Source organism: Leptospira semungkisensis, assembly GCF_004770055.1.
Lineage (GTDB): Bacteria > Spirochaetota > Leptospiria > Leptospirales > Leptospiraceae > Leptospira_B > Leptospira_B semungkisensis.
In genome coordinates this window covers 1-57,671 of the sequence record NZ_RQEP01000016.1, presented here as the reverse complement: position 1 = coordinate 57,671, position 57,671 = coordinate 1, and the positions used below count along the sequence as shown (strand labels likewise).

General features: G+C 43.4%; 51 protein-coding genes (1 of these 51 running past the window's edge). 29 read left to right on the top strand and 22 right to left on the bottom strand.

Annotation, left to right across the window (positions count from 1 at the left end; all coding sequences use genetic code 11):
- Positions 1-689, top strand: the 3' portion of a protein-coding gene (locus EHO59_RS11260) for a DUF1577 domain-containing protein (protein WP_135588031.1). The gene continues 457 nt to the left of window position 1, outside the view; only the last 689 of its 1,146 coding nucleotides appear in the window; the start codon falls outside the window, past its left edge; the stop codon is at positions 687-689.
- Between the two features lie 3 nt (positions 690-692).
- Here EHO59_RS11260 and EHO59_RS11255 read toward each other — a convergent pair whose 3' ends face one another.
- Genes EHO59_RS11255 through EHO59_RS11245 form a run of 3 tightly spaced genes read right to left on the bottom strand, consistent with a single transcriptional unit; the run spans position 693 to position 3,881 of the window.
- Positions 693-2,993 carry a DNA polymerase domain-containing protein gene (locus EHO59_RS11255; protein WP_135588029.1) on the bottom strand — a complete coding sequence of 767 codons (2,301 nt, stop codon included), beginning with the start codon at positions 2,991-2,993 and terminating at the stop codon, positions 693-695.
- Position 2,994: 1 nt separating this feature from the next.
- Complete coding sequence (locus tag EHO59_RS11250) at positions 2,995-3,249, bottom strand: DUF8156 family protein (protein WP_135588027.1); 255 nt, start codon at positions 3,247-3,249, stop codon at positions 2,995-2,997.
- Positions 3,234-3,881 (bottom strand): hypothetical protein, encoded by a 648-nt coding sequence (locus EHO59_RS11245; RefSeq protein WP_135588025.1) that lies wholly within the window; start codon positions 3,879-3,881, stop codon positions 3,234-3,236. Before EHO59_RS11245 ends, EHO59_RS11250 begins: the two co-directional genes overlap by 16 nt.
- Before the next feature lie 65 nt (positions 3,882-3,946).
- On the opposite strand from EHO59_RS11245, the gene EHO59_RS11240 reads away from it, so the two are divergent.
- Positions 3,947-4,519: a Pycsar system effector family protein gene (locus EHO59_RS11240; RefSeq protein WP_246052856.1), complete on the top strand. Its 573-nt coding sequence runs from the start codon at positions 3,947-3,949 to the stop codon at positions 4,517-4,519.
- A gap of 61 nt (positions 4,520-4,580) precedes the next feature.
- On the opposite strand, the gene EHO59_RS11235 is transcribed toward EHO59_RS11240, so the two are convergent.
- From EHO59_RS11235 to EHO59_RS11225, 3 genes are all read right to left on the bottom strand, one after another.
- Positions 4,581-6,554 carry a hypothetical protein gene (locus EHO59_RS11235; protein WP_135588023.1) on the bottom strand — a complete coding sequence of 658 codons (1,974 nt, stop codon included), beginning with the start codon at positions 6,552-6,554 and terminating at the stop codon, positions 4,581-4,583.
- 93 nt (positions 6,555-6,647) lie between these two features.
- Positions 6,648-7,895: a serine hydroxymethyltransferase gene (gene glyA / locus EHO59_RS11230; RefSeq protein ID WP_135588097.1), complete on the bottom strand. Its 1,248-nt coding sequence runs from the start codon at positions 7,893-7,895 to the stop codon at positions 6,648-6,650.
- 26 nt (positions 7,896-7,921) lie between these two features.
- Positions 7,922-8,755 carry a lipoate--protein ligase family protein gene (locus EHO59_RS11225; RefSeq protein ID WP_135588021.1) on the bottom strand — a complete coding sequence of 278 codons (834 nt, stop codon included), beginning with the start codon at positions 8,753-8,755 and terminating at the stop codon, positions 7,922-7,924.
- Positions 8,756-9,127: 372 nt separating this feature from the next.
- Between EHO59_RS11225 and EHO59_RS11220 the strand changes: the two genes are divergently transcribed.
- Together EHO59_RS11220 and EHO59_RS11215 are read left to right on the top strand one after the other, a co-directional pair.
- On the top strand, positions 9,128-9,814 hold the full coding sequence (locus EHO59_RS11220) for an SGNH/GDSL hydrolase family protein (RefSeq protein WP_135588019.1): 687 nt from the start codon (positions 9,128-9,130) through the stop codon (positions 9,812-9,814).
- Position 9,815: 1 nt separating this feature from the next.
- Entirely contained in the window at positions 9,816-10,643 is an 828-nt protein-coding gene (locus EHO59_RS11215) for a hypothetical protein (RefSeq protein WP_135588017.1), read from the top strand.
- A gap of 94 nt (positions 10,644-10,737) precedes the next feature.
- Here the strand turns inward: EHO59_RS11215 and EHO59_RS11210 are convergent, their stop codons facing one another.
- Entirely contained in the window at positions 10,738-11,577 is an 840-nt protein-coding gene (locus tag EHO59_RS11210; protein WP_135588015.1) for a rhomboid family intramembrane serine protease, read from the bottom strand.
- A gap of 98 nt (positions 11,578-11,675) precedes the next feature.
- Here EHO59_RS11210 and EHO59_RS11205 point away from each other — a divergent pair, with 98 nt between their 5' ends.
- The 7 genes from EHO59_RS11205 to EHO59_RS11175 all read left to right on the top strand — a co-directional run bounded on the left by EHO59_RS11205 (position 11,676) and on the right by EHO59_RS11175 (position 23,549).
- Positions 11,676-12,629 (top strand): MBL fold metallo-hydrolase, encoded by a 954-nt coding sequence (locus tag EHO59_RS11205; protein ID WP_135588013.1) that lies wholly within the window; start codon positions 11,676-11,678, stop codon positions 12,627-12,629.
- Positions 12,626-15,082 carry a penicillin-binding protein 1A gene (locus EHO59_RS11200; protein WP_135588011.1) on the top strand — a complete coding sequence of 819 codons (2,457 nt, stop codon included), beginning with the start codon at positions 12,626-12,628 and terminating at the stop codon, positions 15,080-15,082. Before EHO59_RS11205 ends, EHO59_RS11200 begins: the two co-directional genes overlap by 4 nt.
- A gap of 278 nt (positions 15,083-15,360) precedes the next feature.
- Positions 15,361-16,611, top strand: a complete 1,251-nt coding sequence (gene odhB, locus EHO59_RS11195) for a 2-oxoglutarate dehydrogenase complex dihydrolipoyllysine-residue succinyltransferase (RefSeq protein WP_135588008.1) — start codon at positions 15,361-15,363, stop codon at positions 16,609-16,611.
- Between the two features lie 15 nt (positions 16,612-16,626).
- Complete coding sequence (gene lpdA / locus EHO59_RS11190; protein ID WP_135588006.1) at positions 16,627-18,030, top strand: dihydrolipoyl dehydrogenase; 1,404 nt, start codon at positions 16,627-16,629, stop codon at positions 18,028-18,030.
- Between the two features lie 16 nt (positions 18,031-18,046).
- A complete protein-coding gene (locus EHO59_RS11185; protein WP_135588004.1) occupies positions 18,047-20,824 on the top strand; it encodes a 2-oxoglutarate dehydrogenase E1 component in 2,778 nt (925 codons plus the stop codon).
- Positions 20,825-20,832: 8 nt separating this feature from the next.
- Positions 20,833-21,231 carry a DUF6941 family protein gene (locus EHO59_RS11180; RefSeq protein ID WP_135588002.1) on the top strand — a complete coding sequence of 133 codons (399 nt, stop codon included), beginning with the start codon at positions 20,833-20,835 and terminating at the stop codon, positions 21,229-21,231.
- A 92-nt stretch (positions 21,232-21,323) separates the two neighbouring features.
- On the top strand, positions 21,324-23,549 hold the full coding sequence (locus tag EHO59_RS11175) for a PP2C family protein-serine/threonine phosphatase (RefSeq protein WP_135588000.1): 2,226 nt from the start codon (positions 21,324-21,326) through the stop codon (positions 23,547-23,549).
- A gap of 81 nt (positions 23,550-23,630) precedes the next feature.
- On the opposite strand, the gene EHO59_RS11170 is transcribed toward EHO59_RS11175, so the two are convergent.
- Complete coding sequence (locus tag EHO59_RS11170) at positions 23,631-24,200, bottom strand: hypothetical protein (protein ID WP_135587998.1); 570 nt, start codon at positions 24,198-24,200, stop codon at positions 23,631-23,633.
- A gap of 146 nt (positions 24,201-24,346) precedes the next feature.
- Entirely contained in the window at positions 24,347-25,900 is a 1,554-nt protein-coding gene (locus EHO59_RS11165; protein ID WP_135587996.1) for a Ppx/GppA phosphatase family protein, read from the bottom strand.
- Between the two features lie 192 nt (positions 25,901-26,092).
- Between EHO59_RS11165 and EHO59_RS11160 the strand changes: the two genes are divergently transcribed.
- From EHO59_RS11160 to EHO59_RS11125, 8 genes are all read left to right on the top strand, one after another.
- Complete coding sequence (locus EHO59_RS11160) at positions 26,093-27,115, top strand: rod shape-determining protein (protein ID WP_008595388.1); 1,023 nt, start codon at positions 26,093-26,095, stop codon at positions 27,113-27,115.
- 37 nt (positions 27,116-27,152) lie between these two features.
- Positions 27,153-28,256 carry a rod shape-determining protein MreC gene (gene mreC, locus EHO59_RS11155; protein ID WP_135587994.1) on the top strand — a complete coding sequence of 368 codons (1,104 nt, stop codon included), beginning with the start codon at positions 27,153-27,155 and terminating at the stop codon, positions 28,254-28,256.
- Positions 28,256-28,759 carry a rod shape-determining protein MreD gene (gene mreD, locus EHO59_RS11150; protein WP_135587993.1) on the top strand — a complete coding sequence of 168 codons (504 nt, stop codon included), beginning with the start codon at positions 28,256-28,258 and terminating at the stop codon, positions 28,757-28,759. Before mreC ends, mreD begins: the two co-directional genes overlap by 1 nt.
- 1 nt (position 28,760) lies before the next feature.
- A complete protein-coding gene (gene mrdA / locus EHO59_RS11145; RefSeq protein WP_135587991.1) occupies positions 28,761-30,701 on the top strand; it encodes a penicillin-binding protein 2 in 1,941 nt (646 codons plus the stop codon).
- Entirely contained in the window at positions 30,698-32,218 is a 1,521-nt protein-coding gene (rodA, locus tag EHO59_RS11140) for a rod shape-determining protein RodA (RefSeq protein ID WP_135587989.1), read from the top strand. Before mrdA ends, rodA begins: the two co-directional genes overlap by 4 nt.
- Positions 32,219-32,295: 77 nt before the next feature.
- Positions 32,296-33,084 (top strand): hypothetical protein, encoded by a 789-nt coding sequence (locus tag EHO59_RS11135; RefSeq protein ID WP_135587987.1) that lies wholly within the window; start codon positions 32,296-32,298, stop codon positions 33,082-33,084.
- 138 nt (positions 33,085-33,222) lie between these two features.
- The gene (locus tag EHO59_RS11130) at positions 33,223-33,891 is read left to right on the top strand and encodes a DUF4253 domain-containing protein (RefSeq protein ID WP_135587985.1); all 669 of its coding nucleotides are present in this window, start codon (positions 33,223-33,225) and stop codon (positions 33,889-33,891) included.
- A gap of 712 nt (positions 33,892-34,603) precedes the next feature.
- A complete protein-coding gene (locus tag EHO59_RS11125; RefSeq protein WP_246052854.1) occupies positions 34,604-35,596 on the top strand; it encodes a hypothetical protein in 993 nt (330 codons plus the stop codon).
- A 24-nt stretch (positions 35,597-35,620) separates the two neighbouring features.
- Here EHO59_RS11125 and EHO59_RS11120 read toward each other — a convergent pair whose 3' ends face one another.
- Positions 35,621-35,845: a DUF1858 domain-containing protein gene (locus EHO59_RS11120; RefSeq protein ID WP_135587981.1), complete on the bottom strand. Its 225-nt coding sequence runs from the start codon at positions 35,843-35,845 to the stop codon at positions 35,621-35,623.
- Between the two features lie 66 nt (positions 35,846-35,911).
- Here EHO59_RS11120 and EHO59_RS11115 point away from each other — a divergent pair, with 66 nt between their 5' ends.
- The gene (locus EHO59_RS11115; RefSeq protein WP_135587979.1) at positions 35,912-36,313 is read left to right on the top strand and encodes a 6-pyruvoyl trahydropterin synthase family protein; all 402 of its coding nucleotides are present in this window, start codon (positions 35,912-35,914) and stop codon (positions 36,311-36,313) included.
- 17 nt (positions 36,314-36,330) lie between these two features.
- Here the strand turns inward: EHO59_RS11115 and EHO59_RS11110 are convergent, their stop codons facing one another.
- Positions 36,331-36,741 carry a hypothetical protein gene (locus EHO59_RS11110; RefSeq protein WP_135587977.1) on the bottom strand — a complete coding sequence of 137 codons (411 nt, stop codon included), beginning with the start codon at positions 36,739-36,741 and terminating at the stop codon, positions 36,331-36,333.
- Between the two features lie 111 nt (positions 36,742-36,852).
- On the opposite strand from EHO59_RS11110, the gene EHO59_RS11105 reads away from it, so the two are divergent.
- Entirely contained in the window at positions 36,853-38,817 is a 1,965-nt protein-coding gene (locus tag EHO59_RS11105; protein WP_135587975.1) for an acetoacetate--CoA ligase, read from the top strand.
- A gap of 1 nt (position 38,818) precedes the next feature.
- On the opposite strand, the gene EHO59_RS11100 is transcribed toward EHO59_RS11105, so the two are convergent.
- The 4 genes from EHO59_RS11100 to EHO59_RS11085 are packed head-to-tail and all read right to left on the bottom strand — an operon-like array spanning position 38,819 to position 40,983.
- Positions 38,819-39,160 (bottom strand): hypothetical protein, encoded by a 342-nt coding sequence (locus EHO59_RS11100; protein WP_135587973.1) that lies wholly within the window; start codon positions 39,158-39,160, stop codon positions 38,819-38,821.
- Positions 39,157-39,699: an RNA polymerase sigma factor gene (locus EHO59_RS11095; RefSeq protein ID WP_135587971.1), complete on the bottom strand. Its 543-nt coding sequence runs from the start codon at positions 39,697-39,699 to the stop codon at positions 39,157-39,159. The genes EHO59_RS11100 and EHO59_RS11095 overlap by 4 nt, the downstream gene beginning before the upstream one ends.
- Complete coding sequence (locus EHO59_RS11090) at positions 39,696-40,271, bottom strand: Spy/CpxP family protein refolding chaperone (RefSeq protein ID WP_246052852.1); 576 nt, start codon at positions 40,269-40,271, stop codon at positions 39,696-39,698. Before EHO59_RS11090 ends, EHO59_RS11095 begins: the two co-directional genes overlap by 4 nt.
- Positions 40,272-40,311: 40 nt before the next feature.
- Positions 40,312-40,983 carry an LIC10920 family plasminogen-binding lipoprotein gene (locus tag EHO59_RS11085; RefSeq protein ID WP_342776319.1) on the bottom strand — a complete coding sequence of 224 codons (672 nt, stop codon included), beginning with the start codon at positions 40,981-40,983 and terminating at the stop codon, positions 40,312-40,314.
- Positions 40,984-41,213: 230 nt separating this feature from the next.
- On the opposite strand from EHO59_RS11085, the gene EHO59_RS11080 reads away from it, so the two are divergent.
- Complete coding sequence (locus EHO59_RS11080; protein ID WP_135587967.1) at positions 41,214-42,074, top strand: substrate-binding periplasmic protein; 861 nt, start codon at positions 41,214-41,216, stop codon at positions 42,072-42,074.
- An 18-nt stretch (positions 42,075-42,092) separates the two neighbouring features.
- Entirely contained in the window at positions 42,093-42,959 is an 867-nt protein-coding gene (locus tag EHO59_RS11075) for an MBL fold metallo-hydrolase (RefSeq protein WP_135587965.1), read from the top strand.
- A gap of 50 nt (positions 42,960-43,009) precedes the next feature.
- On the opposite strand, the gene EHO59_RS11070 is transcribed toward EHO59_RS11075, so the two are convergent.
- Positions 43,010-43,633: a lytic transglycosylase domain-containing protein gene (locus EHO59_RS11070; RefSeq protein WP_135587963.1), complete on the bottom strand. Its 624-nt coding sequence runs from the start codon at positions 43,631-43,633 to the stop codon at positions 43,010-43,012.
- A gap of 697 nt (positions 43,634-44,330) precedes the next feature.
- On the opposite strand from EHO59_RS11070, the gene EHO59_RS11065 reads away from it, so the two are divergent.
- On the top strand, positions 44,331-45,059 hold the full coding sequence (locus tag EHO59_RS11065) for a matrixin family metalloprotease (protein WP_246052848.1): 729 nt from the start codon (positions 44,331-44,333) through the stop codon (positions 45,057-45,059).
- 75 nt (positions 45,060-45,134) lie between these two features.
- Here the strand turns inward: EHO59_RS11065 and EHO59_RS11060 are convergent, their stop codons facing one another.
- The gene (locus tag EHO59_RS11060; RefSeq protein WP_135587961.1) at positions 45,135-46,628 is read right to left on the bottom strand and encodes a leucyl aminopeptidase; all 1,494 of its coding nucleotides are present in this window, start codon (positions 46,626-46,628) and stop codon (positions 45,135-45,137) included.
- Complete coding sequence (bcp, locus tag EHO59_RS11055) at positions 46,625-47,104, bottom strand: thioredoxin-dependent thiol peroxidase (protein ID WP_135587959.1); 480 nt, start codon at positions 47,102-47,104, stop codon at positions 46,625-46,627. Before bcp ends, EHO59_RS11060 begins: the two co-directional genes overlap by 4 nt.
- Before the next feature lie 58 nt (positions 47,105-47,162).
- On the opposite strand from bcp, the gene EHO59_RS11050 reads away from it, so the two are divergent.
- Together EHO59_RS11050 and EHO59_RS11045 are read left to right on the top strand one after the other, a co-directional pair.
- Complete coding sequence (locus EHO59_RS11050; protein WP_135587957.1) at positions 47,163-47,603, top strand: hypothetical protein; 441 nt, start codon at positions 47,163-47,165, stop codon at positions 47,601-47,603.
- Positions 47,604-47,670: 67 nt separating this feature from the next.
- Entirely contained in the window at positions 47,671-48,924 is a 1,254-nt protein-coding gene (locus EHO59_RS11045; RefSeq protein WP_135588091.1) for a glycosyl hydrolase family 18 protein, read from the top strand.
- 75 nt (positions 48,925-48,999) lie between these two features.
- Here the strand turns inward: EHO59_RS11045 and EHO59_RS11040 are convergent, their stop codons facing one another.
- Positions 49,000-50,172: an acyl-CoA dehydrogenase family protein gene (locus EHO59_RS11040; RefSeq protein ID WP_135587955.1), complete on the bottom strand. Its 1,173-nt coding sequence runs from the start codon at positions 50,170-50,172 to the stop codon at positions 49,000-49,002.
- Positions 50,173-50,282: 110 nt separating this feature from the next.
- Positions 50,283-51,077: a crotonase/enoyl-CoA hydratase family protein gene (locus EHO59_RS11035; protein WP_135587953.1), complete on the bottom strand. Its 795-nt coding sequence runs from the start codon at positions 51,075-51,077 to the stop codon at positions 50,283-50,285.
- 208 nt (positions 51,078-51,285) lie between these two features.
- Here EHO59_RS11035 and EHO59_RS11030 point away from each other — a divergent pair, with 208 nt between their 5' ends.
- From EHO59_RS11030 to EHO59_RS11020, 3 genes are all read left to right on the top strand, one after another.
- Complete coding sequence (locus EHO59_RS11030) at positions 51,286-52,422, top strand: helix-turn-helix domain-containing protein (RefSeq protein ID WP_135587951.1); 1,137 nt, start codon at positions 51,286-51,288, stop codon at positions 52,420-52,422.
- 112 nt (positions 52,423-52,534) lie between these two features.
- Positions 52,535-53,599, top strand: a complete 1,065-nt coding sequence (locus EHO59_RS11025) for a fatty acid desaturase (RefSeq protein ID WP_135587949.1) — start codon at positions 52,535-52,537, stop codon at positions 53,597-53,599.
- A 95-nt stretch (positions 53,600-53,694) separates the two neighbouring features.
- Positions 53,695-54,912: a condensation domain-containing protein gene (locus EHO59_RS11020; protein ID WP_246052847.1), complete on the top strand. Its 1,218-nt coding sequence runs from the start codon at positions 53,695-53,697 to the stop codon at positions 54,910-54,912.
- Between the two features lie 164 nt (positions 54,913-55,076).
- Here the strand turns inward: EHO59_RS11020 and EHO59_RS11015 are convergent, their stop codons facing one another.
- Together EHO59_RS11015 and EHO59_RS11010 are read right to left on the bottom strand one after the other, a co-directional pair.
- On the bottom strand, positions 55,077-55,484 hold the full coding sequence (locus EHO59_RS11015; protein ID WP_135587945.1) for a hypothetical protein: 408 nt from the start codon (positions 55,482-55,484) through the stop codon (positions 55,077-55,079).
- A 10-nt stretch (positions 55,485-55,494) separates the two neighbouring features.
- A complete protein-coding gene (locus EHO59_RS11010; RefSeq protein ID WP_135587943.1) occupies positions 55,495-56,952 on the bottom strand; it encodes an APC family permease in 1,458 nt (485 codons plus the stop codon).
- Positions 56,953-57,671: the final 719 nt, after the last annotated feature.

Genomic DNA, 57,671 nt, shown 5'->3' with positions numbered 1-57,671 from the left:
ATAAGAACCGTCTCAAAAAGAATAGTCAGGATTCTATAGTGATCGATGCGTTCAAGCCTGGTTTGGACCGAAAGTTTGAGCTCGCGAAACGTACTCGAAAATCATTATTGATAGAAGATACTCAAGACCCTGCTTGCTATTCTTCCCTAGAACCGGATCGACTAAACTATTCCAAGGAAATAGATGATGATGTCACCGCTGCGATCCGTAAGTTCAAGGATCAGAAAATCGTATCCGAGTTGATCCGTCCCATCATCTATAAGAATCACGCGGATGAATTGATACCGATCGGTTATATTTGGATCCAAAGTAGGGACAAGAAGCTCACCCCTGAATATTTCGCTGAACTGGGAAGGCTTTCTAAGGAAGTAGTGGATAGGATTAAGGAGTCCAATACGATCAAGACGACTGAAAGATTCACGGTTCTGGATGCATCCGCTCAAGGGATCAAGGTCAAGATCCATGATCCGAATTTGGTGGAAACTCTGCCTAAACAAGAAGAGTTCGTATTCGATGTTTTATTCAAGATGCAGGCGCCTTTGACCGTTTCCGGGATCATCAAGTGGTGGGGAAAAGACGAGGACAACCATCTTCTTATGGGCTTGGAATTTAAGAGTAAGTCGGCTAACCCGGGAGAAAGAGAAAGGTATATTAAAAATTTAGAATTAATGAGCAAGGGAGCTCTTTAAGTTTTAGAAATCAAATCTTCCTTGTGGATCGATCAATGCATCGAAATCTTTAAAAGAAGCGAACTCCAACCAGATTTCCCGAAAGACTGAGACTAAAAGCTCTCTATAATATTCTAGATCTATTCCTTTCTTCACTCTTTCTGGATGGAGCTGCAATTCTTCCTCAGGCATATATCTTCTGTCTGCATTCTTTGCCTTTCTGTTGAGCACTATATATTTAAGCTTCTCTCCTGCCTGCACGTCCATTCCCATATCTTTCAGTTTCATCATAGATAGTGCAGTTGCGCCCATGACTTCGTATTCTTCCAATTCCTTGGAACTGGATTTGAGCAAGAGAAGTTCTTCCGGTGGGACTTCTCCTCTTCTCAACATGGAATCGTATTTGTGATAAATGGTAAGTATCTCGCTTTCTGCTTCCTGCAAATCCCGAATCGTAACCTTGCCTCTCATCCATTCCAACATTTCCTCTTGAACCCTTCGCACAAAATAGGGAAGATCCTTTCTTCTGGCTCCTATACCTCTGCATTTCAGTTTGCCGGATTGAAATCTTCCCATATATCTATTGGCGACAGGCATTTCTCTGTCTTGGCTGGAAGGAGGAAATAGTAGCCAGGTGTAAATCCCATCTACTTCCATTTTTATATCCGTTTTTTTATGTATTTCTTCGCAGAGCTTATTTAATTCCTCATCGGAGAAGGGAGTAGAACCTGGTTTTTTGATAAAGATACTATCCGTGATCGCATGTACGAATTCGTATCCGTAGTTCTCTGCGGTTTCTTTTGCAAGCAGAAGCTTCTCTCTACCGAATGCGTTCACGCTTTCATGACTTTCCAATCTTCCGAATTTAGCGTTTCTATATCCAAGATATCCGAAGGAAGTTACAAGCATCCATTTCAAGCTGGCTTGCTTTGCATTGTACGCTTCTAATACTTCTCCCGAGGTGATCTTGGATTGTTGTTTGTAATGAGCCCTTCTCTTTAGCACATGCTCGAGAGCTTCCGAGACAATCCCTTTACGTTTTTTGCATATACGATATCCTATATCTGGAACTATATTCACGTCCGAATCCGGGCCGCAGCACATGCAATTTACACATTCAGGAGAAATATTGTGATTTGCCATGATACTTGGATACATTTGGGCAAAATCCAATTGGGCCACATTCTCCGCAGTCTTGCCCTCTGAAATATTGGGTTGAAAAACGAGTCCTCCCTTATCCGCTTCTAAAAGTTGGAGAGCTGTCTTTGGAGCCTCTACCGCACTTTTTTGCCAAGGGACTAGATAGCCTCTTCTTAAGGCCACATCCATTTCTATATAGGTGAGTGCCTTGCCGGTGGATGCTCTGGCCATTTTTTGCATCGGGAGCCTGGAGAGTCTTGCGAGTTCAACTATTCCTAGGAGATCGGCTTCCTTATATACGAAGCTATTTTTGGAATCTATATGCCATCTTCCGAATAGAGGATAAGAAGGTGCCCGAAATACGATATTTCCGTAGGTGAAATAGCTAGTGCCCTTGGTCGTTATATGTCTGCGGATGGGAGTGGATCTATCTCGATCCAATGCGGGAAGAAAACCAATCCTCTGGGCTTGGGAAAACAGATAAGGAAAGATTACTTGGTCCCCATGTCTGGAAAGAATGATATCTGGATCTTCCATCTTAAGAAGAATATCTAGTTTCTCTAATAAATCTCTCGGGTCCTTGCACAGTAGTTCGTGATAGTCTGTTTTGGTTCGAATAACCAGAGGATTGGATTCGAGACAGATCCTATGGCTTTTCTTTAATTCCAAATACATGGTCTTGAGTTCTGGTATTTTATAATCCATGATCTCGGGAGAATCATCGGATCTAACATTGACGATCCTTCTTCCTCCCGGATCTTCTGTGTATTCGATCTCCATTTCGCAAAGAGGAAAGAGCCCTTTCTGGAACATATAACTAGTAGGAAGGTCCATGTCTGAATGATAGATATCGAATTTGCCGTACAAGGCATATAGCTTGCGGCTGATCCTGGGCAGAACGGAGGGGCGGGAGATAACTATCCTTAAGACCGGGACTATCTCATTTTCGTAAAATAGTTTTCTTCTTTCGTATCGAGGAGGTTCGGAGATGGAGACTGCATCCAGCTCATAGAGACGTTTTACTAATTTGCTCAGTAGTGCCTCTTCTCCCTTGGCATAAATGATAGGATAAAATTTATCTAAGAAGAGAAGTGGCCTTCCTTCTTCGTCCTTTAGCCAAAGATATACAGTATCCTCTGCATGATATACGTCGAAGAGATGGCCCTTCGCGATTCTGGATTCCAATTTATTCTCTGAGATTTTCTAATTCTTTTCTGAGCCGAAAGATCTCTTTTTTGAGATCTATCATCATAGTGAGAAGCATCGTATCTATAGGATAAGGAGAAGATGCCATGACTCCTGCTTGGACCTGCAACTTTGCAACTCGTATCAGCTCGTCGAAGATTTCCTGATCCGGCTTGCGAAGTCCTCTCCTGAATTGGCCCAGGCTGGATTCTACATACTGCATTTGCCTGGAATAGGGGATTACTGTTCTGCCCATGATTGTCTCCCTACCGGACTCGAAACGATCTCGGGTGCGGTTTTGGTTTTTCTGATTTTCAAATAGGAATGGCCTTCGACCACTCTGAGCTCCCATAGATCTTCAGAGAGCTCTACTAGTTTGGGAAAGATTGCCTGGAATGTGGGATGAGTATAACGAGTGGATTCGACAACTATAATAGGGATCTTTTGGGATCTCATGTATTGAAGGATTAATACTAGTTTTTCTAATAGAAACTTACCTTCATCATCTTGTACATCCCCATCGAAAAATTGTTTGCAGGGTGCTAAAAGGAAATAGATCGTATTATCTTTTTTGAATTTAGATATATCTTTAAGAGAATCCAGGATCTGGTACGGGGTAAATGCTCTTTGGACTAATATCTTTTCTAAGAGTGCCTCAGGAGAAACCCTTCTCTTCCGGGTCTCATCCGTAATGATAAAAGGATCGAAACGAATTGCACAGTCCAGATTGAAGACTTGAAATCCGGATACTGCAAATGCGTATTCCCAGCGAAGAGCTAAACGATAGATTCCTTCTCTTCCTGTAAGAAGTCCCAGACTATTTCGACCCCAGCCCAAAACAGGACGATAGAGATCTTCTCTGAAACCATCCAAAGGATTTAGATCCATAAATACTAATTATATGATAAGTGAAATTATGTAAAGTATTTTGAGTCCACCTGTTCCGGAAACGAATGTCAAATTATGTCTTGTCGGAAATTATTGACCGCAATCATTGGACTAAAATGGAATCCGATTATTTTAAAAACGTTCACGCTAGATCTTCGGTGGATTATCTTTTTAGGACTGTGCACCAACATCATTCTCAATTGAGTATGATGGCGGACCAAAAGGCGAATATACTGATCGCTGCTTCCTTCGTAATACTTTCTCTTTCCTTGGGCTACGTTCAGAAACCTACATATAGAGTCGGGCTCATGACTCTTATGGTATTCATAGTAGTCGCAGCAACACTTGCCATCTTTGCTGTCATGCCAACGATCAAACAGAAAAAGAACGGCAGTTCAAATCCTCTCTTCTTTGGAAATTTCGCAACCGGCACGGAACCGGATTTTATGAAGCAGATGGAAGCTATTGTGAACCAAGATCCTTTTGTCTATGAGGCATTGACTCGAGATCTCTATCAGATGGGCAAGGCTTTGTATTTTAGAAAATACAAGTATCTACGCTGGAGTTATCGCTGCTTTCTTGTAGGATTTATTTCTGCGGTAGTTCTGATTCTATTGGAGCTCAGGGGAGTAATTTAAAATTTCTTAATACAGGCTTTCTTGCGAAAGCCTGTACGTGCCAGATCCGAGAGGAGATGGATTAAGGGGAAGGCTTTATTTGGATCGGCACAAAACGGTTCAATATCTCTCTTGCTATCCGATTCAGCCTGGGTTTTCCTTCCGCTTCTAAGAGGATCCAATTTGCATAATCAATGCTGAACATATCCTTGATATTCTTTCCAGTTTTTGTCCACTGCTGATCCACTCTTTTCTTTGCCTCGACGGTTAGATGAGGGTTTCTTCGAAAGTTCTCTATATAGTTGAAATACTCAGAAGTGATCGAGGCAGGAATTGATTCCTTCCACTTATGACCTCTTAAGCTCCTTTCTGTTTCCCAACGGAACTCACCTAAGACTTTCGTAACGATTAAGGTCAACTTCTCTCCTAAGATCATAGGAAATAGGATCCTGCAATACGATAGATTATCTTCTACAGAATCCTGCCAGAGGATTCCTCGATTTCCTGCATAAGGAAGTAGAATACAGTCCGCATACATTTCTCTCTTTGAAGAATTGTCCGGGCTTTGGTTAGAAGAAGGTGAATCATTGAGCTGTCTTATGAAAAGACCTGGATCCGTTTTGAGCACCTTCTCCGCTTGTGTTATAATATTATTTGGAAAAGCAAGATTATCCTCAGTGAGTCCATAGAATTGATCTTCTGCTGAGATCGGATAGGATAAGTTCGGACTCAAGGAAATTCCCGTAAGTCCGTGAGAGAGCAGATTTTCCAATTCCCAATCCAGAATATGAGAAAGATATTCTTTGCTCTGTAGATTCTCTTCTTCAAGAGTTTGGTTCCAGCGAAGTTCCGATTTTTTTACCTGTTCGTAGCTTTGCCCTAATTGGTTCTTAGAAGGTTTTTTCTTGCCTGCTAAGATCAGATTCAACCAGTCAGGAAGAAGATGGATCGAAAGTTTTGCTTCTGCATATTGAAGATCCGAGATAGAGGTTTGGAAATTGCTGATAGCGTTTTCTAATTCCTTGATCCGTTTGGTGGGAAAAAGTTCCTCGTCCAAATAGAAATAATGCAAAAAAAGAAGAACAGGTTTCGGAACACTTGCCCTATGAGCGCGAAATTTAATGAAGCAGGCCTTGTAGAGATGAATTAGAATTTTATAATCTTCTTCTTTGTGTTGTCTGCGAAGTAAGCCTGGATGTTCCTTAAATATTCCGACTAGACGAACGATCTCTCCCTGGTGGCTTGTGTTTAATCCTGAATACTCGAGGATTTGCAATAAACTGTTCTTATATTCTTCTGGAACCGCCGGATCCTTGAATATTGAATCTGCTTTGGTTGTATCCGTCCATTGCTCGTCTATTTTAGGGTCTAATTCCGGAGAAGTTTGGAGCTGTAGGATCAGGCTTGTGCCTTCTTGGGAGATTAGGATCGCTTCTGAACGGAACCATCTCTTGCTTTCGTTAGGAATTAGTACTTGTATCTTACCGTATCTGGAAAGGGAGAAGGAGGAGTTTCCTTTTTTCGTATAAATTACTGCCTTGAATTCTTTCTGAACAGAGCTCGCATCCAACTCTTGTGTCTTTATGAGTGCGGGAAAGATCTCTTCAGAATCGGTCTTTAGGATTGCTGTGATAAATTTTTTCGGATGTCCTTGGTGATCTTCAATCAAATGATCCAAGGTATGAATGGTCAGAATATCTTTCCAAGCAGGGCGATTGCTTTGTTCAGCTAAGAACTGCAAAAATTCAGGAAGAAAATACCTTCTATACCAAGCTGGATCTTCCGCTAATCTCTTCAGATCTGTATCCGACACCTGATCTAAAAAGGAATGAAAGAGAGGTATATCTTTGGAATGGAATTTGTGTAATTGTAGCTTGGTTAATATCCTCGTTTTATACTCTTTCGAAAGAGAATTCTTTCGACGTAAGTGACGTTGGACGAAATAGGCTGTCAATAATACTGCTACAAGGAAGATAGTCCCTTTGGCTACAGAACTCCAAGAGAATTCGGGCCAAATCAGGATGGGGCCGCCAGTGTCCTGGCCTAGGAGAAACATGCGAAAAATAATAAATTCTATAAAAGAACCGTCAAGAGGTTTCTCGCGGTGAGGAATGGTTCTCCGGTCTTTCGACCGGAGAGATATCGGATCTCAGTCTAAGCGGAAGCTATTCATCGGAAATTGTTGAGTAATTTCCTTCACTCCGTTACGAACTTTCTCCTTGGTTTTCTCATCATCAGGATTGTCCAAGAAATCGCAGATCAGGTTTCCTACTTTTTCGATATCAGCAGGCTTTAAACCTCTAGTAGTTAGCGCAGGAGTTCCTAAGCGGATCCCGGAAGCGACTGCAGGAGGATTTTGATCGAATGGGATCGCGTTTTTGTTCACTGTTACTCCCACTTCGTCCAACCCATCGGCAGCCTTAGCACCGGTGAGACCTTTTACGGAAACATCCAATAGTACCAGGTGATTGTCTGTGCCACCGCTCACCACTCTGAATCCTCTCTTCACGAATACTTCTGCGAGAGTCTTTGCGTTTGCGAGAACTGTTTCTATGTATTTCTTGTAATCCGGAGACAATGCCTCACCGAAAGCCACTGCTTTGGCTGCGATCACGTGCATTAAGGGTCCGCCTTGGATCCCAGGGAAAACTCTAGAATTTAGTATTTTCTCATTTTCTAATTTAGAAAGAATTAATCCACCTCTCGGACCTCTTAGGGTCTTATGAGTGGTAGTAGTAACATAGTCGAAACTAGGAATAGGAGAAGGATGATATCCTGTTGCTACTAGACCGGATATATGAGCGATGTCCGCCATGAGTTTTGCGCCCACGCTTTTGGCGATCTCAGCAAATTTATCGAAATCGATTGTCCTAGAATAGGCAGAAGCACCTGCAACGATCAGTTTCGGTTTATGTTCTTTTGCAAGCGCTGCAAGAGCGGAATAATCGATGGTTTCGGTTTTAGGATCCACACCGTACGGGATTGGTTTATAATATCTTCCGCTGATGTTTACTGGAGAGCCGTGGGTTAAGTGACCTCCATGAGCCAGGTTCATTCCTAAGAAAGAATCACCAGGTTCCATGCAAGCCAAGAAGACCGCCATGTTTGCCTGAGCTCCGGAGTGGGGTTGCACGTTTGCGTATTCTGCGCTAAAGATTTTTTTAGCTCTTTCGATCGCTAAGGATTCGACCGCATCCGCGTTCACACAGCCATTATAATATCTTTTGCCAGGATAACCTTCCGCATACTTATTCGTGAGAGTGGAGCCGTAAGCCTCCAAAACCGCTTGGGACACGAAGTTCTCGGAGGCGATCATTTCCAGGTTCTCGTCCTGTCTTTGGTCCTCTGCTTTCAAAGCTCGGAAAATTTCGGGATCTTGTTGGGGAAGGTATTTCATCGTTTCCTCGGTTTGGTTTTTGGAGATCATTCTCCCAGAATATAGGGCAGGTTTGCGTATTTTTCCTGAAATAGGCGATTCGTGTCCTTGCGAACTGATTGTAAGAAGGAAGAGTCGACTCCCATACCCAGGTTTTCAACCCCCATATAATCCGCAAATAAAAGGGAAAGGTCTTCCTTGAATTTTCCAGGCGAAAAAGAAGAAGGAAGGGAAGTCACGAAGCTATCATGGGCCCTTCCTTTTCTATAATCCGGTTCTTCGGGAGGATGGGGAAGAAGTTCCGTCACCAATGGGATCAGTCTAGAATCCAGGATCAGAGTTCCATGCTGCACGATGCAGTCCCTCTTTCTGAACTGAGCATTCCCCGAGATCTTCTTCCAATGGCCTGGAGAAAGTTCCATAGCCAGATCCGATTTGCCCTTGCACTTTGTGGAAAGCCCTTGGCGGTTCAGGGCAGAAGAAATGAGGCCTAGAAAAATTTGATAAGAACCGGAAACAGGATATAATTCAGGCTTAACCTTTAGAGAGACAAACAAACTAAAATTCAAATTCCAGTTCGGCTCATGGACTACGGTCCCGCCTCCGCTGGCTCTTCGCGCGATATACACCGGATCATGCGAAGAAGGTTTCTTAGGCAATGGTCTTGTTTGAAACTCGGATAAAAAGGGATTAAGATTCTCTTTGCCCGCACATATCTCTGGTTTTTCAGAAAGCCCTAGAATAATAGAACGCGGTCCTTCCCAAAAACGCAAACCAGCTACTAGTCCGTGAGAAACCAATTGAAGAGCGAGTGCCTCTTCCATTGCCAAATTATAATAAGGAGTTCGGATCGCTTTTTGATTCAGTAAGAAGGTCCGCATGGATAAGAACCAAACTAAAGTATAAGCTCAATTCGTCCAAGGGTTTTAAATCGTTCGAAAGGCTTTTCTAGAAAGAGAATGGAGTTGGGGATAGGTAATACGAAATCCCCGAGGCATTTTCATCCTTATATCCATTAGACTGCTTTCCACTTACTAAAGGATTTTCAAATTTTTGTCCTTCATGGAACGGATTTTTTGAACCGCGTTCCATTTATATATTCAATTATTATAATATACTAGGGTTCATTTTTCGTTACGTTATGTAGAGACTTTAGTCTAGTTAAGTTCAAGTTCACTTGAAGTTTACGGTTTTTAGAAAAATAGAAACTTAGAGGAAGTTTCCTCTGTCCTAATAATAGAGAATTAAAAAAAATGAATATAGATTGTATAAATAAAAAAGATCTATTCTCGAATCAACATTCGGACTCCGGTCTCTATTTGCGAGCCACAGGAAAATTTATCGCCTTATTCCTTGTGGCCTTTCTATCTTTTTGCACCAGCCCTGGTGAAAAGGATTCTAAGAATAACAAATTATATAAACCGACCTTCGCATTATTCGGGGATAGCATTTCCGCCTTTTGGCCGGTGGAAGATCAGTTTTCCGATTTTCAAACGTATAAGGTGGCCTTCCCTGTTCGAAGCACGATAGAGATCCAAAGCGCTGCTATCAACAATACCGGTCATTATCGGGTATGTATGTTGAACGGGGGAGTAAACGATTTCCTGAGCAATTACGAACCTACTTGGGAAGAAGTCCAGACAACGGTCGATCGCCAGGTCCAAACGATAGGAATTCTAAGAAGCCACTGCGATTATATCATCGCTCTAAACACTTGGAACGTCAAGCTTCCTTGGCCGGTAGAGGCCGCTAGCATGATCAATACTGAAATGAAGGCAAAGGTAAATTTTGTTCCTAGAGTTGATCCGGAAGATCTGATCCATCCTGAAATGCTTTTGGACGGAGGACATTTGACTCCGGAAGGTTACGGAATTCTTTCGGAACGTGTCCGCAATTATCTGAAGCTGACATTGCCCGAGTTCTGGTTGGAATATATGTAGTATGAAATCCTTATATACCATACTACTCAGTTTCGGTCTCCTGTCGATCTTCTCGACAGGAGAATTGCTTGCTGCTCCTTCCTTTGTTTCTTCTGGCAAAAACGCTTATCTTCCTTATCCGGTCTGGGGACAATCCATCGGGGTATATAATATAATCGTGATGAATGCGGATGCTGCGGATTATAGTAGATCTCCCGACTATGAGAGAACAAGGACAGCGTCATTAAATGGAGAATTGAAACTCGGAAATTATTTCTCTGTCTCCGGAGGATACGGATATGTGGATCAGTATGCTACCAAAGCTACTTCTTGGAGTGGCTGGGATAGATGGAAGGCGGGACTCAAGTCATTCTATAGATTCGGGATCTTATCCATCGGTGCTGGAGTGAGCGTTTATGGTCCTGCGGTTTCTCAGCCATGGACTGGAGAGAGAAATCCGAATTGGCTTCTGCTTAGGCCCCAGGTCGGGTTTGCTTTAGATTTCGGTAAGACCAAATTCCAGGCCTACGGTTTATATGAAAGAGAAACGGATTCTCATTTCCAAGATCCGATCCAGGATAAGTTCTATAGATATATGGAAGCAGGAGCGACTCTTTCTTATGAAACGGATTGGAGAGTGATCCTTTTGTTGGAAACCACATATCGTGCAGCTGTAGAAGGAACCATCTCCCAGAGATCGGATGCATTCAATCTTCATCCGGGAGTCCAGATTCTTGTAGGAGAAAATTCAAGGATAGCGATCAGTGCTCTCTTCGGTTTGAGAGAGAATAATACATACGACAGAGGGATTCGTATCGGATACCAATACATTCTTCCTTTAGATGAGTGAATATCTCCGGGAAAGAGCAGGTTCCGATTAGGTTTCCAAAGGTGTCTTTTTAAGCGAGTTTAGGAGAAAGCTCGCTTAAAAAAATAAGAGATCCTTATTCGCCCGGATCGTAATACTTAGTAGAGGCGTCCTTTAGGAATTTCTTCTCTTTCCGATTTAAAGAGTTCATTCCTTCCTTAGAGATCTTTTCTAAGAGGCGATCCACTTCTTCTTTGGCTTTTTCGCGATTCTTCATCTCTTCTTGCCAGCGATTCATCTTTCTTTTCTGTCTCCAGCGAGAGAAGGAAAAACTAGGAAGGCTGATCCCGAATCTATACTTTAACTTAGTATAATATAAGAAATACAATCCTCCGGCTGCCATTCCTCCTAACTCGGTTGCGACAGGAACTCCTGCGCTGAGTCCGGAAACAGCAAGGATCAATAAGAAGATGATCACCAGATACTTTGCCTTGATCGGAAAAATTCCCCAGAAATAGATCTCTCTATTCGGCCAGATCAATGCGAATGCGACCAAGAGTCCTGCTAGAGGTGCAAGCAGTCCTAGAACGACTCCCTGTGGGAATCCCATCAGATAAGCGATAACTGGTGCGACTCCTCCGCCAAAGATACAGAACATATAGTATTTTAGAAAATTCTTACTTCCCCAATGAGACTCGAGGCTAGAGCCGAACATCCAAAGAGAGAGCATGCTAAATAGAAGATGAAAGATTGCAGTGGGATGATGAAAGAATCCGTACGTGAAGATCTGCCAGAAAAAGAACTTTCTGAGCACTAACTCCGGAACGAGCCCGAAGATCTCTAAGAGCCTAAGCACTAATTCGGGAAAAGCAAGTTTCAGGATGAATTCTGCGGCGAAGATCCCGAAATTCAAAAACAAAAGCCTGCGCACTATAGAAGTGGTCTGGATCCCGAATCCGCTAGAGAAAGACGCCATCGCCCCTAGTTTTAACTCTTCCTTCCGAACGACAACCCAAATCCCGAATTTTGTTTCCTTTGACAGTTGGGATGATCTATAGTAAATGTTCCTACAAGATGGAAATTTTTTTGTATGGAGTCAGAGGTTCGATCCCTTCCCCCTTATCGAACCAGGAATACAAGGAAAAAGTAATTTCTATCCTTAGATTGGCTGCCAAATCCGAAGGAAAGGCATATACTTCTCCGGAAGAATGGTTCGATCATTTGCCGGAACCTCTAAATTATGTAGTGGGCGGAAATACTACCTGCGTTCGGATCCGATCTTCTACCGGCGCGGAATTGATCGTGGATTTGGGAACAGGAGCAAGGGTCCTGGGAGAAGATCTAGACCGAGAAAAATTCGGCAAAGGGCAAGGAGAGGCCTCCGTCTTCTTCACTCATACTCATTGGGATCATATTCATGGGATCCCTTTTTTCAAGCCTCTCTATATTCCCGGAAATAAATTCGTATTCCATTCCCCGCTTGCAGATCTTCCAGAAAGATTGAAATACCAGCAAGATCCTAGATTCTTTCCCATCCATTTCGATCATTTTGGTTCCGAGAGAAGTTTTCATCATTTGAAGAAGGGAGAAAATCTGGAGATCGGAGGAGTGAAAATAGAATGGCTTCCTCTCAAACATCCGGGAGGCTCCATCGCCTATAAATTCACGGAGGCCGGCAAAAGTTTTATTTTCGCCACCGACGCAGAATACAATGGGGAAGATTTTCCTTTGATCCAGGAACAGAAACCTTTCTTTCAAGGAGCGGATCTTTTGGTTTTGGATGCGCAGTACACCTTGGACGAATCCTTTCAAAAATTCGATTGGGGTCATACTGCCTACACGATGGCAGTCAACTGCGCTTCTTCCTGGGAAGTGAAAACCTTGGCTTTGACCCACCATGAACCAGCGTATTCGGACGAAATTTTAGCCATCATCTTGGATGACGCCAAAACCCATGCTGAGAATCTTGGAGCTAAGGACCTTTCCATCGTCCTGGCTAGAGAAGGAATGAAATTCGAACTTGTATGAATCTATTTAGCAACGGAATTCACTGGGCAGTTAAAGCGCTCTTAGGACTCGCATTATTTGGGGGTTTGCTTTTCGGTTACATTCTTTCGGAAGTGGACGAAGGGGGAGAGCTTGCAATTCTTGCTTCTTATCAGCCGACCACTCCTACTCGTCTTTATGATAATAACGGGATCGTATTTGCTGAGCTGTATCGCCACAAGCAGCAGCTTTTAAAATACCAGGACATTCCTCCTCATGTAGTCCAGGCCTTCCTTTCTGTGGAGGATAATAATTTCTTCAATCACTTCGGGATAGATTTTTCTGCGATCATGAGAGCTGCAGTGGTGAACGTGATCTCCGGAAGGATCAAACAGGGTGGTTCCACTCTTACCCAGCAGTTGGCTAAGACCGTACTGAACAATAGAAAGAAATCATTCATACGTAAATTCGTAGAAGCACTATTCACTCTGCAGATAGAGCAGGAATATTCCAAAGAAGAGATCCTCGAAATTTATTTTAATCTAATATACTTGGGACATGGAACGACTGGACTCGCTTCTGCGGCGGACGTTTACTTCCATAAGGATGTTTCGGATCTGGATGTTGCAGAGGCTGCACTTCTTGCCAGATTGCCCAAGGCTCCTGTAGATTATTCCCCTTACAAGAATCCTGCGGCTTCTAAGAGAGCACATTTAGAAGTTCTAAAGCTTATGGCCGGCCAAGGTTTCGTTCCCACAGAAAAGGTCCAAGGGATTCATGACGATTTTTGGGAGAAGTACTGGCCGATCGTAATCACTCAGTCTCCTTCTCAATCTACCTGGGGAACTAAGCTGAACCGTGCTCCTCATTTTACTGAATTCGTAAGACAACGTTTATTAAAAGAATTGGGCGAAGAAAGGATCTATAGCGGCGGCTTAAAGATTTACACTACTCTGGATGTGAATAAGCAAGAGATCGCCCAAGACGAATTGCGTAAAGCTCTCAAAAAACATGATGATCTAGTTTCAGGTGTTACCGTGAACTATGCGGGTGGCGCGGACAGAGGCCTTGTCGGGATTTACGGGTTTTTAGGTTCCTTATTTCCATTGGCTCCAACTTTCGTGAGCCGTTTGGATGATAAGGCAAACTTCAGAGTGGCTTTAGAAAAAGAGCTAATCGATGCGGCCGACGTATTGAGCCTTTTGACTCCTGCGGACAATGAATCCGCTGCTTTCACTGAATTCCAAAAAAGATCCGCAGTCTTCGGCAAGAACTTACACGTAGAAGGCGCTGCCATCACCATGGATCATACCAACGGGTATATCCAAACGATGGTGGGTGGTTATGAATTCACTCCTAAGAACCAGTTTAACAGAGCGGTGCAAGCTCGAAGACAAACTGGATCTTCTTTCAAGCCGTTCGTATACGGTGCTGCAATTTCCGAAAGAGTAGTCGGTTCCGGAACTGGGATCATGGATGCTCCTCTTACTACATTGACGGAAGAAGGAGAGGGTTGGTCTCCTCAGGATTTCGATGGAGACTTCCAGGGAATGGTGCCATTGTCCAGGGCTCTTTCTATGTCCTTGAACATAGTTTCCGTGCAGGTCTTTCTTCGCACTGGCGCCGATGCAATTATCGATTTTGCATCTCGCTTAACCAAGGCTGATAAGAGTAGATTTCCTGCGAGTCCTGCTCTTGCTCTCGGAATTGCGGAACTTACTCCTTACGAAATGGCAGTGGGTTATTCCATCATCGCAAATAAGGGAAGGAATGTGATCCCGATCGCAGTCCGTTATGTGATCGATCAATCCGGAAACGTAATCTATAATGAAGAGTCTGTTGCTCGTGCAGAATTAGATCGGGAAAGAGAAGACGGTTCTATCCAAGTCATTACGGAAGGAACAGCATACATTCTTCGTAAGATGCTTACCATGGTTGCCATGGGAGGAACTGCAGCGAACGGTCTTCATAGTCCTGACCAAGGAAATTATAGGGGAGTCGCTGCCGGAAAGACCGGATCCACTTCTTCTTTTACGAATGCATGGTATTGTGGATTCGATCCTAAGCTGACTACGGTGATCTGGTTGGGCTTTGATAAGAGTTCCATCTCTCTCGGAAGAGGGCAGGCAGCAGGAGTTCTTGCGGTTCCTATCTGGGGAAAAATGTACCGTCGTTTTTATAATGGGGAAAATTATCCAGAGTTCGGGGACGAACATGGAAACGATCCGATGCCGGACGAAGTGCAAAGCGGAGGCACCTGTGCCTATAATGGATTGTCTCCTAAGCCGGGAGTTTGTCCTCTTACCCAGAATCTTACCTTGAAGCCGATCACTGTTGCAGGGGTCACTAAGTCAGTACAACCGAATCGTCAATGCGATGGAGACAGGGACCATCATAAGTCCATAGACTTCCGTGAATTCCTGCAGTTGGAATATCAGATCAGCGACGAAGAGATCGGAAAAACGGAACGCAAGTTTAAGCCTAAGACGGATTGAAGAAGGAAGGGCCTTCGAATTTCAGTATAGGATTCGAGAAACTTTAAAAGGGAGGGTTGAAACCCTCTCTGCAAGCGCGACATATTTGATAAACGAAGACGGCCCGAAACAAATTTCGGGCTTTTGTTTTTTCTCCTCCAAATCTAAAATCCTTTCCGAAAACGCCTCCAAAACACGGTTTTGCCAAGAACCGCTTTACAGAATATTTCCGCTTTTCGAAAGTGAAATGGAGGCGGTCTCCGAACGGGACTATATAAACCGACCTCCGTAGGATCAAGATGTCGATAGAGATCAAGGTTCCCGAAATGGGTGAATCCATTACGGAAGCAACAATAGCAAACTGGGTTAAAAAAGAAGGCGAACGAGTAGAACAGGACGAGGTCCTGGTGGAATTGGAAACCGACAAGGTGACCATGGAGGTACCGGCCCCCTCGGCGGGTGTTCTCCAAAAAATTAACAAGAAGCCGGGGGAGACGGTCAAGATCAAAGAAGTAATCGGTCTGATCGATCCATCCGCTACTGCAGCAAAAAGCACTCCTACTACTTCCAGCACTCCTTCCTCAACGAATACAGCACCAACTAACACAAGCAGCCAGGCGCAGAACGATACACTTCCTCCTGCTGTTCGAAAATTGATAGATGATAACGGATTAAATCCTGCTTCTATTTCTGGCTCCGGTAAGAACGGACAAATCACGAAAGAAGATGTGTTAAACGCAATCGCAAATAAACAATCTGCACCTGCGGTTTCCGCAGCACCTGCAGTCGCTAAGTCCGCACCTTCTCCTGAAATTCCTAAAGCGGTACCTGCTGCTTCTAGAGGAAATCTTCCAAGAGAAAATATAGTTCCTATGACCAAACTGCGCCAGACGATCGCGAATCGTTTGGTTTCAGCACAGCATAACGCGGCTCACCTCACTACTTTTAATGAAGTAGATATGAGTGCGGTCATGGATCTTCGTAATAAGTACAAAGACAAGTTCAAAGACGCTCATAACGTAGGTCTGGGATTCATGAGCTTCTTCACCAAGGCGGTGATTGGAGCGCTTAAGCATGTTCCTGCGATCAATGCGGAGATCAGAGGAACAGATCTGGTCTATAAGAATTATTATGATATAGGCGTTGCTGTCGGTGGTCCTAAGGGACTCGTTGTTCCTATCGTTAGGGATTCCGATCTTTTGACTTTTGCTCAGATTGAATCCGAGATCGTAAGGCTCGCGAACAAGGTGAAGGATGGAAAGATCGACCTCTCCGATATGGAAGGTGGAACCTTTACGATCTCTAACGGAGGGATCTACGGTTCTATGATGTCTACTCCTATCCTCAATCCTCCTCAGAGCGGTATCTTAGGACTTCATAATATCGTAAAACGTGCAGTAGTAGTGAACGATCAGATCGTGATCCGACCTATGATGTATGTGGCTCTTTCTTATGACCATAGGGTCGTGGACGGAAAAGAAGCAGTTACCTTCCTCGTGAAAGTAAAAGAAGCGATCGAAGATCCGACTCGCCTTCTTTTGGATGTTTAAGGAAGTCTAATATATATGGCGGAACAATACGACGTATTAGTGATCGGATCGGGCCCTGGAGGCTATGTAAACGCGATCCGTTCAGCGCAACTCGGTCTTAAGACCGGGATCATCGAGAAAAGAAAAACCTTGGGAGGAACCTGCTTGAACGTAGGTTGCATCCCTTCCAAGGCTCTTTTGGATTCTTCTGAAGAATATCATAAGATACTTCATAAGGCAGACGTTCATGGGATCGGAGTTGGAAAAGTTACCCTCGACCTGAACAAGCTTATGGAGCGCAAGAATGGAGTAGTGAAGGAAGTCACCGACGGTGTAGACTACCTCATGAAAAAGAACAAGATCACTCGCTACGAGGGTTTTGGAAAATTACTCGGAGGCGGCCAGGTAGAAGTCGCTTTGGTCGACGGTAAGAAAGAAGTCCTTTCTGCGAAGCATATCGTTCTCGCAACCGGTTCCGTTCCGATCGATATTCCTGGTCTTCCAATGGATGGAAAGACGATCATCACTTCCGACCATGCGATCGATCTGAGAAGTATTCCTAAGAAACTTGTTATTATAGGTGCAGGTGTGATCGGTCTGGAATTGGGTTCCGTATGGGCTCGTCTGGGTTCCGAGGTCACAGTTGTGGAACTTCTTCCAGGCATTATTCCCAACGTGGATCGCTCTTTTGGAAGTTTGATCCAGAGAAGTTTAGAATCACAAGGGTTCAATTTCCTCTTCGAGCATAAGGTTTTGGGAGCAACTACTTCCAAAACAGGCGCAAAAGTGAAGATTGCAGCTCCGGACGGCAAAGAATCCGAGCTAGACGCTGATGTTGTTTTAGTCGCTGTGGGCCGCAGACCATTTATTGATGGGATCGGTTTGGATGCAGCGGGGGTCGAATTAACAGAGAGAAAAAGGATCAAGGTGGATTCTCATTTCCGCACAAACGTTCCTGGCATCTATGCGATCGGTGATGTGATCGACGGACCTATGCTTGCTCATAAGGCCGAAGAAGAAGGCGTTGCTCTCGCGGAACTTATCGCAGGCCAATCCGGACATGTGAACTACAATGCTGTTCCTTTCATCATCTATATCTGGCCTGAGATGGCTTGGGTAGGCAAGGGCGAAGAAGAGCTCAAGGCTGCCGGTATAGAATACAAAGTTGGTAAGTCATTATTTAAGCCGAACGCGAGAGCTAAGGCAATGAACGAAGCGGAAGGCCAAGTTAAAATTTTAGCCGATAAGAAAACTGATAAAGTATTGGGAGCTTTGGTATTCGGACCAAGAGCATCTGATATGATTGCAGAGCTTGCGGTCGCAGTGGAGTTCGGAGCCTCGGCAGAAGATCTTGCCCGTTCCTTCCATGCTCACCCGACACTGGCTGAAGTTGTAAAAGAGGCGGCGATGGCCGTCGATAAATGGGCGATTCACGCCTAATAGGGGAGATCCGGTCATGAAAATCGAACAATTGATGGCATTATACGGAGAGAACGGGGCGCTTCTCGAAGAACTTTACGAAAAGTTTAAGAAGGATCCGAACTCTCTTGATAGAGAATGGTCCCTCTTCTTCCAAGAAGTAGAGACTAACGGAGTGTCTTCTCAGAACGGCTCCAACGGCAATGGAAATGGGAACGGAAAGGGTGCCGTTTCTACTTCTTTTACCGATGCGCAAGCCGGCTCCATCCGAGAGATGGGGATCATCAACTTACTCAACGCGTACCGCAGGCAAGGTCACTTGGCTGCAAACTTGGATCCACTTGGTATCTTTAAGCCAAACCGCAATTTTATCGATTCAAAGTTAGGCAATCTTACCAATGCAGATCTAGACACAGTAGTCGACACGCAGAATCCTTCTCTTGCAAGAGCGAAGTTGAGAGATGTGGTCTCCTGGTTCGAGAAGACTTATTGCAGCACAGTAGGATACGAGCAGTATTATTTGGTAAACGACGTGGAAAGAGAGTGGCTCCAACAGCAAGTTGAGTCCGCTGAATTCCATGCTCCTCTTCCTAAGAGCATTCGTTTGAGACTGTTTGAGAAACTCTTCCAAGCGGATCATTTCGAGACATTCCTCGCTAAGAAATATGTGGGTAAGAAACGCTTCTCCTTAGAAGGAGGAGAAAGCATGATCCCTATGCTCGATACTATTATCGAAGAAGCAGGACGTTTCAAAATGGACGGACTTGTGATCGGTATGGCGCATAGAGGTCGTTTGAACGTACTTGTGAACGTGATCGAGAAGCCCGCCTCTTTGGTATTCGCTGAATTCGAAGAGAAAGCGGATAAAAACGCTCAGAGTTATGCCGACGTAAAATATCACTTGGGTTATTCTAATAGCAAAATGACTGCTAGTGGAAAAGAAGTGAAACTTTCTCTAGCATTCAACCCGAGCCACTTGGAAGCAGTGAATCCGGTTGTAACCGGTTCCGTTCGTGCTAGACAAGAGCAGTACGGGGATCAGGATCGCGCAAAATTCATGCCGATCACCATTCATGGAGACGCAGCTTTTGCAGGACAGGGAGTTGTGGCCGAGACCATTAACTTAATGAACCTGGACGGATATACAACAGGCGGAACCTTTCACATCGTTATCAATAACCAAATCGGATTTACGACCCTTCCGAATGAATCTAGATCCACGTTATACGCAACTGACCTTGCAAAAGGATATCAGATCCCGATCGTTCACGTAAACGGAGACGATCCGGAAGCGGTGTACCGAGTTACTAAGCTCGGAATGGAATATCGTCAGAAGTTCAAGAAAGACTTTATTATAGATCTGATCTGCTATCGTAGATTGGGCCATAACGAGACCGACGAACCTGCATTCACTCAGCCTAAGATGTATTCCATCATCAAGAACCATCTTCCAACTGCTCAATTGTATGAGAAGAAGCTCGTGGGAGACGGGGACATCACCCAAGACGAACTAGATTTCATTAAGAACGGATCCACTCAAGGTCTGGAAGATTCCTTCCAAAGAGCCAAAGAGCAGGACATCAAGATGAAAGTGGACACCATGCAAGGTGTTTGGTCTAAGTATTCCAAAGAGCCTTTGGATAGCGGGACTGCCACTACTCTTCTTGGAGAGCAGATCGATCGTATCGTAAAAGCGATCACCACTGTTCCAGATGGTTTTACTCCGAATCCAAAACTCGTGAAGCTACTTCAGAGCAGAAAGGAAATGGCGGAAGGAAAAATTCCTCTGGATTATGGAATGGCAGAAGCGCTTTCTTTCGGTTCTATTCTGGAAAACGGATTTAGAGTTCGTCTTTCCGGTCAGGACAGCCAGCGCGGAACCTTCTCCCATAGACATGCGGTTCTAGTAGATATTAATACAGGCGACAAGTATATCGGTTTGAACCATATCTCTGAAAAACAAGCCAAGGCAGAAGTAGTGAACTCTTCCTTGTCTGAGTTTTCCGTCTTAGGTTTTGAATACGGATATTCTCTATCTGATCCGAGTGCTCTTGTTCTTTGGGAGGCTCAGTTCGGGGACTTCGCGAATAATACCCAAGTGATCTTTGACCAATTCCTCTCCAGCTCGGAAGTGAAATGGCAAAGGATGTCCGGTTTGACAGTTCTTCTTCCTCATGGATATGAAGGACAGGGACCTGAGCATAGCTCCGGAAGAATTGAAAGATTCCTACAGCTTTGTGCGGACAATAACATGCAGGTAGCGAACTGTACGAATGCGGCTCAATATTTCCATTTGCTCCGCAGACAAATCCTCAGAAATTTCCGTAAGCCTCTTATCATCTTCACTCCTAAATCACTACTCCGTTTCCCAGGAGCTCTTTCTCCGATCGAAGACCTTCTAAAAGGTGCGTTTAGAGAAGTTCTTCCTGATAGCGGAGATCTGAAAGCGGACAAAGTGGAGAAGGTGATCTTCAGCTTCGGAAAAGTATATTATGATCTTCTTAAATACAGAGAAGAGAATAAGGTGCAGAACACCGCTCTTATCCGTGTGGAACAAGTATATCCTTTCCCTGCGAATGCGATCGAAGAAGTGTTCAAGACTTATAAGAACGCTAAAACCATTGTTTGGTGTCAGGAAGAGCCTAAGAATCAAGGTGCTTGGACATTCGTACGAGACAGGTTCGAAGATGTACTTCCATCCGGCCAGAAGCTGAAATATGCAGGAAGAAAGGAATCTGCGAGCCCTGCCGCCGGTCACATGAAGGTGCATACTCAGCAACAAGAACAACTCGTTTCCGACGCGTATTCAGCCTAACCTGATTAATGTCGAGTAACGTAGGAGAACCCGTCCTCTTAGCATTGATCTTTGCGGATCGGGTGATCACGGAAGACAACGGTAAAAAAGGGATCATAGGAACATTCACCAAGTTCTTTGCTGGCCAGTTTCCCGTTGTCTTTCCTCCTTGGGGAATTTATGTATGCGTTACTAATCTTCCTCCGGGAGACCATGAATTCTCGTTAGAGTTGGAATTTGCCGACACAAGCGAGAAGGTAATGGGAGTCGGGGGCAATATTCGTGTCAATAACGGCTCCGAACCCGTAGAGATCGCTATTCCCATCCCGCACGCAGTATTTCCGAAAGAAGGACGCTATATACTTCTTCTTAAGATCGGTACTGAGATCGTAGGCAGTCGCCCTCTCTGGGTGGATAAAATCCCTTAATCGAATTTTATTTTTACTTCGAAATAAAATATTGAACACTGTAGCAAACGCTACAGTGTTGGTTTTATCCTAAGCTAAAATGAGAAACGAAAATGAGCCAATCCAGACTTTTGCCTGTCCTCACTTGGAGGCTTGAGCTTTTTACCCACACGGTCCCTGTCCCTTTTGCGGTCTACTTTTCTGCAGTGACCGGTTCCTTATATTCTCTGGAAGAATATCTTTCTATGGGAGTCGCTGCCACGGTAGCAGCAACTGCCATGCTTCTCGGTGCCTTTTATCTTAGATATCTAAGGCTTAAGAAGGCTGCGTATTTAGAGGATAGGAGTTCGATCGATCCGAATCTTTTAGTCTCCGCGAAATCCATTTATATGACCCAGCCTATCTATGAATCGTTTACGATTGCGGGCCGTTGGTTTCTGGGAGTTCTTCTCGCTCATATTATCGTTTATTTGATTGTGGGCTATCGTCCGAATCTAATCGCAACAATCCCTGCGCTCTATTTGGGGATCATTCCGATTTCATTTATTAGCTATTTGTTTATTACGGAATACTCTTTGAGGCCCGCTTTAAATAAGGGAAAATTTCGGGAAATTGAGGCAAGAACTAAGCTTTTCTTTCCCTATTCTAAGCGGCTACTAGTTGTTGTGGCTGCAATGATCTCTATGCCTTTCAGTCTTTTGGGTTATATGCTCTATGCCACTGTGGATGGAAGGATCAAGCTTGAGAACCCTCTTGTGCATTTGGCGATCATGGCTCTTCTGTTCTCTGTCCCTCTCTTATTTACTGCTTGGATCGTAACAGAATCTATTCGAAGCAGACTTTCTTCCGTCACAGGATTCTTAGAAGAAGTAGGAAAGGGAAATTTCGGCTTAAGGATTTCTCCTTCTTCTTTGGATGAATTCGGTAAGCAAGAAGAAAGAATCGGAAAAGTTGTGGAGAGACTCAAAGGTCTATACGCGGAGATCCAATCTCTAAACGAGGGCCTGGAATCCAAAGTAGAAGAAAGAACGAGACAACTAAAGGAAACTGCGAACGAGCTCGGCAAGAGCTTAGAAGAAATCCAGAAACTGAAATACAGTCAGGACGGAGATTATTTCCTTACCTCTCTTTTAACGGAACCGTTACATTCCATTTTTCTAAATGGTTCTGATTATTCGGTGCGTTCTCTTACGATCCAGAAGAAGAAATTCCAATACAAGCAAAAGGAGAGACAGATAGGTGGAGATATTTCTTTGGCCCATTCGATTCGATTGCGAGGCAAGAATTATCTCGCGTTCGTAAACGCGGATGCAATGGGAAAGTCTTTGCAAGGAGCTGTAGGTGCGATCGTCTTAGGTTCGATTTCTCGTTCTATGATAGAAAGGACTCCTGCATTGTATCGAAATGTTTGGCCGGAAAGATGGGTCAAGAACTGGTTTATAGAATTACAAAAAGTATTTGAAGCATTCGACGGTTCTCTTCTTGCATCCGCTTTCTTAGGATTAGTGGATGAGTCTCGAGGAGTGTTATATTATATAAATTGCGAACATCCTTCGCCGGTTCTATTTAGAGACGGAGTTGCTGATTTTCTAGAGCCTTCTGAAAAGTATTTTAAGATCGGTCATTCCGGCTTAGGAAGGAATGTTCATATAGAAGTATTTCAGTTGAAAGCGGGAGATGTTCTATTCTGCGGCTCGGATGGAAGGGACGATCTGTTGATAAAATCTGAGGCAGGAGAAGAGATCGATACCGATGATACCAGATTCCTGCAGATCATCCGAAGGTCCCAAGGCGATCTAGATAAAACGTACGAGTTAATCCAAAAAGAAGGAGAGATCACAGATGATCTTTCTTTATTAAGGATAGAGGCGCCTAAAAAAGTAAATTCTAATGTAGAACAGGAATCTGTTCAGTCGTCTCAAGCAAATTTATTAAAAACGATTTCTTTGCAGGAGTGTAGAAAGCTTGCTATAGAATGTTTTGCGGAGAAGAAATATTCCAAGGCTGGTGAGCTTGGTCTTAAATATTTGCAGAAGAAGCCTACGGATACTGAGTTTCTTCTTTCGGTAAGTAAATTCTTACGTAAGAGCGGTAAGACTGTGCTTTCTATCGATCTGAGTGAAAGGTACAGGATGCGCAATCCTCAGGATCCGGAGAATCTTTTGCATCTTGCAGAGATGTACGCTTCTAAGAATAGAATGGATAGATCCTTTCAACTTCTGGCGGAGGCAAGTTCTATTGTTCCCGAACATCCTAGAGTGCAAAAGCTTTCCGAGTTTCTAGTAGAGAAGAGTAGGGCGATTTCAGAGAATCGATCCGATCCGAGAGTCCTTGGATAGAAGCGGATCATTTTTGGAATGGAGTTCTATTCTATATATATATTGGGCTTAAGAAGTTAGAATTTTTAAGTTCGTCTTCTTCTACCGTATTTGTTGTAAGGCATCTTGCAGGGAAACTGTCTTGTAAGATACTCTTTCTTTCTCCTTATAGACTAGGATTTCCATTTGATTGGATTTGGGAAAAACTCTTCGGATCTCCGAGAGAGGGATCTTCATTGTTCTAGTTTCTAACTTTCTGTTCAACACTTCTGAGTTCTCGATCCGAATGATCAGAGTTAAATTCGCTTTTATAGGAGTTTCCTTTTCTTCGGAGGAAAGGATTGTTTCTCTTTCGGATTCTTGTTCCTTTGTGTCGCTCATTGTGCGAAATGGAATAGTGATTAGTTCAAATAAGGCAAATAGGTCGGCAAAGCTACCTAAAATATCTCTGTTCCAAGGCTTTTCGTCCGTGGTGATCTGTCTGTAGTTCTCCGATTTTCTGTATCCGTACGATATCTTTTTTCTTTCTAAGATCTGTTCCGATCGAAGACTTTCTTCTTTGGTGCTTTCTTGGATGGTTAATTCCAAGAACTTGTTTACGAATTCATGTTTGATCTCTACTGAGTTTACGATCCTATTCGATTCCATGGAACGTAGAATTTTAGTCTCCATCAATTCTTCTCGGATCGGATAGACTTGGAAGCATCCGGAAAAAAAGAAAAAGATTAGAAGGATTCGGATCCGTATTGGAATATTCAATTTTATTAAAATACTTTTCGTCTCGGTCAAGGCGGAATGTTTGAGATCTGCAGGCATCTCTACTGGAAGATGGGGACGAATCCGTACGCGGATTCGAATGCATCTGCCTGTTCTTCGCAGGCCCAAAGCTCTAAGCTCTTATCATAATTCTGTTTTGTGGCCAACGAGAAGATAGCTTGGTTTTTTCGGACCTGGCATTTCACGGTTTCAATTAAGCCTTGTCGATTTCGATTGCAAGCGCTCGCGATCCGTAATATTCCTGAGAGTTTTTGTACGATGTCTTGTTCTCTTCCGCCAATCCTTTGGAATTCTCTATGCTTGGATTTAGGAGCGCTCTTGCGGTGATATCTTGCGGTAAGCGCTATGAGTTCTATTTCTCCCCAAGTAAATCCGAGCATTGCTTCCGAGTTTCGGATCAGATAGTAGCTATGTTTATGATAGGCGGAATGAGAAATAAAAAGTCCAACCTCGTGAAGTAAGGAAGAAGCCTCTAGATATTCTCTTTCTTCTTTACCTAACTTGTGGACCGGCTGCAGTTGATCGAAAATATCCAAGGAAAGTTTTGCGACATGTCTCGCGTATTCTTCGTCCCTGGTATAAGAAACTAATAGATTGTGAATCGACTTTTGACGGATATCATCCAGGTGTTTGGAATGCTCTTGGTCCTGGAAATGTTCCCACTTTCGGATAGTGTCGTAGATAATCCCTTCCCGCAGAGCGAATTCAGAGATTGTCAAATCGGGGAGATCCAGTAGTTGGAACAGTTCTTCTAAGATCAGTATTCCTCCTACAATGATATCGGAGCGCTTGGAATCGAAGCCTGGGATCTTGGCCCTCTTCTTGGAAGTGTCCGATTCCATGACTAGGTTTCTTGCTCTTCTGAATTCAGCCGAAGTAAATGTATAATGATTCAGTGGGATCTCTTCTGCTTCTCCGTCCATCGCTCGGATGATCCCAGCAGTTGCTTGGATGGTTCCGGATGAACCGATGATCATTTCCGGTCTCAGGTCTCGAATAATCTTTCGAAAAGGGAGGATGGTCTCTTCTACATAGAGTTTACATTTTCGTATTTGAGAGGAATCCAATGGATCCGATTTTAAGAATTTCTCAGTGAGTCGAATGGCTCCTAATTTAAAGCTTTTGGAGAAGAGTATATCTCCTCTATAACCTACTAGGACTTCGGTACTTCCCCCGCCTATATCTATTAACAATATCTTCTTATCGAATACGGGAAGGCCTTGCAGGATCCCGAAGTAAATGAGTCGGGCCTCTTCGTATCCACTGATAACGTCTATCTTTATGCCGGCTTCCTTCCAGGCGGCTGCCTGGAATTCGGACCTATTGGAAGCTTCTCTCAAGGCTGATGTGGCGACCGCTCGGATCTCTGCCTTGGAATTATCAGCCAATAGTTTGAAGCGCTTCAAACAATCGATGGCGCGCTTGAATGCAGGGGGATCGATCTCTCCTCCTTCTTCTAAACCGCTTCCGAGACGAACGTTCTCCTTCTCTCTGGCTATAGCTTCAAAGGTCCCGTTTTCTCGGACCCGAACGATGATCATGTGAAAGGAGTTGGTGCCTAGATCGATGGCAGCTAGGGTGTTTTCCCGGACCATAAGATCCCCAAGTTTATGGAGGTCGTAAAGGCTTCCAATTTGTTTTTCGTTTTTTTTGTTTTGGAATTGCCCGTTGGGATCGGGCAGGAAATATTGAATTCGATCGGCGATGGGAAAATCCTAGAGATTTTCGGGATTTGCGCAGATAATAATAAAAAAGATCAACCGCCTCTCGGCAAGCAAAGGACAGTAATGATATTCGACAAGCTCTACGGACTATTTTCCAACGATATGGGAATCGACCTCGGAACCGCCAACACTCTCGTCCATGTAAAGGGGCAAGGTATCGTACTCTCCGAGCCTTCCGTAGTAGCGGTGCATGCTGCTACCGGAAAGGTGCTGGCTGTAGGCCAAGAAGCCAAGAGGATGCTTGGTCGTACTCCTGGCGAAATTGTGGCAATTCGCCCTATGAAAGACGGAGTGATCGCCGACTTCGAAACGGTCGAAAAAATGATCCGTTACTTTATCGCTAAGGTTCACAATCGTACTACGTTCGTAAAACCAAGGATCGTGATCGGAGTTCCTTCCGGAATCACCGAGGTGGAAAGACGTGCCGTTCGTGAATCTGCTGAGCAAGCGGGTGCGAGAGAGATCTTCCTCATCGACGAGGCTCTGGCAGCTGCGATCGGAGCGAATATCCCGATCAATGAACCTGCTGGAAACATGATCGTGGATATAGGTGGTGGTACTACTGAGATCGCTGTCATTTCATTAGGCGGTATGGTGATCGCAGAATCCATCCGTACTGGTGGAGACGAGTTCGACGATGCAATTATCAAATACCTCAGAAACCAATACAACCTAGTAGTGGGAGAGAGGACCGCTGAGGATATCAAGCTTACCATCGGTAACGCTTATCCTGAGAAAAAGACTGAGACCATGGAAGTCAAAGGTAGAGATGCGATCTCCGGTCTTCCTCGTACTTTAGAGTTAGAATCTAACGAGATCCGTAAGGCTCTCAAAGAACCTACCGATGAGATCCTGGACGGGATCAAACGAGTTCTGGAAAGAACTCCTCCTGAGCTTGCTTCGGATATCGTAGAAAGAGGGATCGTTCTAACCGGAGGAGGATGCCTTCTTCGTGGATTAGAAACCTATCTTTCTAAGGAAACTGGAGTTCCTGTATTCAGAGCCGAGAACCCTTTGACCTGCGTGGTTTTGGGAACCGGAAAATTCTTAGACGAAGTTAAGTATCTCAAGCCGGGAATTCGCTGATCCTAATTTGCTTGGGATCAGAATTTGAACCGTTAATATGCTTTGGCTCCAAGTAAATAAAAGTAAGGAAACAGTCTCTCTTCTTTTCTGTATCGTATTTTCGATCCTCTCTCTGACATTTAAGAGTAATGTCTTAGTGAGAGGGATCGCTAGTTTCCAAAGAGTGGGCGACTCGGTTTCCGGTTCCATTGACGGTGTAGGTTCCTTCTTCAAAGGAGCTTATACTAAATTAGAATCTTTTGAAGCAGTTCGCCAGGAAAGAGACGCTTGCGTCGCAGCGGTGGATGATTATAAACTTCTTCCTCAAGACCTGGAACGCTTAAACAGAGAGAACGAGATCTTAAGAAGGGAACTTCGTTTTAATACTCGTCAGAAGTTTGCAAGCATCAAGGCAGAAGTTCTTTCTGTCCGTTTGAATTCAATCTATCGTACCATCATCATCGATAAGGGCTCCGAAGCTGGGATCAAGCCTTATATGCCTGTGACTGCAAGATCGGTAAACCAAAAGGGTGAGATCATCGAGGCATTGGTAGGAAAGGTGATCGCTGTCACCGGTGGTTCTGCAATCGTGCAACCATTAATAAATTCTAATTTTAGTATGGGCGTTTCCATTCCAGACAGCAATCTATGGGCCACACTTTCCGGTAACTCAGGAAGAGGAACCGAGGCTCTCATGAATTATATAGATAGCGGTATTATTATTGATCCAAGAGTGTTCGGTGATTATCCGATGGGTCCGAGCGAGATGATCCAATACACCGAATCTTTGAGTAAGATCGGAAAGGCAGTTTATAGTTCGGGTGCTTCCGGTATTTTTCCTCCAGGCATTCCAGTCGGGATCATTACGGAAGAAGGTCCTAGAAACGGAAGCTTTAAGACAGCATTCTTAAAACCTTTTGTGCGTTTTGATATGTTAGAGTCAGTTACCATTCTACTCAAGCTTCCTGAAAAATGGGCGGAAACCTGGCCGGAAGGACAGAATATTAATATTGAAAATCCGTACTTTGGTGAATTAAATTATCCTAAAGAAGATCGAGAGCCTAAGGCTCAAGCCCCGGTAGTTCCTAAGCCTGGGGAAGCCAAGCCGCTTAAGCCGAAACAAGACGGTGGAGCAGGCTTTACGGAAGAGGAAACCAACTGATGATCCTAGAATATGTAGTCATCGGTGCGGGGATTTTTATTTCCCATTTCTTGAACGGGACAAATGCCTTCGAGATCTCCGGATATAAGCCGGACTTCATGGTTCTATTCGTTCTATTCTTCGCTCTCAGAAGAGGGACCATGGCGGGGATCTGGATCGGATTCTTCGGAGGTCTTCTTTCGGATTCTGGATTAGGCGGTGAGATCGTAGGTAACGTGGTCACCTATAAGATCGGTCTTCACTCTCTTACCTTCTGTTTGATGGGTTATGTAGTAGGAAAATTCGCAAGGCCTGCCTATCACGAAAATCAGATTTCAATCATGTTGTATTCAGTGCTGGTGACTTTGATAACCAGGGTAGCGACATACTTTCTGTTCTCTCTTTTCTTTCATGAGAATCTGAACTATTCCATCTTCAGTACTTCTATCTTTAACGCAATTATTGCGCCTATTTTCTTCTGGATCTTAGGCAAGCTCTATCGTTTGGAGCAGGCGGAAGCGTAATATGCTTGGGGGAGGAGGATCTTCTTCAGCCACAGAGTTTAGACTGGAACGTAGTTTCAGGCTCAGGCTGTATATGTTCTCCGGTCTTGTAGCTTTCGCGTTAGTCGCGTTTGTGATCCAATTGTTCAATCTGCAGATAGTGCAAGGAACGGACAACTCTCTCAAAGCGGAGAAGTTCGTGCGAAAAAGTGAGACCATTCCCGCTGCCAGAGGAGAGATGTTCGATCGGAACTTTCTCACTCCGGAAACTTCTATGGCATTGGTTTCCAATTATTCCAGCTTGGATGCAGTTTTAAATACTTCTCTTCTGAAATATGATCCTGCCAAGGTTCGTAATTTCCTTCAGGAATTTGCGAGAACTCTTTCTATTCCGATGTCGTATTACGAAGAGGATCTTCTGGAGCCTAAATTCTCCAAGAATATCAAATCCAAAAAACCTTTCGTTCTGCTGGAGGCGATTAGCAAGGCGCAGCAGGAAAGGATCTCCGTCTTCGATACGATTTCAAAATATGTAATATTGGTCCCTTCTCCCAGAAGGATCTATAAGATGGGACCCGCTCTTGCACATGTTACTGGCTATATCGGAAAGCCGAGTAAGACAGACCTTCTTACGAGAGAGATCAAGTCTTATCAATGGTTGGGAAAAGACGGCCTCGAATTAGAATACGATTCTCGCTTACGCGGAACGGACGGATTCAGGATCCAAAAGAGAAGCTCCGAGGGGAATATAGAAGAAGAGAGAGTGGTAGAGCATTCCACTCCTGGAAATAATCTCATTCTAACGATAGACAAGGATATACAACTCGCAGCGTACAAGGCGCTCAAAGGAGCGAGAGGAACAGCGATCGCACTACGTCCTTCTACAGGAGAGGTGCTTGCGATGGCATCCAATCCGAGTTACGATCCGAATATTCTATCAGGAAAGAGTAGATCGGAAAGAACGGCGCATTATAGAAGAGTGGATGCGAATGGCGGTTTCTTAAATTTAGCCATTCAATCTAAATTTCCTCCGGCTTCTACGTATAAAACGTTAGTTGCAATGGCGGCTCTGGAAAGTGGTCACAAGATCGATTATACTCCGGAGACAAGCTACAGTTGTAATGGAAGTTATATTCTGAAATCTACTTTTGCCGGAGTTCCGGACCAAGTCTTTTATTGTTGGGAGAAGGGTGGTCATGGCACGAATGATTTAGCTCACGCTCTCCAAAAATCTTGCTCCGTCTACTTTTATAACCTAGGTTATAAACTGGGCTCCGATCCTATCTTAACATATTCTCGTTTATTCTTATTGGATCAAAAGTCCAAGATCGATCTTCCGGGAGAGATCAGCGGCTTTGTGCCTTCTTCTGCTTGGAAGAAGAGGACGTACGGAACTAGATGGTTCGACGGAGATACGATCAACCTCTCTATTGGACAAGGATTCATGTCCGTTACTCCTCTCGGCATGGCGCTATTCTATGCAGGACTCTTGAATAAAGGACAGATCTACCAGCCTTACGTTGTGAATGAGATCCGAGATCCTTTAGACAATTCCATTATCAATCGCACAGAGCCTCAGAGATTGAGAGATATTCCGATCCAAGCTTCTACCATTGAATCGATCAAGACGGGCTTGCGTTTAGTTGTGAAGAATGGAACGGCTGCTTTCGTTTTGAACAAGCCTGGGCTACCTGATATCGCAGGAAAAACAGGAACCGCTCAAACAAGAAGAAGAGGTGCCTCCGGTTCTAACCACGCTTGGTTTATCGGATATGCTCCTGCCAACGCACCTGTCAGCGAGCAAGTGTTAGTCGCAGTCTTCGTGGAATATGGAGTGGGTGGAGCTGCGGGAGCCGCTCCTGTTGCGAGAGAAATGTTTAGAGCCGCCTTCCCACCGGGAAGTTTCAAACGAACTGCAGAAGTGCCGGAAGCAGCGCCGGTATTACCGGAGAAGATCCAATGATGTCCGACAGATCCATAGATAGAATCGATTATTTTCTAGTCGGATCCGTGATCATAGTTGTGATCTGCAGCGTTCTAACTCTGTATTCTCAAGAATATAATTTCGACGATCCTTCTATCGGGCTCATGGCTCATAAATGGTTTAAGCAATTCATATTCTTCTTAGTTGGTCTCGTAGTGATGTGGTTCGTATCCAGAGTCAATTACCAATTGATCGGTGCGTATGCTTTATTCGTATACGGTTTTGCTATTCTTCTCTTGATGCTAACCTTGGTGAAATGGATCGGCTATCTTCCTTCTAGCAGGGGAGCTAGATCTTGGATCAAGATCGGTCCCTTCTTATTGCAGGCTTCCGAGTTCGCAAAACTTGCGACCGTGATCCTTCTTGGTCAGTACTTGGTCTTAAAAGAGAAGGAGATGAAGAAGTTAGTCGTACTCGTGATCCCTTTCGGGATCGTGCTTCTTCCGATGGTATTGATCTTATTGCAGCCAGACTTCGGAACTGCAGTGTCCTTTCTTCCGATCTTATTCACTATGTTGTTCTTAGGAGGAGCGGATTATTTGCATATCGGCTCCTTCATTACATTCGGAGGCATCTCTCTTGTACTTCCAATGTATGTCGAATATTCCAAGCTTACTCTCTTAAATGATATATTAGCTTTTCTGCAAAGAACAGGAAAGACGGATCTTCTATCTGTAGTAAACAGGTTGGGCGGAAAGACCTGGCAGGTGATCGACGGAAAAGAAGTAGCCGGAGCGAATCTTACTCCTAAGACATTGTCTGCTTTGAAGGAAGCGGTGGAACAGGTTGTGGATTTGGAAGCGAGTTTCGTATTCAAACTTTTATCCAACCAGGCACTACTCATCGGAGTGGGCGCGGCTCTCATTATTTTCAGTATCGTTATGATCCTCTTGAGAATTGCGAGAGGATCCAAAACATTACGTACTTATTATATTCCTTTGGGGATCTTGGGTGTTAGCCTTCTTTCTGCGGTAGTCGTGATGAAAACGGTCCCATTCCGAGAGAACCAGGTAATTCGTCTGACAGCTTTCTTGAACCCGGACGAGTTCAAACAAGGCGCTGGATATCAGCTGAGAGCTTCTAAGCCTGCGGTTGGTTCCGGAAAACTTGTAGGAAAAGGTTTCCTAAACGCTGAAATGACCGAAGGAAAGATCCCTCATGTCCCTGAGGCAAGCACTGACTTTATCTTTGCATCCTGGGCCGAGCAGACTGGGTTTATAGGATCTGTTTTCTTATTATTTTTCTTATTCTCGATTCCTTTGAGAGGGCTCCAGATCAGTTATGAGAGTAAGGATAGATTCGGTTCCTTGCTTGCATCTGGGATTGTTGCCATGCTATTCTATCACATGGCGATCAATATCGGGATTGTGCTTGGGCTCATGCCTGTAACGGGGATCCCGCTTTCCTTTATGAGTTACGGTGGATCTCACTTGATCATGTCCATGGTTGCGGTCGGGATTATTCTTTCGATCAAGATGAGAAAACACGCCAACTAAAAGGGCAAGGCTTGGCTTTTCGTCCCAAATTTTCCCCCCGAAAATACTTCGGGAAAACCGATATTTAAGATACTAGCATGGAAAGAGTAAAGGATTCCAGATTTCTCTTCGACTTGAAGCGCAAGTTTCGCTATATTTTGGAAGAAGTAGAGAAGAATACCTTCGACCAAAACTCAGAAGTGAGAGAGTTGGAATCCTTGTGGGAAGAAATGTTCGAAGTCGCTTCCCGAAATGACACTCCTTATTTTAAAGCAAGGCTTTCTAATTTAAAAAGACAGCTCGATGGCTTTGTGAAAACTAAAGCATACGAAAAGAGCGAATTTGATCGGATCTATAGACAGCTCGAAAAGATCCGAAAAGACGATACTGTAGAATTTCTGGATGAGTCTATGCGTTCTACGATCGCTAGGATTTCAGAGAATACTACTCGTCTTCCTATTGCTTCTTCTTCCAATCTGGAGCCAGGATCCTTGGGCGGGATTCCGCTTCTTCTTACATTCAGATGTGGCACGGTTCATTTCATTATCAAGTCCGGACCTAAAAAAGTTTTTCGTAATATAAATCGAAACAAAGACAAGGTTCTCTATGATGGAAAGAAGTATCCTATCTTTCCTACAAGGTCTATTTACTTTTCTTGGGAAGGAGAAGAAAGAGCCTGGGAAACGGAACCTGGAAATCTTTTGATGATACGTTATCCGGAAGGTGTCCGCTTCTTCAGATGCGATGCGATAGGAGATACATTTCGCATTCCCGAAGATACGTTTAAAAGACGACTCATGCCTACGGATAAACAAGGCGGAGATATCAGATATTATTTCCGTAAGGCTGGAATTCGATATTATTATATTCCTCAGAAAGGCGAATAATTGGTTCTTTCAACCATCTTTCCTCTGCCAAGAAAAATCCGAATATTTCTAATTTGATTTTATAAGCTCTTTACGCAATTTTCGTCCTACTAGTTAGGATCTTAGAAATTCAAGATCCAATTACTTGAAGGAAACATTATGCATTTTACTACTCTTGATGCAGAGGCTGCACTCGAAAGTGCTCTTGCGTCAATCGGCTCATCCGAAAGACTTTTAATTTGTGGTAGACCAGACGAAAAAGAAAACCTGCAGGAAATGATCGATCTTTCTACGGATAGTGAAAGCTCGATATTGGAGATGAGTAAACAAGTCGATATAGATGCATGGTTCACTGAGCGAAAGAAAATTTACTCGGAAGAATGGGAAGAATTCGGTGAATCTGAATCTGAAATCTTAGGAGCTTGGCCTGAAGAACCCTTAGTACTACATTCGATCTCATTACACAAAGATATTCTTACTGTAAACTTTCTGCCGAAAGTTACTGTTGCCCATGTCTCCGTCGCTCATCCTTGGGAAATACCGGCAAAACTTAAATACGGCGGTTGGAATGAATGCCCTGAGCCGGCTATCCATTGCGCATTGTGGAAGCGATGGCATGAACGTTATGGCGCCGAAATTGTTGGTTGTTCGCATAACGTCATTGAGGCGATTGTAGCAAGGCCGCCCATCAATCAGGCCGACGCCTTGGCTTTAGCTTGGGAGCAGTTCTTTTATTGCCCAGATATTGTGTATCAAGGAGTTGCCTCGGTATCCAATCTAGCGTCTACTTTGATGAACCACAAAACTTGGTATTTTTGGTGGGATTGATGGGCAAAATGCTATTCTTACTTGGCAGAATAGCGATTAGAAATTCGACAGAATATGCAGGTTTACTAATTCAGAATATTTATGGTTTCTCTATATGAAGATACTATTATACATACCGCAAGTAGTTAGCTACGGTCTTTTTTGGTTATGCACAGCATTTTCAATAGGCATGAGTCATAATAGCGGCTATCCTGTTCTGGATTCAAATAACTATTATATTGTTATTAGTGAACTTATTGGATTTTTTCTATTGGCCAGAACGACCAATATACAGTATAAATTTATAATACTCTTTTTTACTTCTCCCTTTGTTTGTGCAGATACTAGCCGAAGGATATTGTTGACCAAAATCTCTTCATTGGGAGGGCCAGAGGGATTAATCTTAGGATTTTTGCCGCTTATCATTGTTATTTTGATAACGATGTTTACCAAGATTGAATAATTTTCATTTTCTTACCAAGAAAGAATATGGAACTGTCATTGGCAAATTAGATCTTATCTGCACTAGCTTAACGCACGTCTAATCGAGGTTTTACGAAAATCGTTTGCAATTTTTTAGAAACACCGGAGAATCCGAATCTCATTTGTTTCTATTTTTAGAATGAACGACCCTGTAATTCATAATTCCTCTTTCTGGGACAATTGGACTTTTGAAAGCCTATCTCGTTTGCATTCAGAGGGCCTTGATTTTTCAAACTCAAAACGATTACGAGTGGATCGAAACGAGAACACATATCATTGGGAAGAGATTAGTGAGGCATGTGTTCAAATAGAGAGCTTATTCAGTCTAGTTAACGAGCTCGTGCTGAGAGAGAAAATTTTCTACGATAGCAAATTCTCAGAAGGATGGAAATCCTTTGAAAGACTGAATTCCTTGGACGGGACTCTGCTTGTTCCTGTGGATATTCCCACATTCAATCCTATTGTTGCGGCATCTAGGAACCAAGCCTTGGAATTATTATGTGTAACCGACACGATGAGGCAGCATCAAAAAGAAAATCTGATCGGCTATCAAGAAACGAGAAAGTCTCCTCATGAACATTTTGGCCAAGTGGTTTGGGGAACCGCAGGAAATTTCGGAAGAAGTTCCTTCTTAGGAGCGCATTACGTGCCTCATCCAATCCGATCCTTCCTATTAGAAGAAACTGGTTTCTTGAAGCCGGGCGTAGATATGGGAACTGATGTGCAAGAATGGGTGAACGAAGAAAGAGTAAAGCTATTTGCTGGTTTAACTCCTCTTGGAAAGATGCATAGCTTTGAATTGATCCTTCCTCCCTTGGTTGCAGAAGTATTGGAATCTTCTTCCAATCTTTCCGAAGTTCTGGATGCTTCTCTCGAGCTTAGACAGAAATACAAAAAGATCCGCGAATGGATCGGAGAATATCAAGCTGCGATAGAGAACGAAGATCCAGCGAGTGTTTCCAATTTCAAAAAGACCTTAGAGTTAGTGAGTAAGGATCTGGAAACAATGAGAAAAGGAAACGAGCTTGGAGATACGAGTGTAGGAATTTCTTTTCTAAGCTTCAAGCTTCCCACTCCTAAGCTTCCGGATATTCGAAGATTTTGGGGGATTAGAAGCGCATTAAACAAATTGCTTTTGAATCGAAAAGGAGAGAAGGCCCTGACCAGGCTTTTAAGTTGGTTGGATTGTGAAGGAGAAAGAGAGGTGGAACTGATCAAGGATCACTTTCATTCCCAAAAGTGATCCCGACAGAGGGAAGAAGTGAGATTACTCTCCGTCTTCCAAAAGATTATTTAAGCTTTCGAGAAGAACGTCTACTTCGACACCGTAGCCCATGCAAACTTGTTCAATAGTCTCTAATTCATTGATAGAACAGTGAGAGCATCCACCTAAATGATAGCTGGAGAATACTAGTCCCGCTTCAGGATGGAGTCCGATCGCTTCTCCGACCGTCATTTCCTTAAAAAATCTTGGCTTGACCGCTTCCGACATGTGGAAAATCTCCTAATGGTATTGGTTTCTTCCAGTATATAGACTCCCTAGGCGTAAGTCAATTCCATGTTTTTTCAAGAAACGGGCAAATTCTACATTCGGATCGAAGAAAGATTCGAATCCGCACATTATCTTTATAAGTATTTCCCGGATGGTTCCGATGAGCCTATCCACGGGCATTCCTTTAAGGTGGAGGTCTATCTTTCGGGAAAGGACAATATCCGAGAAGATGGGATCAGTTTCGACTTCTTAACCTCAAAGCTTCGTTTAAAAGAGTTGGTGTCCGAGTTAGACCATATTCTGATCAACGATCACCCGGACTTTAAGACGATTAACCCGACTTCTGAGAATATGGCTCGCTGGTTTTATTTTGGATTAAAGGAAAGCGTGATCGCTGCGAATGGAAAGGTAGAACGCATCGTTGTCCATGAAGGCCCTGAGAATTTGGCCTACTTCGAGCCGACCTGAAGCGAAGTAGAGTTTGGTCAGAATTTGCCGTAGGTAAAAAGAAAGATCAAGTTCGAGACTGCATACGCTACGGTAAAATAGAATCCCATCCTAAGCGGCCTTGGCAAACGCATCACTCCACAGAGAACAAAATGCACCGCTAAAAAACCTAAAGCTAGAGTATTGGTCCAAAGGACTGCACGCACAGGCTCCGGTTCCGCTCCATACAGAAGAAGCAACACCGTAGGAAGAAGTCCCAGAAAACTCATGAAACCGCCAGTCGCGATCCAGATCATTAATATCATTCTGGATTGTCTTTCATCAGGATGTTGAAAGACTGAGATCGCTCCACCTACGATCAATTGGTGCAAGAATCCGTGAAAGGCATACACTAAACTCACGCAAAGAAAAATAATAGTGGGAAGGTTGAGATGACTAAGATCTGACAAGGGCGGTTCTCCGAACGTCTTTCACCTCGCAAATCTTACATCTGCCTTCGCTCTTCACAACCAATTTACTGTTGACCTCTAGTTGAAAAATACGAGCATATTAGCCCGACTATGAATCGACTCCTCTGGACTCCCAAACAAGACTCCATACAGAATTCTAGAATGACCGATTTCCAAAACTTTGTGGAAAAAACGATCGGCAAAAAATTCAAAAACTACTCCGAGCTACACTCCTGGTCTGTGCATGATCTAAATCAATTTTGGGGAACCCTCTGGGATTATGCTCCTGTGATACATTCCCAAAAATACGAAGAGGTCTTTCGATCCGGTGCTAGATTCAGGGATGCTAAATTCTTTCCTGGAGCTAAACTGAATTTTGCGGAAAATCTTTTAAGAAAGAAAGATGAAAGTCTCGCTCTATTTTATAGAGGAGAAAGTGGAGCAGAAGCACAACTAACTTACTCTGAGTTATATAAAAGGGTAGGTGCCTTAGCAGCTTATTTGATCTCGGAAGGAGTTGGACCAGGAGATAGAGTGGCTGGTCTGATGCCGAATGTTCCTGATACTGTTTTAGGTATGCTTGCTACAACCAGCATCGGAGCAATATGGACCTCCTGCTCTCCTGATTTCGGCGCAAAGGGTGTTCTGGATCGTTTCGGACAGATCCGACCTAAGATACTCATTAGCACCGATAGATACGAGTTTAAAGGAAAGTCTCTTCCCTTATCAGGGATTGTTACTGAAATTGCAGCCCAGCTCCCGGATCTGAAAAAGATCCTAATCGGAGAATATCCTAGTATTGAATCTAAAAGTTTGGAAAAGAGAATGGAATCCTTTCCAAAGAATTCAATTCCATTAGAAGAATCTTATAAACCATTTTGGGGAAAGGAGCCGAGCTTCTTTCAGACTACTTTCGATCATCCTGTATATATCATGTATTCTTCGGGAACCACCGGGCTTCCTAAATGTATGGTCCAAGGCTCAGGCGTCTTTCTGAATCATTGGAAAGAACTCGCTCTTCATTCTGATTTGAGAGAAGGAGACGGGATATTCTATTATACTACCTGTGGATGGATGATGTGGAATTGGCTTGTGAGCTCTCTTTCTATAGGAGCTACGGTGCATTTATTTGATGGGAATCCATTTCATCCTAGTCCGGAAGTCCTTTTTAAATACGCAGCGGATAGAAAAATCAAGATCTTTGGAGTAGGAGCAAAATACATACTTACTCTTGAAAAGGACAAATACAAACCTTCTTCGGATCTGAGTTCTATAGGAGCCGTTCTTTCTACAGGATCACCTTTGCCGGGATACGGTTTCGAATATGTGTATGATTCTTGGGGTAAGGGGTTAAGGCTTTCTTCCATCTCGGGAGGCACAGATCTGAACGGATGCTTTGCATTAGGAAATCCGAATCTTCCGGTTCACGCTTCCGAATTGCAATCCTTGGGGCTTGGAATGGCGGTTGAGATCTTTGATGATTCCGGCAAACCGATACATGAACAAAAGGGAGAACTCGTTTGCACGAAGCCATTCCCTTCTATGCCTTTGGAATTTTGGAATGACTCTGACGGAAAAAAATATGAGGGAGCTTACTTCGATACCTTTCCGAATATTTGGAGACATGGAGATTTTGCGGAGATCTTATCCAACGGAGGAATGGTCGTTTATGGACGATCGGACGCTACCTTGAATCCGGGAGGAGTTCGTATCGGAACCGCCGACTTGTATAGTTTGCTCGAAACGATTTCGGAGATCGGAGATTCAGTAGTGATCGGGCAGGAATGGAAAGACGATGTAAGAGTGGTGTTATTCTTAAAGATGTCTCCCGAATCTAACCTCACTCCCGAATTAGAAGCAAGGATTCGAAAAGATATCAAGGAGAAGGTCTCGCCTAGACATGTGCCGGCAAAGATCGTACAAGTAGCCGATATCCCTTATACCCGAAACATGAAAAAGGTAGAGATCGCAGTCAAGAAAACCGTGCAAGGCGAACCAGTTACGAACAAGGACGCCTTGATAAACCCGGAAGCATTAGAATATTATAAAAATCTTCCGCAGTTATCCGTAGATTGATTTATCTTTCGGTAAACGAAGTTTCGATGATCAGATCCGTATCTTCCCATACGTATTCTGTCTCGACTGGAGAAGCGATCAATTCGGCAGCCGGATTGGAAAGTCCAGAAAATGAGTCCTGAGATTCTTTTTGGCTGCGGGAATAATAAGAGGCTAACACTGCGGTAAGACCTATAAGAAGAACCGCTGCGATCGCTTTCCAAGCGAACTCCAAATTTGCAGGTTTGGTTTTTTTATGCTCTGCCTGAGCGATAATCCTTTTTGCAATTCTGCGAGAGAAGTCGGGATCTTGGATCAGTCTTTCTACTGTCTGGTCTAGTTCCGATTCGGATTGGTTCTTCATTTCTTACCTCCTTGGTCTTTTCGATTCGAGTTCGTGAATCGAGATAACCATTCTTTTCCGCGAGAGATCCGAGACTTCACTGTTCCTTCGGAGATCTCAAGCTTCTGCGCTATGGATTCTAATTTCTCTCCAGCTAGCCGTAACATCATAGTTTCTTTATATGGCGAAGGCAAGAGATTAATATGCAACTCCAGCCATTTCCTTTTATCTTCGTCCAAATTCTCGTTAGGCAATTCCCAATCGTCTTTTCTGCCTAACACTATGATCTCCGCTTTTAGTCGAGAGTATGCCTTGCCTTCTCGGTTCCATTTCCGAATCGCTCTTCTGCATTCATTCCTTGCGGCCACATACAACCAACGATTCAATTCTCCTATTTCTAAGAGAGGTCTGTTTCTAAAGGTTAAGTAATAGCGCAGATATGTATCCTGGGCCAGATCTTCGACCAAGGACGCCATATCAGAAGCAATATGCCTTTGAATGGATCTCAGGACAGTTTGCTTACTTGATTCGATTGCGAAGGCTAATTCAGATTCCGTCATATACCTTTACAGTCCCGATCTCCGGGAGGCCCGGGGGGACGATGAGGAGGAGGGAAATGGTCCCTTCTATCCTTAATCCTTTGGATCCTCTCTTTGTGAAGTTGGGTTAGTTTTTGTTTTTGATCATGGTTTAAAAAGGACTCGAATTCCAGTCTGCCTTGTATATGCAGAATTCTTAATTCAAGTTGAAGATCTCCGATTTCCTTCAGTTTAGAACGAACCGCACTCATGTCTACTTTAGGAGATTCTAATAGTTTTCTTAAATCTTCATGAAGGTTCGGGAGCTTATCGCTCATTGCTTTGGTTGTAGAGAATCTTTTCTCTCTTGCAGCCTTAGCCTTATCGATCTGTTCTTGGGTCATCCCGAGTTCCTTGGCGAACTTTTCGAAATCTCTCCCTTCTTCTCTTCTTGGTCCATGGCCATGACCTGGACCTCCCGGTCCGGGGCCGTATAGATCGAAAGGTTCCGGGCCGAAAGGAGGGGGCGGGGGAGGAGGATCCGCAAGGAGCAGATTGGAACTTCCCGTTACTAGGAGTATGAGTAGAAATTTTTTTATAGTATTCGGTTTCAAAACGAAATCCTCTTCTTTTATTTTATGACGAAATGTTTCTCTATTGTGTTGTACTAGAACTGGAAGAACTGCTTGAAGAAACAGTATTACTCGTGCAATTCACTTCTCCCTGGATGCTGACCGAAGGTCCTGTAATCGACTGAGTATTATAACAAGTGGTTCCATCTTGAGTATAGCACATGCTTGTAGAAGTTGCCGAAGTGCAATTGATGAAGTCCACAGTATAGCATTGGGTCAGAGCAAGAGCAGCACTTCCACTCGCGACCGCTGTTCCCACCAGATCCAATGTAACGGTTAAATAAGAAAGTGCTTGAGAAGAAGTTACACTTGTATCTACAGGCACGCCACTTCCTCCCCAATAGATCTTACCGTAGTTGGAAACCACGGCCTTAGTGCCGATCCCTCCAGAAAAAGAAAAGCCTTGGGTAGAATCGATTGAGCCTTGGTTCTGGGTGCTATCGTATAAGAATTTCAAATAAATATATTCCCCGCTCGTAAAATACAAACGGCTGATCACGGTAAATAGACTCGTGGTGCTCGTAGTCGAAGTGGTTGTTGTAGTGGTAGTCGTTGAAGAACTGGAACTGTAAGGACTTGCAGTTCCGCAGCTTGCAGTCTTGTCCATGTCTACTGTTCCATCTATACTGAATGCTTCTCCGTCTCCGTAAACGGTTAAGTTTACTTTATCCGAACTTGCATTTTGGCAAACGATGAATACGGAAGAAAAAAATAAACAGGCAGCGCCAAAGTGAAATATTGTGCGAGTGAGATCGTAGTGCGGGGAATTCCTGCTGATCCGTTTTTTTCTCTCTTGCAAACCGAGGTCCCGTCTTCTTCCTTTATATATTAAAACCCGGGCAGACCAAAACGTTCCCGATTTTCGAATAAAAAAGGAAGAAGATCCTAAGATCCGAAATCGAATTATTTTTTCTTGATCCGTCGATGCTCGTTTTCTATAAAAGAACCGTGGTCGGTAGATTTGTAATTGTCCTTCTTCTTCTCTCTTTTTTTCCACTTAGCACAGAAGAGGGAACCTTCTCCCGATTGGATGAGATCAAAAAAAGGGGAGAATTAAAAGTTTCCGGAAACAGAAACTACGAGCCTTTTTATATAGCGGATCCTAAGGACGGATATCCTGGATTCGATGCGGAGTTGGGAAAGAAATACGCTGATTTTATCGGAGTTAAATATACGTTCGCAAATCTTCCTGAATTCGAGGATTATGCGGAAGCAATGAAGAACGGCGATATAGATATCGCTCTTGCAGGTTTAAGTTCTACATTAGAAAGATCTAAAAGAGGAAGGTTTAGTTCTCCTTATCTTATCTCTACTCCCGGGGCATTAGTGAACAAGAATGCGATCCCGCCTCCTCCTGAAGGAAATATTATCTCCACCGTATATTTCAGAAGTTTAAAGGACTTAGAAAATATCAGCGGGCTCAGTTTTGCGGTCCGAGCGTTTTCGAGTAGCCATGAATATATCATGAGAGCATTTCCGAATTCTCGTATCTTTACATACGGCTCCTCCGATGCGGCTTGGGATGCAGTAAGGGAAGGAAAGGCAAATTGTTTCGTAGGGGATTCTCTTTATATCAAGGGTCATATTTTAAAGCAGCCTGCTATCCTTTCCAATTACAGGGCTTTGATAGAGCCTGTCCAAGAAAATCATGTCAGTGCATTTTTGCCGAAGGGAGATATTATATTCGGACGCAATTTCGATTTCTTCCTTTCTGAAATGAAAAGGACAGGAGAATTGAAAGCACTCGAGGATAAGTATTTCAACAGAAGTGGTTGGGTGAAGTAGCTTTCCAGTCTAAGTAACATGGCAACTCTTTCTAAGAGAAGACCCGAAAATCAAGTCGGTCCGTTCTATGTAGACTCTAGTTGTATAGATTGCGAGACTTGTCGTATTCTCGCTCCGCAGGTGTTCGGCGAGGATCGAATCGGTTCCTTTGTTCAAAAACAACCTGAATCGGAGCTGGAAACTTTTCAAGCATTGCAGGCTTTGGTTTCTTGTCCCACTGCTTCGATCGGCACGGAAGATCGTTTGGATTTACAAGAGGCAAAGGCTTCCTTTCCTCGAAAGATTGCAGACAGTGTATATCATTGTGGGTTTCATTCTAAATCTTCTTTCGGTGCCTTCTCTTATTTAATTGTAAGGGAAGAAGGGAACATACTCATAGATTCTCCCAGATACATTCCTTCCTTAGCAGAGAAAATTAAAAGCTTAGGGGGAATTCGCTACCATTTCCTGACTCATAGGGACGATATCGCCGATCACGAAAAATTCCACCAGGAGTTCGGAACTCAGAGAATCATTCATGAAGGAGATCTTTCTTCCTTACCCGAAGCAGAAATCGTAATACATGGAAATGATCCTTATTCGCTTGCGAAGGATCTGGTCATTCTTCCGGGACCTGGACATACAAAGGGTCATAGCACCTTATTGTATAAGAACGAATTTCTGTTCACTGGAGATCATCTTGCATTTGATCCTAAGAAGGAAAGGTTGATCGCGTTCAGAAATGCCTGCTGGTATTCTTGGGAGAAGCAGACCGAATCCATGAGGCTCTTAGAAAAATACGACTTTGAATGGGTTCTCCCTGGTCATGGGCATCCGACTCATGCGGATCGAGAGAAGATGAAGGAGATGCTCCGTTCCTGCATTTCCTGGATGGAAAGCAGGTAGAGTGCTGCCCGGTTAGATCTTTGAACCGGGCAAGGCAGAGGGTTTCGAACTTAATTCCTACTGCCTAGATAATCTGCTTGGGTGGAGAAAATATTCTCCGCATAGGAAGGAACTCCTCCCCATTTCTTGACTGCGCCAGGGCCTGCGTTGTAAGAGAGTAGGGCTCTTCTTACATCTCCCTTTTCGGTTTCCAGAAGGTGGTTCAGATAAGAAACTCCCAGATGGATATTCGTTTCCGTCTCGAATAAGTCCTTTTCTTTCACCGTCTTTCCTTCCCAGGAACCGATCCAAGCACCTGTGCCCGGCATAATCTGCATATATCCCCTGGCATTCTTCTTGGATCTGGCCTTCTTATAGAATTCCGACTCGGTCCATATCAATCCAAGTAGCAGGCCGACCTTCTCTCCCTTCTCGCAATATAGGCCGCAGGCGGAATCTTCGATCCGTAGGGACTCCTTTTGCACTGTTTGGGTGAGTAATTCCAGCTCTTCTTCTTTTATGCTGGGCCTTTGGGAGGCGATGAATTCCCGGATATAGCTGATTTCCGGTTTTGGACCCGGAGAAGTTCCATTTCCCTCGAATAGGGATCCCGTGATTGGGGCAACCAATGACTGGTACACCATGGGTAGGGCAGCTATGAATATGTATCTTTTTCTAACTTTGGGCTGGAGCATTTGTTTCTTCCAACTTGGTTTATTGTGCAATGCACTATATATGACCATTCTTTTTGCAGCGCACTACGGGACAAGTAAAAAATCAAAAATCGGGAGTTCCTACAGGGATAAGGAGGAAGGGGGAAAATCCAGGCGGGAAGAATTGAATTCCCTTCAAAATGGAGAACCGCTCTCAAATTGGATCCTAAATCAGTCCTGAATTCCTATTTCGGGAATGAAAAACTTGGAATTTAGAGTGAGAAATCGCTCTTAACTTTGTCAGAAATTTATTTCCAAAACTCAGATATACCTTTCGGTATAAGAGAAGAAAAAAACTAAAACGAAAGTAGGAGCGTACTAAGATAAACAAAATAGAAAGAAATTGACTAACCTGAAATGAGTATTTCTCTTTGCGTTCCCTTCTCAAAATCATTTCAAAAAAATAAGATATAACATTCGATTTATATAATATACAAAATTTTCGGAAAAAATTTTTTTTATGCAAAATCGGCCGTGCTCAATCGTCTTAAATTTTAGAACCGGGGATTCGTTGAGCAGACGATCCAGAAAAAAAGAAAAATAAAACTCTCTCTCGCACTTAGAAAAACAAAAGGCGTCTGAGAAATTTTTAAAAGATACACCAAGCAAGCTAAACTTAGCTAATCGCGATTCGATCTTAAAAAAAATTCAGGGATCGGATTTTTCTGGGGAAATTCTAATGAGGGTATCTTTCTCTTTATTGTTTATTTGGTTTATTACGTTTACTTACTGTTCTCAAATGGATACTCCTACCGGAGATCTTACTTGGGAAGAAAAACAAGTCCTTTGGATGATGTATGGTAAGGAAATGAAGAATGGCCTAGATCTTACCCAAGCCGCCGCTCAAAAGTGGGGAATGGGAATCGATATGTATCCCGCAAAAGTAAGAGTCGATAGAATGCGAAACACGATCGTATTCACCGAATCTCATAAATGCAATGTAGAAGGGATCGCTCCTAAAAGCATAGCAGCATGTGAGATATTTTCTTCGACTCCGTTTTATTTGGCGGCATGTTCCGTTAGTGCAGACATTCATATAGAAAGCAGCGTGATCTTCATCTTCTCTGATCGAGTAGAAGCTACTGCTCAGACAATGATGAATGACGGTGATGGAACTGATCCTAAGGATTATATCGAGGCAACCTTAGCGCATGAGATTGGACATTGCCTGGGACTGCGTCATTCTCCGGATCCACAAGATCTGATGTTCCCTGTATTGACTGGAAAAGTTTTTCAGCCTAGTGAATCAGAGATGGGTGCTGCGCATAACTTATATGATGATAAAGCAAACGATCCGGGGCTGGCTCCTAAATCCAATTTGTATACCAAGCAATCCGATTATACATACTTAAGACAATATACGGTTCCTTCCTTCGCCGTATTCGGAAATATAAATTTTAAAAGTTAGAAGATCGAACATCCCAGAACGGATCATATCCGGTTCGATCTTCTAATAGGTGCAAATCGAAATTCGCCGGGGATTCTAGGCTCCCCGGTTTTTTTCAAGCTTCTCTGCTAGGTCCACTAATAAACGAACTCCATAACCGCTCGGTCCGTTCCCGATCTGAGTACCAGAAGATTTCTTTCTCCATGCGGTTCCCGCAATATCTATATGAGCCCAGTCTATCCCTGCATCTACGAATCTCTCTAAGTATTTTCCTGCGGAGAGACTTCCACCTGGACGGCCTGCAATATTCCTAAGATCTGCAATATCGCTCTTTAGATCTTCGCCATATTCGTCCCAAAGCGGGAGATTCCAGGTCCTTTCGTCGGAAGAAGAGGAGGCATCGTCCAATAAGGAACGAAGTTTGTCGGAATTACTCATCACTCCTGCTGCCTCATGTCCGAGTGAGATGATGATTGCTCCAGTCAAGGTAGCAAGATCTATCATGTAGTCCGGTTTGTATTTCTTTCCTATATAAGAAAGAACATCGCCTAAGACAAGGCGTCCTTCTGCGTCAGTGTTCTGCACTTCTACAGTGAGTCCGTTATGAGCGGTATACACATCTCCCGGCTTTAGAGCAGCAGCATCCGGCATATTTTCGGCTACTCCGATGGCTGCAATCACAGGAACAGAAAGTCCTAGTTCAGCAATTGCTCCGATCGCATGAATGACCGCGGCAGCGCCACACATATCATACTTCATTTCATGCATGTCTTGTGCAGGTTTGATACTAATACCTCCTGAATCGAAGGTGAGCCCCTTTCCGATCAGAGCCAGTTTCTTTTTGGATTTAGGCTTAGGAGGATTGTACTCGAGGACGATCATTTTAGGTTTTTTATCAGAGCCTTGGCTGACCGCGAGGATTCCTCCCATCTTTTCTTTCTTAAGTTGGGGTTCGTCAAAGACAGTGATCTTAAGTCCTGTTTCCTTTGCGATTTCCTTGGATCGAGATACAAATTCTTCAGGAGTGAAATGATTTGCAGGAAGATGAGCGATATATCTGGCGCCGTTCACATATTTGCTCACCGCTCTAGATTTATCTAAGCCAGCTTTGGCTGATTTCTCCGCGCCTTGGTCTTCTAATAAGAAAGTTACCGTTCCGAATTTTAATTTTCTATCTTTGAAATCTTTGGTAAGCACATTGATCGGAAAGGCTCCTAGATCAATGGAGTTAGCGATCTGATATACGAGTGTCGAAGGAGATAAGGTTTTCGTTAAGAAGCGGGTAAGCTTAATTTCCAGCCCGACAGAATCCCATTTGCGAAGCTTCTCTCCTATAGAAAGGAATAGATGAGCCACCGATCGAATGCTTACCTTAGATGGATCTCCTAGGCCTAGATAGATGATTCGTTCGGATTCATCCGTAAAACTTTGTCCGGACTCTCCTGTAAAGATGGAGGCACGGATCTGTTCTCCAAACTTAGTCTCTAATTCTTTAGGAAGACTGTCTTTAGTGACTGGTATGATCTTGTATACGTTCTTAGAGGAATTCTTTCCGATTGCAAAATTGATTTTGGATTTTTCTATCTTCATTTTTTATCTATCGCCTTGATATCTCCGAGTATCTCGTCCACATGTCCCTTTACACTTACCTTAGGATAAACCTTCTGGATCTTCAGATCTGTTCCGATTAGGAAAGTGGTTCGAACAATCCCCATGAATTCTCTTCCCATGAACTTCTTGAGTTGCCAGACTCCATAGGCCTCGCAAATGCTTCCGTCCTCGTCCGCAAGAAGGGTAAAGTTGAGTTCCTGTTTTTCAATAAATTTCTGGTGGGATTTCACCGAGTCCTTGGAGACTCCGACTACATTATAGCCTTCCTTCTTCAGTCTTGCGAAATTATCTCGGAAGTCGCAAGCCTCAGTGGTGCAGCCAGGGGTTTGGTCCTTAGGATAAAAATATAATACCAATCCCTTCTTTCCGACCAGGTCCTTAAGGGAGACTTTCTGTCCTTCTTCGTTTACGCTAGTAAAACTGGGAGCCTTGGCACCCTCTTTTAAATTGCTCATACAGAAGACAAATGATAGGGAACTCGGGAACTATACAAGATTTTTTGTTTTTCGAGCCATGATAGAAGCTGGGAATCCGGCTAAAAAGCCTTGCGAAATTCTAAAATCCGTCGATAGTTTGAGTATGGATCCGAAGGAAAGAATGGAGCTCATCCGCCAAGGAAATCAGGCCTTTAACGACGGAGATATTCGTAAGGCTAGAGAATGCTTTCTGAAAACCGAATATAAAGACGGGCTCATTCGTTTGGGTGACCATTTTATGTTCGAGAAAAAACTTCCGATCCTTGCCTACGGTTACTATAAAAAGGCAGGCTATCAAAGAAGGATTGATGAGATCTTTCAAAGAATGCTTTGGGCTCTGTCTCAATGGATCGGTCCGGATAAGTTTAAGGTCCAAGAGCCGGAGAGAAAGGCTCCTGATCCGGAAGATTTTACTGTGCATCCTATTCTTCGCCAAACCGCTTTGGACATTCTGAAGAAGAACGGAATCTCCATTTAAACGTCATTCTACTTGCGTTTGGGATTTGAATTGAGAATTTGTACCTCGATTGAATCCCAGCTCTAAAATAAAACTCTCCCTTATCCTGTTCCTTCTTCTTTGCGCAAGCTTAGCTCTTGTTCTATTCGTCTTACCTAGCAAGGAAGAAAATCAGATCTCCGCCGAGACCCCTAAAATAGAAAGAATGAGGGCATCTACCTGGTCCCAGGATTTCTTTGCGATGATGAAGTATGTGCATCTCTACGATGAGATGCATCCATTCATCTATAATTTAGAAGGGGGAAGGAGGAATACCGGACGCATTCTCTCCGTCTGGAAACCGGACGAGATCGCAGAAAGGATGCAATGGCTGAGGCTCATGTCTCCAAGAACCTTGATCATTCCCACTATCTTTCGTTGGGAAAATGATTTTGAGAAGGTCGCAGATGTGATCGGACTGAATGGTAATACAAAGGTCCGTGACTTTCATATCCAATTCATCCTGAAAGAAGTGGATAAATACGGATACGACGGGATCGATATAGACTATGAGGGAATGACCTGCGAGAAGAAAGAAGTATTTCAGGAATTTTTAATATTACTTCGAGACGAGCTTCATAAGCGGGGAAAGCTTCTTTCGGTCGCCATTCATCCTAAGACAGTCGCAGAAAAACCTTCTGTCTATCCTTGCAAAGGATTAAAATCTCCCATCCAAGTCGATTTTTACGAAGCATATAGAGGACAGCTTACTCACGACTATGAGTTTCTCGGAAAAGTCGCGGATAAGGTAAAGATCATGGCTTACGAACTGCATCCTCGCAAGAACGGATTTCCCGGGCCTGGGCCTCAGGCTCCTGATTGGTGGATTGACAGGATCCTTGAATATGCCTCCGAAAGAATTCCAAATGAGAAATTGTACATGGCAATTCCTACGTACGGATACGATTGGCCTTTGAATTGTGATATAGATTCCAAGTCGGTGTATTATTCTAGAGCGAAGTGGATCCAGGATAAGATGGCTCCCCGAAAGGAAGAACCGACAGATGTTTTGGAGATCTTTAAGACCCAATCCAAATTGGGAGACTGGAAATATTTAAGACCTTATTTATATAGGCATGAAGGACATGTATATTCGGATCCTTCTCTTTGGTATAGAATGGGTGGCTGCGATCGGGTCGCTTTTTATATGAACCGGTCGGCCTTCGAAGCCAAGATGAAAATATTAGAGAAATATAAAATTCGCGGATTTTCCTTCTGGCAATTGATCGAGGATAACGATCCGGACATAAACAAATATCTAGAAGAGAAATTAGGAGAAGCGGATCCTAAGAATAAGAACTAAAAAATTCAGAATCCGAGACGATATCTATATTCGGGTTTTGAATAGTAAGGCTTCCTGTTTTGGAAGCCAAATAGTTTAAGCTCCTTTCATGATGCTTCCGGAGATGATGAGCTTCTGGATCTCGCTCGTTCCTCCTCCGATCTCACCCAGTCTCACGTCTCTATACAAACGAGAAACCTTGTACTCGTCCATGAAGCCTGCTCCTCCGTGGATCTGAACTGCAAGGTTTGTGACTTCTCTCGCGGCAGTGGTTGCAAATAATTTGCAAGCGGCACATTTGCCTGCAAGGCTCATATTGCCTTTTCCTTCTAAATCGCTTTTTTCCATTTCCCAAGCAACATTGTATGTCAGCCATTTCGCTGCCTCATACTTGGAATAGATCTCCGCTAACATAAATGCCACTCCCTGGTGTTGGGAGATCGATTTTCCAAAGCTTTTGCGAGAAGAGGAAAATACCTTGGATTCATCCAGGCAAGCCTTCATGACTCCAAGAGAATAAGCAGCCAAGGAAAGACGTTCTGCATTGAATGTTTGCATGGTCTGACGAAAACCTTTACCAAGTTTTCCTAATATATTTTCTTCGGGGATCTCTACTTCTTCAAAGAATAATGCGCCTGTAGGGGATGCCTTTAATCCCATTTTGTCCATGGGCGTTGATCTAGAGACTCCTTTGCTGTTTAGATCTAGAATGAAATGAGTTAAACCTTTTTCTTTTCCGGATTCGTCTTGAGCTCGAGCTAGTACGAGACAGTAATCAGCATTCGGTGCATTCGTAATGTACGTCTTCTGACCGGAAAGAATGTAACGATCTGATCCAGTCTTTCTCGCGAGAGAAGTGACTGCAGCTACGTCCGAGCCTCCGTCAGGTTCCGTTACACCCAAGGATCCTATCTTCTTTCCGGAAATGATATCCGGGAGATATTTTGCCTTTTGTTCTTCGGTCCCAAAATGTTTTAGAGGAAGGCCGAATAGTCCTGCGGATGCTCCCGCGCTAAAAAAAGTGGAGCCGCAAAATTCGGAAACAATCTCCATTGCAAGAGTGCTTAAGAATACTCCTGCACCCTGTCCTCCATACTCGCCTTCATGAAGAAGGCCTAGATAACCCGCCTCTCCGAGCTTAGTATAATGAGATCTTGGAAATTCTTTTTTCTTATCCGCTTCTTCCGCATACGGATGAATTTCCTTTTTACAAAAATTACGAAAGGATTCAGTGAACTCATGTTCATCGGGAGAAAGATTGAAATCCATATTGGTCCTCTATATTGCAGCTAGGCTTCGAAATTCTATAGCCAAGGCAAGAAGAATTCGATAATGAGAGGACCGAATACTGTTCGGATCAAATTTTGATTCGTCTTTTCTTATTTTCCTTTGAACACTCCCGCTCTTTTTTCTAAAAAGGAACGAACTCCTTCCTGACCGTCCGGAGATTTTAAGTTTTCGATGGTGATAGAAAATAATTCCGAGATGGCAGGGACTTGGCCTTCCTCTAAAGCTTTTCGAGCATTTGCGATGCTTGCTTGTACTGCGAGGGGAGCTTGGGCGGAGATCTTCTCTGCAAGTTCGAATGCTCTTGGGAGTAGATCTTTTTTGGGTAAGACTTCCTGCGCGATTCCTAAACGATAGGCTTCCTTGGCATCGAAAGTATCTCCAGTGAGTATGTATTTCATTGCGTTTCCCCAACCAGCAGTTCTAACGAATCGAATGGTTGCTCCCCCAAAAGGAGGAATTCCTCTTTGTACTTCCAATTGAGCGAATACGGTTTTATCGGCTGCGAGACCAATATCGCAAGCAAGCATGAGCTCTATTCCTAACGTTAGGCAAAATCCGTGGACGGCGCAGATCACTGGCTTCTTTCTAACTCTTTTTGTTTCACCAGTGTCCCAAGGATTGATCGTATTTGGGGTAAAAAGACTTCTTCGTTCTTCTAAGAGAGCGCCAGCTACTTCTTGTAATTCTAAACCGAAGGTAAAATGCAAACCGTTCGCATAGATAACGGCGCATCTTGCATCCGGATCGTCCTCGTACTTCGTGAGAGCGTCACTTAACTCAAAGATCATTTGAGTATTCATTGCATTCCTTTCACTTGGTCGATTTAGAATGATTGAAAATACGTGACCCTTCTTTTCCGTGAGAATATAAGTATATGATGTCATGATCCTTCTCCGCAACAGATTATAGAGGCATATCCTTACATATTGTATTTTCTCTGTCTTCAGTTTTTTAAAGATTGATATCAAACAAGTAGTTTCGATTCGAAACAATTCATCTTTCCACTGCTTCCTTCATTCTTACCGAACACCGGTTTTTAGGTATATTAGGAGAGTTGACAGTCCAAACGAATCGAAGATAAAGCCTTCCTGAATGCAAAATTTGTCGATATCCATTCCGGCTTGGCTATCCGATCATCCGGTTCTATGGGTTCCCGTTTCTTTTTCTATTTTTGGGACGTACTTGGGGCCTCTTCTTTGTATAGGCCAGAATGTGCTGGAGAGAAAGACCGCTTTAAATAGGCTTCTTTCGCTTTTGTTTATTTGTTTAGGTTTGCTGCAAGTCAGCGGGCTCTGCTTTATATTCGGATTATATACTCTTCCTCATTTGATCTTATTGCATATTCCCGTACTGAGTTCGATCGGACCGATCCTATACGGGATCCATAAGATCATCCAAAATTCGGAAGTGGAAAAATCCGCCTTCGGGTTAAGTGCGAAACACGCAGTTCTTCCTTCTATCGTTTGGTTTTTCTTTTTTCTCAGCTTTCTTCCTGGAGAAGAAAAGATCAAAGAAGGAATTCTGATCTTTGCAAGCGACAGTCGTGCTTATGATTTCATATTTTATATTCCTCTAATTATCCTTGCCGGATATATATTAGGACTCTTACGAGGAACTAGGATCCTTTTTAAATTCGGAGTATTGAAGGAAGAATGGACTGCGAGAGTCCTACTTTACATTATCATTGCCACTATATTGAATCACTCGATAGGCGGTCTCTTCTTGCTCGGAAAGAATTCTATCTTTCTTTTAATTAGCGCCTCGATGATGGCATTGAGTCTTTGTGTTTCTTATCTAATCGGAAGAAGATATCCTGCGTATTTTCAAAATTTGCAAGAGGTGGCGAGGGTCACAAATCAGAAATACGCAAGGTCCTTATTGCAGGGAATGGATATGCAGGTTCTGAGAGAGAATCTTCTGCAAACCATGGAGAGAGAAAAGTTATTTAAGGAAGAAGAGTTGAGCTTGGCAAGTCTTGCGGATGAATTGGGTCTTTCTTCTCATCAACTTTCAGAACTGATCAATCAGGAAATGGGAAAGAATTTTTCTGCATTCGTAAATGAGTATCGTATCAAGGAAGCTTGTCACCTTCTTTTGGAAACCGAAGATAGATCTATTTTAGATATCGCCTACGAAGTGGGATTTCGCAGTAAAACTTCCTTCCACCGAGCATTTACGAAGCAAGTAGGAGTGCCTCCATCCGAATTTAGGGAGAAAAAGGGAAAGTGATCGTCCCAGAATATCATTTAGTACCGAAGTGCCGGTTTCGGTTTATAGAATGGAACGACTGGATTTCGAATCTGGGTATAATAGAGCCCACTTGAGTTCATCGGAGTCATCAATGAGTTCCTTAGTTTTAGATAGAAAGCCTGCTGCGAACAGGATACCCGAAAAGGAAAAAACAAAGCGCATAATTAAATGGATCCGCTATTCGGATGCAAAGTTAAGAAAGAGATTCTCTTTCTTGAAATATCAAAATGCGATCGGCTTTGGGATCACTATGGGTTCTGCAGGAGGGATGATCCTTCTTGGCACATTGTATGTTCTGGACCTGATCCCTTTCTGGGCTTGTATCATTGGAAACGGGATCCTAGCTTCCTTCCTTCATGAGATGGAACATGATTTGATCCATAGCATTTACTTTAAAGAAAGTCCTAAGATGCAAAACTTTCTATTTTGGATGGTTTGGTTATTCCGAGCGAATACAGTCAATCCTTGGTTTAGAAAAGAGATCCACCTTCTTCATCATAAACTTTCCGGAAACAAGGAGGATATTGAAGAAAGATTCATAAGTAACGGAATGCCTTGGGGACTTCGTAGGATCTTAGTAATGGTAGATCCAATCATGGCAGTTGTATTGCAAGGGCCGAAGATCCGTAAAGATGCGATCTATTATTTGAGAAAGATAAAATCCTCTCCTATCAAAGGACCATATAGGGCTACTTATCTTTTACTTTGGTATTCTTTCTTAGGCTGGGGACTATTCTCATTGGTCAATTTGGCTTTAGGCAATCCTATCCAAGAGACTGGAATCGCCGCGAGCATTCATCATTTCTTAAATACTGCTGCCGTCGTATATTTGATTCCTTGCTGGTTAAGACAGTCTGCGATCCAGATCGTTTCTTCTAATATGCATTATTACGGAGATGTAAAGAGTTTGTATCAGCAAACCCAAGTGTTGGATTCATGGTGGATACTTCCCTTACATTTATTCTGTTTTAATTTCGGGGCGACTCACGGGATCCATCATTTTGTAGTAACCCAACCATTCTACCTAAGACAAGCAGTTGCGCCGAGAGTAAGACCGATCCTTAAAAAATATGGCATACGTTTTAACGATTTTGAGAGCATGACAAGGGCAAATCGATATGAAAAAGAGATTGAATCGATTCCCGCTACCGCGTAGATTATATCCGGATATACATGCAGAATTTGCAAGAACCGGAAAGACTTAAAACAAACTTCCTCCGCTCATTAGATCAAGCGGAGGCAAACTTTTGGTTGTACGACCGATCATCTTCCATGAATTTCAGCGTGATGTTAGAAGGAGAAGGAAACTTCTCCGAAGAACAATTTCGCAAAGGCCTGGACTATGTACAGTCCAAACACGTGTTAGCTAAGGCGCAGATCTTAAAACAGGTGGGAGAAGATTCTCATCTCTATTTCGCTCGCTCTGAGAAGAAGATACCGATCCAAAAAGAAAAGTATTCCTCCGATTGGAAGACTAAGCTCGCAAAGGAAACCATTCGACTCTTTAGCTTAGAAGATTCTCCTTTGATTCGCGCAATCTTGTATGAATCGGAAGGATCCAAGTTTGCGTTGGGGATCATCTTTCATCATAGCATGTCGGACGGCCGTTCCGGTTGTCATTTTTTATTGGATGTTGTAAAGGCTAGCTTTTCGGAAGAAGAAGTGGGAGTTCCTACGGAACCGATCGAATTTTCTTCCCTTATGGATCTATATCCAGCAGAGGAATTATACAAGAGTGATAAGAAGAGCGACAAGCCTCTCTCTGTTCCTCAATTCCAGAGAAAAAATGGAGAAGCGGATCCTCAGATTGTAAGCCTCTCGATAGAAGAAGATAAGCTGACCTCTCTCATTCAGAACGTAAAGCAGAAGGGAATGTCGGTGCACGGATTCTTAGGAGCAGTGCAGATCACAGCCTTCTCTAAATTTTTTCCGAAACACCAAGAAGGAGTCTTGTATTTATCAACTCCAGTAGATCTTCGCCCTTACCTAAGTCATACAGTGCCTGATTCTGCCTTGGGACTTTATATTTCGCTATTCACAACGATAGTCGATCTTAGAGATTCATTTCAAGAAAAGGCGATGACTGTTATCAAAGATATCAAGGCTCGACTTGCAAAGAGAGAAGGGCGTGCTTTTTACGAACTTCTTCCTCCGCCTGAGCAATTCTTGGAAAGAGAAGATGGGATGAGAGTCTTCAACTCTCTGATGATCCGTAATCCGCAATCAAGCGTGATCAGCAATGTGGGAATTATTCCCGACCTAAATATAGAAGGATTGAAAGTGAAAGAGCTTTCGTTTACGGTTCATCCGGCTTTGACTCAGAAGCTCTTTACTACTGTTACTACTTTCGAAAATAAAATGACGATCAATATGAACTTTGATCGTTCTCGCTGGAAGACGGAAGATATGGATCTTTTTGTTTCTTCCTTTGAGGATGCATTGTATAAGAACTCAGGTTTGAATCGGTAGTTTGTAGGAACTGTTGCGCGTTTTCGGAAAGGCCCCCGCCCTGATTCGGGAGGGGGGAGTGGCCCGTGGGTTTGCTTTCGTCCGTATATCACAAATGCTTGTTATTCGCAAGGCATTTTATTACCGCTATTTTACGTGGGAACTGTTTTAGCTACAGCTAAGATTTAGAAGGGAAGGATCCTTCTTCGATTAGGAAAGACCCTTCTTCCCAAAATCCAGCCGCTGATCAGAAAAATAAATCCAAAGATAGAGATCCAATTCAACCAAGGATTGGGTTCCGTCTCTGCTAAGACTGGAATTTGAAGCAGAAGTCCAGCGAGGATTACGATTGTGTGGATCTCTGCGAGCTTAGATTTTTCTTCCGATAGATAGTTTCCTAATCCTCCTCCAGTGAGAAAAGCTATAGCTCCAAGAAGCGCACCAATCCTTCCTATATGGATCGGCTCTAAGGCAAACGGAAGTATATTATAATAATTGAATATATTAGTAAGAGGACGGAAAAATAAGAAGAATAGAGACAATATTCCGATATAGCGATGTGTTCTAAGCCTTGTCTTTGGAGAGATTTCCAAAGGAAGAACCTCAGTTTCTATTTCCGCTAATTACAGGGACTCGTTCTTTTTCGGCTACAAGACTAACCACTGGCGCTTCCGGAAGGATTTCTGAAACTGCAAATCCTTCTCGAGGAAGTTTTGATTTGCTATTTTTGAAATAATAATACATCGGAACACTTAGCAATGTAAAGCCAAGTCCCCATAGAGCCTCTGCAGGTTTACTCCATACAAGACTTGTGATGATTAGAATATTAAAGAGTATATATAAATAGGTGGAATACGGATAGCCTGGTATTTTGAATTCGGTTCTTAAATGTCTCTTTTCGAAGATGATCGGAGTATAGGCTGTGATCGTAGCTAACAATAAGGTGGAGCAAGTGATCAAGTAGAGCAAGGATTCGATTTCCTTTACAAAACAGAACAAACATGCATAAGCGAATTGGAAGGCCAAGGATTTATAAGGGCTATGATACTTGGGATGAAGCTTGGACATGCTCGGGAAGAAGAACCCGTCTCTTGCCATTGCGAAGTAAATTCGTGATCCACCGATAATATACGCAGAGATTCCTCCCATGAAAACCCAGCAGATAAATGCGGTTACGAATAATTTTACTTCTTTTCCGAACAAAAATCCGGACGCGGTAACTCCGATCTTCTCATCGCCTGCTAATACATGGCTCGGAGCGGAACTTAAATATAAGAAGTTAATCAAAACGTAAAGTAATGTCACCAAGGAGCAAGAGACAAGCACCGATTTGTATATGTTTTTGTCTGGATCTTTGACTTCTTCTGCAACGTAAGTGATCATATTCCATCCCAAATAAGAGAAGGTAACAGGGATTACTCCTGCTAATAAGAGGCCCCATTCTTGAGGTGCAGAAGGGATTAGGGAGAAGGATTCGAAATTGCCAACATCATAGTTACCGATCGTTAATCCTAATACGACGAATGCTACTAAGCCTAAAATTTTGAAAGTAGTGAAGAAGTTCTGGATCCTGGATGCAATTCCAATCCCGAAAAAGTTGACGATCGTGAAGAATAGGATCGTCGATATCCCTATGATCTGAGCATTCCCCATCGAAAAGGTGATGCCTAAGAATTTGGTTTCTATATAATAAAAATCTAAAGCTGGATCAAGTATAGATAAGAGTGTTTTGGAAAATGCAATTGCAGAAAGAGAGATGGATGCGGAGAAGTTTACGGAGAGAGATAGCCATCCGCTGGAAAAAGCGACGATAGGGGAATACGCCTCTTTTAAATAAACGTAATCTCCTCCTGCATAAGGGAAGATACTCGCCGATTTTGCGTAACTCATTGCTCCGGCTACTGCCAGAAAACCTCCGAGTATCCAGCAGAAAAGCGCCAGATTCGGGTTTGGGATTTGGCTAAGGATATAGCCGGTTGTGATAAAAACCCCTGGTCCTACCATCGAACTGAACATAAGGGAGATGGAATCGTATAGATTAAGGGACCGTTGGAGTTTCATTGTAGATTTTGGTCAAAATGAGTCGTTTCGATCCGTTCACAAGACTTTTTCTAGCTGTATAAAATGTGGAAGGCTTGGTTTGCCGAATCGCAGAAAGGGGAGTTGGTATGTAAATATGTGGGAACTCTCCGTTGCTCTTTTGCGCCCCCGCCCAGGGCTTGGGTGGGGGGAGCGGTTCGTGGGAGTGGCCTTGTGCTCCCCCCATATCACATCCAGCCTTTCCATACAACAACCTTCCCGTTTAAGCGCGGAATTCTGATTACCAGTGCGCGTTTCCTTTTTCATTCTCTTGTTATTGCTTCATTATTAAATATTATAATTTTATAATATTATTTTTCTATGTCTCGAAGTCTTCGAATTGCTTTCAGGGTTCGTTCCTTATTCCTGCATTATGTCACATTACTTATCCTCTTCTCAAGAAAACGAATTGTAAAACTTGGTGAAAAATCTATAAAAACAGTTTGACGGGTCGGGTCGATTTCGTATCTTGGTCTTCTGGCCGTTTTCACTGCCAGTAACTGAAGCACCATGAAAGGAACGGCATTTGCCCTTCCGATCGTGGAGCCGAAGGAAGAAAGTAGTTCTTTTACAACTTAATAACTGCGAATGAGAAATTAAATTTTTTATTAGCTGAGGTTAATCATTGGTGATGAGTTCGCCATTGATATAATAATCTCGAACACTAAGAAAACAAATTAGCTACACTCATTCTACAATAT

Excerpts from the sequence above, each read along its gene's own strand:
- bcp (WP_135587959.1), bottom strand. The coding sequence starts at position 47,104 with ATGAGCAATTTAAAAGAGGGTGCCAAGGCTCCCAGTTTTACTAGCGTA.
- lpdA (WP_135588006.1), top strand. The coding sequence starts at position 16,627 with ATGGCGGAACAATACGACGTATTAGTGATCGGATCGGGCCCTGGAGGC.
- EHO59_RS11170 (WP_135587998.1), bottom strand. The coding sequence starts at position 24,200 with ATGGAGACTAAAATTCTACGTTCCATGGAATCGAATAGGATCGTAAAC.
- EHO59_RS11205 (WP_135588013.1), top strand. The coding sequence starts at position 11,676 with ATGGAAATTTTTTTGTATGGAGTCAGAGGTTCGATCCCTTCCCCCTTA.
- EHO59_RS11025 (WP_135587949.1), top strand. The coding sequence starts at position 52,535 with ATGAGTTCCTTAGTTTTAGATAGAAAGCCTGCTGCGAACAGGATACCC.
- EHO59_RS11075 (WP_135587965.1), top strand. The coding sequence starts at position 42,093 with ATGGCAACTCTTTCTAAGAGAAGACCCGAAAATCAAGTCGGTCCGTTC.
- EHO59_RS11200 (WP_135588011.1), top strand. The coding sequence starts at position 12,626 with ATGAATCTATTTAGCAACGGAATTCACTGGGCAGTTAAAGCGCTCTTA.
- rodA (WP_135587989.1), top strand. The coding sequence starts at position 30,698 with ATGATGTCCGACAGATCCATAGATAGAATCGATTATTTTCTAGTCGGA.
- EHO59_RS11135 (WP_135587987.1), top strand. The coding sequence starts at position 32,296 with ATGGAAAGAGTAAAGGATTCCAGATTTCTCTTCGACTTGAAGCGCAAG.
- EHO59_RS11220 (WP_135588019.1), top strand. The coding sequence starts at position 9,128 with ATGAATATAGATTGTATAAATAAAAAAGATCTATTCTCGAATCAACAT.
- EHO59_RS11240 (WP_246052856.1), top strand. The coding sequence starts at position 3,947 with ATGTCAAATTATGTCTTGTCGGAAATTATTGACCGCAATCATTGGACT.
- EHO59_RS11105 (WP_135587975.1), top strand. The coding sequence starts at position 36,853 with ATGAATCGACTCCTCTGGACTCCCAAACAAGACTCCATACAGAATTCT.
- EHO59_RS11010 (WP_135587943.1), bottom strand. The coding sequence starts at position 56,952 with ATGAAACTCCAACGGTCCCTTAATCTATACGATTCCATCTCCCTTATG.
- EHO59_RS11115 (WP_135587979.1), top strand. The coding sequence starts at position 35,912 with ATGTTTTTTCAAGAAACGGGCAAATTCTACATTCGGATCGAAGAAAGA.
- EHO59_RS11050 (WP_135587957.1), top strand. The coding sequence starts at position 47,163 with ATGATAGAAGCTGGGAATCCGGCTAAAAAGCCTTGCGAAATTCTAAAA.
- EHO59_RS11175 (WP_135588000.1), top strand. The coding sequence starts at position 21,324 with ATGAGCCAATCCAGACTTTTGCCTGTCCTCACTTGGAGGCTTGAGCTT.
- glyA (WP_135588097.1), bottom strand. The coding sequence starts at position 7,895 with ATGAAATACCTTCCCCAACAAGATCCCGAAATTTTCCGAGCTTTGAAA.
- EHO59_RS11235 (WP_135588023.1), bottom strand. The coding sequence starts at position 6,554 with ATGTTTCTCCTAGGCCAGGACACTGGCGGCCCCATCCTGATTTGGCCC.
- EHO59_RS11095 (WP_135587971.1), bottom strand. The coding sequence starts at position 39,699 with ATGACGGAATCTGAATTAGCCTTCGCAATCGAATCAAGTAAGCAAACT.
- EHO59_RS11065 (WP_246052848.1), top strand. The coding sequence starts at position 44,331 with ATGAGGGTATCTTTCTCTTTATTGTTTATTTGGTTTATTACGTTTACT.
- EHO59_RS11120 (WP_135587981.1), bottom strand. The coding sequence starts at position 35,845 with ATGTCGGAAGCGGTCAAGCCAAGATTTTTTAAGGAAATGACGGTCGGA.
- EHO59_RS11215 (WP_135588017.1), top strand. The coding sequence starts at position 9,816 with ATGAAATCCTTATATACCATACTACTCAGTTTCGGTCTCCTGTCGATC.
- EHO59_RS11060 (WP_135587961.1), bottom strand. The coding sequence starts at position 46,628 with ATGAAGATAGAAAAATCCAAAATCAATTTTGCAATCGGAAAGAATTCC.
- EHO59_RS11080 (WP_135587967.1), top strand. The coding sequence starts at position 41,214 with ATGCTCGTTTTCTATAAAAGAACCGTGGTCGGTAGATTTGTAATTGTC.
- EHO59_RS11030 (WP_135587951.1), top strand. The coding sequence starts at position 51,286 with ATGCAAAATTTGTCGATATCCATTCCGGCTTGGCTATCCGATCATCCG.
- EHO59_RS11040 (WP_135587955.1), bottom strand. The coding sequence starts at position 50,172 with ATGGATTTCAATCTTTCTCCCGATGAACATGAGTTCACTGAATCCTTT.
- mreD (WP_135587993.1), top strand. The coding sequence starts at position 28,256 with ATGATCCTAGAATATGTAGTCATCGGTGCGGGGATTTTTATTTCCCAT.
- EHO59_RS11035 (WP_135587953.1), bottom strand. The coding sequence starts at position 51,077 with ATGACATCATATACTTATATTCTCACGGAAAAGAAGGGTCACGTATTT.
- EHO59_RS11210 (WP_135588015.1), bottom strand. The coding sequence starts at position 11,577 with ATGGCGTCTTTCTCTAGCGGATTCGGGATCCAGACCACTTCTATAGTG.
- odhB (WP_135588008.1), top strand. The coding sequence starts at position 15,361 with ATGTCGATAGAGATCAAGGTTCCCGAAATGGGTGAATCCATTACGGAA.
- EHO59_RS11100 (WP_135587973.1), bottom strand. The coding sequence starts at position 39,160 with ATGAAGAACCAATCCGAATCGGAACTAGACCAGACAGTAGAAAGACTG.
- EHO59_RS11225 (WP_135588021.1), bottom strand. The coding sequence starts at position 8,755 with ATGCGGACCTTCTTACTGAATCAAAAAGCGATCCGAACTCCTTATTAT.
- mreC (WP_135587994.1), top strand. The coding sequence starts at position 27,153 with ATGCTTTGGCTCCAAGTAAATAAAAGTAAGGAAACAGTCTCTCTTCTT.
- EHO59_RS11130 (WP_135587985.1), top strand. The coding sequence starts at position 33,223 with ATGCATTTTACTACTCTTGATGCAGAGGCTGCACTCGAAAGTGCTCTT.
- EHO59_RS11250 (WP_135588027.1), bottom strand. The coding sequence starts at position 3,249 with ATGGGCAGAACAGTAATCCCCTATTCCAGGCAAATGCAGTATGTAGAA.
- EHO59_RS11245 (WP_135588025.1), bottom strand. The coding sequence starts at position 3,881 with ATGGATCTAAATCCTTTGGATGGTTTCAGAGAAGATCTCTATCGTCCT.
- EHO59_RS11165 (WP_135587996.1), bottom strand. The coding sequence starts at position 25,900 with ATGGTCCGGGAAAACACCCTAGCTGCCATCGATCTAGGCACCAACTCC.
- EHO59_RS11185 (WP_135588004.1), top strand. The coding sequence starts at position 18,047 with ATGAAAATCGAACAATTGATGGCATTATACGGAGAGAACGGGGCGCTT.
- EHO59_RS11180 (WP_135588002.1), top strand. The coding sequence starts at position 20,833 with ATGTCGAGTAACGTAGGAGAACCCGTCCTCTTAGCATTGATCTTTGCG.
- EHO59_RS11160 (WP_008595388.1), top strand. The coding sequence starts at position 26,093 with ATGATATTCGACAAGCTCTACGGACTATTTTCCAACGATATGGGAATC.
- mrdA (WP_135587991.1), top strand. The coding sequence starts at position 28,761 with ATGCTTGGGGGAGGAGGATCTTCTTCAGCCACAGAGTTTAGACTGGAA.
- EHO59_RS11070 (WP_135587963.1), bottom strand. The coding sequence starts at position 43,633 with ATGCTCCAGCCCAAAGTTAGAAAAAGATACATATTCATAGCTGCCCTA.